Annotated in this window: 48 protein-coding genes, 1 tRNA gene and 1 riboswitch (1 of these 50 running past the window's edge); of the genes, 24 read left to right on the forward strand and 25 right to left on the reverse strand. The window is 62.4% G+C overall.

All coding sequences use genetic code 11. The annotated features are described in order from the left end of the window. The first annotated feature begins 120 nt into the window (after positions 1-120). Positions 121-2715: a methyl-accepting chemotaxis protein gene (locus tag ACKLNI_RS13800; RefSeq protein ID WP_413719657.1), complete on the forward strand. Its 2595-nt coding sequence runs from the start codon at positions 121-123 to the stop codon at positions 2713-2715. A 123-nt stretch (positions 2716-2838) separates the two neighbouring features. On the opposite strand, the gene ACKLNI_RS13805 is transcribed toward ACKLNI_RS13800, so the two are convergent. After that, positions 2839-3150 (reverse strand): hypothetical protein, encoded by a 312-nt coding sequence (locus ACKLNI_RS13805; protein WP_413719658.1) that lies wholly within the window; start codon positions 3148-3150, stop codon positions 2839-2841. Beyond that, positions 3147-4292 carry an aromatic ring-hydroxylating oxygenase subunit alpha gene (locus tag ACKLNI_RS13810; RefSeq protein ID WP_413719659.1) on the reverse strand — a complete coding sequence of 382 codons (1146 nt, stop codon included), beginning with the start codon at positions 4290-4292 and terminating at the stop codon, positions 3147-3149. Before ACKLNI_RS13810 ends, ACKLNI_RS13805 begins: the two co-directional genes overlap by 4 nt. A gap of 335 nt (positions 4293-4627) precedes the next feature. Between ACKLNI_RS13810 and ACKLNI_RS13815 the strand changes: the two genes are divergently transcribed. The 3 genes from ACKLNI_RS13815 to ACKLNI_RS13825 all read left to right on the forward strand — a co-directional run bounded on the left by ACKLNI_RS13815 (position 4628) and on the right by ACKLNI_RS13825 (position 7301). Then, on the forward strand, positions 4628-5785 hold the full coding sequence (locus ACKLNI_RS13815; protein ID WP_413719660.1) for an LLM class flavin-dependent oxidoreductase: 1158 nt from the start codon (positions 4628-4630) through the stop codon (positions 5783-5785). Beyond that, positions 5785-6675 carry an aldo/keto reductase gene (locus ACKLNI_RS13820; protein WP_413719713.1) on the forward strand — a complete coding sequence of 297 codons (891 nt, stop codon included), beginning with the start codon at positions 5785-5787 and terminating at the stop codon, positions 6673-6675. The genes ACKLNI_RS13815 and ACKLNI_RS13820 overlap by 1 nt, the downstream gene beginning before the upstream one ends. Positions 6676-6803: 128 nt before the next feature. Further along, entirely contained in the window at positions 6804-7301 is a 498-nt protein-coding gene (locus ACKLNI_RS13825) for a flavin reductase family protein (protein WP_413719661.1), read from the forward strand. A 191-nt stretch (positions 7302-7492) separates the two neighbouring features. Here the strand turns inward: ACKLNI_RS13825 and dnaE are convergent, their stop codons facing one another. After that, positions 7493-11008: a DNA polymerase III subunit alpha gene (gene dnaE, locus ACKLNI_RS13830; RefSeq protein ID WP_413719662.1), complete on the reverse strand. Its 3516-nt coding sequence runs from the start codon at positions 11006-11008 to the stop codon at positions 7493-7495. 112 nt (positions 11009-11120) lie between these two features. On the opposite strand from dnaE, the gene ACKLNI_RS13835 reads away from it, so the two are divergent. From ACKLNI_RS13835 to selD, 5 genes are all read left to right on the forward strand, one after another. After that, a complete protein-coding gene (locus tag ACKLNI_RS13835) occupies positions 11121-12056 on the forward strand; it encodes a glycoside hydrolase family 5 protein (RefSeq protein ID WP_413719663.1) in 936 nt (311 codons plus the stop codon). A gap of 331 nt (positions 12057-12387) precedes the next feature. Further along, entirely contained in the window at positions 12388-13068 is a 681-nt protein-coding gene (locus ACKLNI_RS13840; protein ID WP_413719664.1) for an ABC transporter ATP-binding protein, read from the forward strand. After that, positions 13065-15464, forward strand: coding sequence for an ABC transporter permease (locus tag ACKLNI_RS13845; protein ID WP_413719665.1), 2400 nt, complete (start codon positions 13065-13067; stop codon positions 15462-15464). Before ACKLNI_RS13840 ends, ACKLNI_RS13845 begins: the two co-directional genes overlap by 4 nt. 1 nt (position 15465) lies before the next feature. Next, positions 15466-16017, forward strand: a complete 552-nt coding sequence (locus ACKLNI_RS13850) for a pyridoxamine 5'-phosphate oxidase family protein (RefSeq protein WP_413719666.1) — start codon at positions 15466-15468, stop codon at positions 16015-16017. A 40-nt stretch (positions 16018-16057) separates the two neighbouring features. Then, the gene (selD, locus tag ACKLNI_RS13855; RefSeq protein ID WP_413719667.1) at positions 16058-18217 is read left to right on the forward strand and encodes a selenide, water dikinase SelD; all 2160 of its coding nucleotides are present in this window, start codon (positions 16058-16060) and stop codon (positions 18215-18217) included. On the opposite strand, the gene mnmH is transcribed toward selD, so the two are convergent. Further along, complete coding sequence (mnmH, locus tag ACKLNI_RS13860) at positions 18204-19253, reverse strand: tRNA 2-selenouridine(34) synthase MnmH (RefSeq protein ID WP_413719668.1); 1050 nt, start codon at positions 19251-19253, stop codon at positions 18204-18206. The two genes, selD and mnmH, sit on opposite strands and share 14 nt — an antisense overlap. A 111-nt stretch (positions 19254-19364) precedes the next feature. On the opposite strand from mnmH, the gene ACKLNI_RS13865 reads away from it, so the two are divergent. Beyond that, positions 19365-20111, forward strand: a complete 747-nt coding sequence (locus ACKLNI_RS13865; protein WP_413719669.1) for an esterase/lipase family protein — start codon at positions 19365-19367, stop codon at positions 20109-20111. Positions 20112-20132: 21 nt separating this feature from the next. After that, complete coding sequence (locus tag ACKLNI_RS13870) at positions 20133-20387, forward strand: hypothetical protein (protein WP_413719670.1); 255 nt, start codon at positions 20133-20135, stop codon at positions 20385-20387. Here ACKLNI_RS13870 and ACKLNI_RS13875 read toward each other — a convergent pair. Together ACKLNI_RS13875 and ACKLNI_RS13880 are read right to left on the reverse strand one after the other, a co-directional pair. Continuing rightward, positions 20384-21595 (reverse strand): acetyl-CoA C-acyltransferase, encoded by a 1212-nt coding sequence (locus ACKLNI_RS13875; RefSeq protein ID WP_413719671.1) that lies wholly within the window; start codon positions 21593-21595, stop codon positions 20384-20386. The genes ACKLNI_RS13870 and ACKLNI_RS13875 overlap by 4 nt on opposite strands. Positions 21596-21687: 92 nt before the next feature. Beyond that, positions 21688-21774 (reverse strand) — tRNA-Leu (locus ACKLNI_RS13880). A 210-nt stretch (positions 21775-21984) separates the two neighbouring features. On the opposite strand from ACKLNI_RS13880, the gene lipB reads away from it, so the two are divergent. After that, a complete protein-coding gene (gene lipB, locus ACKLNI_RS13885) occupies positions 21985-22656 on the forward strand; it encodes a lipoyl(octanoyl) transferase LipB (protein ID WP_413719672.1) in 672 nt (223 codons plus the stop codon). On the opposite strand, the gene ACKLNI_RS13890 is transcribed toward lipB, so the two are convergent. Further along, positions 22647-23519, reverse strand: a complete 873-nt coding sequence (locus tag ACKLNI_RS13890; RefSeq protein ID WP_413719673.1) for a phytanoyl-CoA dioxygenase family protein — start codon at positions 23517-23519, stop codon at positions 22647-22649. The genes lipB and ACKLNI_RS13890 overlap by 10 nt on opposite strands. A gap of 236 nt (positions 23520-23755) precedes the next feature. Between ACKLNI_RS13890 and ctaD the strand changes: the two genes are divergently transcribed. The 3 genes from ctaD to ACKLNI_RS13905 all read left to right on the forward strand — a co-directional run bounded on the left by ctaD (position 23756) and on the right by ACKLNI_RS13905 (position 26436). Next, positions 23756-25432, forward strand: a complete 1677-nt coding sequence (gene ctaD / locus ACKLNI_RS13895; RefSeq protein WP_413719674.1) for a cytochrome c oxidase subunit I — start codon at positions 23756-23758, stop codon at positions 25430-25432. A gap of 149 nt (positions 25433-25581) precedes the next feature. Then, the gene (locus tag ACKLNI_RS13900; RefSeq protein ID WP_413719675.1) at positions 25582-25956 is read left to right on the forward strand and encodes a hypothetical protein; all 375 of its coding nucleotides are present in this window, start codon (positions 25582-25584) and stop codon (positions 25954-25956) included. A 3-nt stretch (positions 25957-25959) separates the two neighbouring features. Further along, a complete protein-coding gene (locus ACKLNI_RS13905) occupies positions 25960-26436 on the forward strand; it encodes a DUF2244 domain-containing protein (RefSeq protein WP_413719676.1) in 477 nt (158 codons plus the stop codon). 85 nt (positions 26437-26521) lie between these two features. Here the strand turns inward: ACKLNI_RS13905 and ACKLNI_RS13910 are convergent, their stop codons facing one another. Then, complete coding sequence (locus ACKLNI_RS13910; protein WP_413719677.1) at positions 26522-26989, reverse strand: GatB/YqeY domain-containing protein; 468 nt, start codon at positions 26987-26989, stop codon at positions 26522-26524. 176 nt (positions 26990-27165) lie between these two features. On the opposite strand from ACKLNI_RS13910, the gene carA reads away from it, so the two are divergent. From carA to ACKLNI_RS13925, 3 genes are all read left to right on the forward strand, one after another. Then, positions 27166-28320, forward strand: coding sequence for a glutamine-hydrolyzing carbamoyl-phosphate synthase small subunit (carA, locus tag ACKLNI_RS13915; protein ID WP_413719678.1), 1155 nt, complete (start codon positions 27166-27168; stop codon positions 28318-28320). A gap of 124 nt (positions 28321-28444) precedes the next feature. After that, entirely contained in the window at positions 28445-29782 is a 1338-nt protein-coding gene (locus ACKLNI_RS13920) for an acyltransferase family protein (protein ID WP_413719679.1), read from the forward strand. Positions 29783-29941: 159 nt separating this feature from the next. Further along, the gene (locus tag ACKLNI_RS13925) at positions 29942-31630 is read left to right on the forward strand and encodes a glycosyltransferase (protein WP_413719680.1); all 1689 of its coding nucleotides are present in this window, start codon (positions 29942-29944) and stop codon (positions 31628-31630) included. Here ACKLNI_RS13925 and ACKLNI_RS13930 read toward each other — a convergent pair. Further along, positions 31578-32246 (reverse strand): GntR family transcriptional regulator, encoded by a 669-nt coding sequence (locus tag ACKLNI_RS13930; RefSeq protein WP_413719681.1) that lies wholly within the window; start codon positions 32244-32246, stop codon positions 31578-31580. The two genes, ACKLNI_RS13925 and ACKLNI_RS13930, sit on opposite strands and share 53 nt — an antisense overlap. A gap of 95 nt (positions 32247-32341) precedes the next feature. On the opposite strand from ACKLNI_RS13930, the gene ACKLNI_RS13935 reads away from it, so the two are divergent. Next, a complete protein-coding gene (locus ACKLNI_RS13935) occupies positions 32342-32986 on the forward strand; it encodes a pyrimidine 5'-nucleotidase (protein WP_413719682.1) in 645 nt (214 codons plus the stop codon). Between the two features lie 42 nt (positions 32987-33028). Further along, on the forward strand, positions 33029-34222 hold the full coding sequence (locus ACKLNI_RS13940; RefSeq protein ID WP_413719683.1) for an FAD-dependent monooxygenase: 1194 nt from the start codon (positions 33029-33031) through the stop codon (positions 34220-34222). Between the two features lie 7 nt (positions 34223-34229). Here the strand turns inward: ACKLNI_RS13940 and ACKLNI_RS13945 are convergent, their stop codons facing one another. Both ACKLNI_RS13945 and ACKLNI_RS13950 read right to left on the reverse strand, forming a co-directional pair. After that, positions 34230-35360, reverse strand: a complete 1131-nt coding sequence (locus ACKLNI_RS13945) for an aminotransferase class V-fold PLP-dependent enzyme (protein ID WP_413719684.1) — start codon at positions 35358-35360, stop codon at positions 34230-34232. Between the two features lie 67 nt (positions 35361-35427). Beyond that, complete coding sequence (locus tag ACKLNI_RS13950) at positions 35428-36210, reverse strand: GGDEF domain-containing protein (protein WP_413719685.1); 783 nt, start codon at positions 36208-36210, stop codon at positions 35428-35430. A gap of 167 nt (positions 36211-36377) precedes the next feature. Between ACKLNI_RS13950 and ilvC the strand changes: the two genes are divergently transcribed. Further along, on the forward strand, positions 36378-37400 hold the full coding sequence (gene ilvC, locus ACKLNI_RS13955) for a ketol-acid reductoisomerase (RefSeq protein WP_413719686.1): 1023 nt from the start codon (positions 36378-36380) through the stop codon (positions 37398-37400). Positions 37401-37513: 113 nt separating this feature from the next. Here the strand turns inward: ilvC and glmM are convergent, their stop codons facing one another. The 6 genes from glmM to ACKLNI_RS13985 form a co-directional block, all read right to left on the reverse strand. Beyond that, entirely contained in the window at positions 37514-38854 is a 1341-nt protein-coding gene (gene glmM / locus ACKLNI_RS13960; protein WP_413719687.1) for a phosphoglucosamine mutase, read from the reverse strand. Positions 38855-38963: 109 nt separating this feature from the next. Continuing rightward, positions 38964-39644 carry a cell wall hydrolase gene (locus ACKLNI_RS13965; protein WP_413719688.1) on the reverse strand — a complete coding sequence of 227 codons (681 nt, stop codon included), beginning with the start codon at positions 39642-39644 and terminating at the stop codon, positions 38964-38966. A 183-nt stretch (positions 39645-39827) separates the two neighbouring features. After that, complete coding sequence (locus ACKLNI_RS13970) at positions 39828-42389, reverse strand: putative PEP-binding protein (RefSeq protein WP_413719689.1); 2562 nt, start codon at positions 42387-42389, stop codon at positions 39828-39830. Positions 42390-42745: 356 nt separating this feature from the next. Beyond that, positions 42746-44977, reverse strand: coding sequence for a glycine--tRNA ligase subunit beta (gene glyS, locus ACKLNI_RS13975; RefSeq protein ID WP_413719690.1), 2232 nt, complete (start codon positions 44975-44977; stop codon positions 42746-42748). 45 nt (positions 44978-45022) lie between these two features. Next, positions 45023-45553 carry a DUF6446 family protein gene (locus tag ACKLNI_RS13980; RefSeq protein WP_413719691.1) on the reverse strand — a complete coding sequence of 177 codons (531 nt, stop codon included), beginning with the start codon at positions 45551-45553 and terminating at the stop codon, positions 45023-45025. Continuing rightward, positions 45550-46476: a glycine--tRNA ligase subunit alpha gene (locus ACKLNI_RS13985; RefSeq protein ID WP_413719692.1), complete on the reverse strand. Its 927-nt coding sequence runs from the start codon at positions 46474-46476 to the stop codon at positions 45550-45552. Before ACKLNI_RS13985 ends, ACKLNI_RS13980 begins: the two co-directional genes overlap by 4 nt. Before the next feature lie 153 nt (positions 46477-46629). Here ACKLNI_RS13985 and ACKLNI_RS13990 point away from each other — a divergent pair, with 153 nt between their 5' ends. Continuing rightward, on the forward strand, positions 46630-48324 hold the full coding sequence (locus ACKLNI_RS13990) for a serine protease (RefSeq protein ID WP_413719693.1): 1695 nt from the start codon (positions 46630-46632) through the stop codon (positions 48322-48324). Between the two features lie 10 nt (positions 48325-48334). Here ACKLNI_RS13990 and ACKLNI_RS13995 read toward each other — a convergent pair whose 3' ends face one another. The 6 genes from ACKLNI_RS13995 to ACKLNI_RS14020 form a co-directional block, all read right to left on the reverse strand. After that, complete coding sequence (locus ACKLNI_RS13995) at positions 48335-49903, reverse strand: thiamine pyrophosphate-binding protein (protein WP_413719694.1); 1569 nt, start codon at positions 49901-49903, stop codon at positions 48335-48337. A 1-nt stretch (position 49904) separates the two neighbouring features. Next, on the reverse strand, positions 49905-51353 hold the full coding sequence (locus ACKLNI_RS14000; RefSeq protein ID WP_413719695.1) for a TrkH family potassium uptake protein: 1449 nt from the start codon (positions 51351-51353) through the stop codon (positions 49905-49907). Between the two features lie 33 nt (positions 51354-51386). Continuing rightward, positions 51387-51923, reverse strand: coding sequence for a DUF6151 family protein (locus ACKLNI_RS14005; protein ID WP_413719696.1), 537 nt, complete (start codon positions 51921-51923; stop codon positions 51387-51389). A 59-nt stretch (positions 51924-51982) separates the two neighbouring features. Beyond that, the gene (gene folE2 / locus ACKLNI_RS14010) at positions 51983-53083 is read right to left on the reverse strand and encodes a GTP cyclohydrolase FolE2 (RefSeq protein WP_413719697.1); all 1101 of its coding nucleotides are present in this window, start codon (positions 53081-53083) and stop codon (positions 51983-51985) included. 99 nt (positions 53084-53182) lie between these two features. Continuing rightward, a complete protein-coding gene (locus ACKLNI_RS14015; protein ID WP_413719698.1) occupies positions 53183-53926 on the reverse strand; it encodes a glutamine amidotransferase in 744 nt (247 codons plus the stop codon). A 51-nt stretch (positions 53927-53977) separates the two neighbouring features. After that, positions 53978-54883, reverse strand: a complete 906-nt coding sequence (locus ACKLNI_RS14020; RefSeq protein WP_413719699.1) for a LysR family transcriptional regulator — start codon at positions 54881-54883, stop codon at positions 53978-53980. Positions 54884-54986: 103 nt separating this feature from the next. Here ACKLNI_RS14020 and ACKLNI_RS14025 point away from each other — a divergent pair, with 103 nt between their 5' ends. Next, positions 54987-55214, forward strand: a complete 228-nt coding sequence (locus tag ACKLNI_RS14025) for a hypothetical protein (protein ID WP_413719700.1) — start codon at positions 54987-54989, stop codon at positions 55212-55214. 2 nt (positions 55215-55216) lie between these two features. On the opposite strand, the gene ACKLNI_RS14030 is transcribed toward ACKLNI_RS14025, so the two are convergent. Both ACKLNI_RS14030 and metZ read right to left on the reverse strand, forming a co-directional pair. Then, a complete protein-coding gene (locus ACKLNI_RS14030; protein WP_413719701.1) occupies positions 55217-55756 on the reverse strand; it encodes a GNAT family N-acetyltransferase in 540 nt (179 codons plus the stop codon). Continuing rightward, the gene (metZ, locus tag ACKLNI_RS14035; protein WP_413719702.1) at positions 55753-56934 is read right to left on the reverse strand and encodes an O-succinylhomoserine sulfhydrylase; all 1182 of its coding nucleotides are present in this window, start codon (positions 56932-56934) and stop codon (positions 55753-55755) included. Before metZ ends, ACKLNI_RS14030 begins: the two co-directional genes overlap by 4 nt. Positions 56935-56988: 54 nt before the next feature. Beyond that, positions 56989-57067, reverse strand: a riboswitch (SAM riboswitch). A gap of 68 nt (positions 57068-57135) precedes the next feature. Between metZ and ACKLNI_RS14040 the strand changes: the two genes are divergently transcribed. Then, positions 57136-57671: the 5' portion of an alpha/beta hydrolase family protein gene (locus ACKLNI_RS14040; RefSeq protein ID WP_413719703.1), read on the forward strand. Its footprint extends 511 nt past the window's final position; only the first 536 of its 1047 coding nucleotides appear in the window; it begins with the start codon at positions 57136-57138; the stop codon falls past the right edge of the window.

Raw genomic sequence — 57671 nt, forward strand, 5'->3', positions numbered from 1 at the left:
GACAAAGAACTCCCCGAATCTCAACCATCCAGCCCGCCCTGCGCCAACCGACGCGATGGCCACAGCCGTCGAAGCGGGCTTCCCGATGCACCTCCACCCAACAGGACGATGAAAATGGCCATGAATAAGAATAAAGTCTCAATCCCGCTCTTTGCCCGGGTCATTCTGATCATGGCCGTCATGATGGCGGCGCTGATCGCTCTGGTTACCATGTCCGCCGATCGAAACAGTCGCGACATCGCCGAAGACGGCGTACGCATTCTTGCGTCCGAGGTCACGGAACTGGCCGCGGGAAGCCTCTCGGATGCGGTTGGCTCGGCCAAACTCGATACGATTGAGGCCGCGCTGCGGAAACTGTCGGACCTGAACCGCGAAGATCTTCTGACTGTCGCGGTCTTTGACGGCAACGGTAACGTTCTCGGCGCGACCAACCACGCCGGTGCGGCCGAACTTGAACGTGTAACCCGTCAGGCCATGACGGCCCGGCAGACCGGCGAAGCCGGACAATCCGAGGACGGGTTCCTCCTCGCCTACCCGGTCACCTTTGGCGACACCGGTCAGGTTGTCGGCATCCTGGCTGCATTGTGGAGCCCCCGTCACCATATGGACACGCTGATCCAGCAGCGCAAAACGCAGGTCTTATATTCGTCCGTTCTTCTGGCCGCAGCGCTGCTTGCAACCGCAGCCTTTCTTCAAATCGCCTTTCGCAAACCACTTTCCAGGATCGTGGGCAGTATCGAGGCTATGGCTGGCGGCGACATTCGGTCAGAGGTGCCAATGACCGGCCATGCAAGCGAGGTTGGCACAGCGGCGCGCGCTGTCGATACGCTGCGGGCACAGTTGGTCAAGAATGAAGAACTAAGGCTCGAAGCGGAACTGCTCGGAGGCGGGTTCATGGCCTCCTCGGCTGCAATGGTTATGGCGGACGGTGACCTGAACATCACGCACTACAACCCGGCGTTCTCGCAATTGGCCGCCGCGCATCGCGAAAATATCCGCGCCCGCCTACCCAACTTCGACCCCGACAACCTGCTCGGAACCAGCGCGGACGTATTCCATGCCAACCCGGAAGCCACGCGCAAGCGGCTCTCATCCGTCTCCTACCCTCACGAAGCGGACCTTCAGATGGGCGATGCAGTCCTGTCATTGACGATCAACGCGCTCTATGACGAAAAGAAAACCGTCACAGGATACGTCGTCGAGTGGCAGGATACGACAGAACGACGCAAGACCTCGGCGATCCTGCATTCCCTGGAATCTGCCCAGCTAAGGGGTGACTTCGGTAAGGACGGCCTGCTCGCCGATATGAACACAGCCTTCGCGGAAGCTTTCGAATTGAAGCCCGATATGATTGGTCGCCTCCGAATTCAGGACTTCATCCGGCATGAGAACGGAGATCCGCTTGGCAACCGCCTCAAGGACGCACAGGCAATCGTCGGGCGCTTCAAAGCAACCACTGGGGGCACGACCCGTCTGCTGGACGGGTTCCTTTCGCCCACGACAAGCGCCACAAATCAGGTCAACGGTCACGTTTTCATGGGGCGCGACATAACGGAGGCCGAAGCCCAACTCGAAGCGGCGGCCGCGGCCAACACCCGCATGGCGGCGCAGCAACGTGAAGTCGTCGATGCTTTGCGCAAAGCCCTGCAGCGCCTGTCCGATGGCGATCTCTCCACGCGCATCGAGATGCATTTCGCCGGGGAATACGAAGTATTGCGGAACGATTTCAACACGGCGGTCGAATCGCTTGACAGCGCTGTACTGAAGATCGTCGAAAGCGCCGCCACGATCCTCGGCGAGGCCGGAAACATCTCGGGCGCGGCAGACGATCTGTCGAAGCGCACGGAACAGCAGGCCGCCACGTTGGAAGAGACCGCAGCCGCGATCTCGGAACTGACCGCCTCGGTCGCCTCGGCCGCTGAGGGTGCAAAACAAGCGAATGACGTCGTCACCAGCGCCCGCGAGAACGCCGCGGCCTCGGGCGCCGTTGTCCAGAAGGCAGTCGAGGCGATGGGAAAGATCGAGAATTCCTCGGAACAGATCTCGCGTATAATCGGCGTTATCGACGACATCGCCTTCCAGACCAACCTTCTTGCGCTGAATGCCGGTGTCGAAGCCGCCCGCGCGGGCGATGCCGGACGCGGCTTCGCCGTCGTCGCCTCCGAGGTGCGCGGACTGGCTCAGCGCTCGTCCGATGCGGCGCGCGAGATCACCAACCTGATCTCGACCTCCGGCGAACATGTCAAACAGGGCGTGTCGCTCGTCGGCCGCGCCGGTGAAGCGCTCAACGAAATCGTCACCTCAGTCGGTGGCATCGCCGAGCATGTGTCGGCCATCGCGATCTCGGCCAGAGAGCAGTCAACCGGGCTCGACGAAATCAATGTCGCCATGAATCGCCTGGATCAGGTCACCCAGAAAAACGTCGCGATGTTCGAAGAGACGACCGCCGCCTCGCACACAATGACGACTGAGGCCAACAACCTTGTCGAAACCACCGACAGGTTCCGGATCAGCCGAAGCTCCACAGTTCAGGGACCTGCGCGGAAGGTAACTTTGGCGGAAACCAAGGCAGTCACCAACGCACACACGACTTCGCGCACCGCCACTCCACCTGCCAACCACGCACCGCGTTCAACGCCGGCCAAGCCGCCACAAACCACGGGAAATCTCGCGATAGCCAGCGTTCCAGACAACGACGACTGGGAGGAATTCTGACAGAGGCGGCGGCAGGCAAGCCACCGGGCCGCCTGCCGTCCTGCGGCACCCTTCTGCGATCCCGTGTTGATCCATGTTCCCTGCAAGCCCGCGCGGGACCCGCTGACAGGCAAGCATCTGTCATCAGACGCACCTCCCCCAAAGGCGGAGCCTGTCGCACAAGTCATCCGCCACTGGGTCTCCCGCTTCCAACGCGTAAACCCAGGCATGGGTCAGAAAAAATGCAGCCCGCTCCCGATCGCCGTCGCCTTCCGCCATGCGCGACGCCTCGTCGTAAAGGCGCGACAACCGGGCCGCCCCGCCCTCCTCGTGCGCCGAAAGAAGACGTCTTTCCAGAGTGGCGCTATCGGCCTTGACCGATCCGCCACTGTCTCCGGGTGCATCCGGAATATCGGGATCCGCAGACGCCATCACGACCCGGGACGATCCCGTCACTCTGCCGCCGCAGGCGCCGCCTGCATGCGGCTTGCCACCCATTGATGGAACAGAAGCGTCGGGCCGTCCATCGCCGGAGAGAATCTGCCACCATCGAAACCTGGCGCGCCTCGCGCCGCCTGCATACCTTCGACCACGGCGATATCCTCGACAAAGACCAGCTTCCACTGGTCGGAATTCTTTTGCCGAAGCTGAGCGGATGTGTCCGGCGACGCATAATAGATGTGGATATGCTCCAGCGTGACCCGCGGCCCCCTGGGCTCCAACAGGATGACAAAGACATGATCGCGCTGGACGCCCAGCATCACGTTGGGCGTAACCGTAAGGTATTCGCCTGCCGTGTCCCATTTCTTGGAGAGCCCAGGGAAATCCGGAAAGACCGCACCGTCCTCGCCGCGGATCTGCCGGTAAACCTTGGTGCCCTGTCCGCCGAACTTGCCCGGCGACTCGATATGGTAATGGTCCTCCAGCCGCGAATAGCTGTTGAGCCCCGGGTGCACCCAGGGCAGGTGATAGCTCTCGCAATAGTTCTCGACGGCCAGTTTCCAGTTCGTTCGACACTCCAGCTGAAAGGTGCTGTCCACGCCACCGTGATAGATCGGAACGTCGAACTCAGCCCAACGTTCGATCAGTTCAGCATGCAATTCGGCGAACTCCGGCGCGTCGCCGGAAAGATTCACGAATACGACATCCATCCAGACATGGGACCGCACCTCGATGAGCCCCAGTTCCTCCTGCTTGATCCCGGGATGCGTGTTCTGCCCCGGGCCGCCCACATGCGGCGTCGCCACCAGCCGGCCTTCATGGCTGTAGCACCAGGAATGATAGGGACAGCGGATCGCGCCCTCGATCCGTCTTGGCTCCGTTACCAGGATCATACCCCTGTGCCGGCAAACGTTCTGGAAGACGCGTATAGCGCCATCCCGCCCGCGCATGACAAAAAGCGGAACGCCAAGATAGTCCAGCGGCCGCGCATCCCCGGGCTGGGGAATCTCAGAGGCCACGCACACCCCGGCCCAGGTCGAAAACCACAACGGCCCGCGCTCTGCATCATAGACCTCGTCAGAGGTGTAGTGCGCGTTCGGCAAACCTCGCGCCTGTTCGATGGGCTGCAGGACACCCGAAAGATCGGTCGAAGCCATGGACGCATCTCCTTTGGAAGCGTACCCAGTTTCGGAGCCAGCGGCCCCGGTCATCGCGCCTCTTCGCGACATGGCATCGCCCGAGAGCGTCACCCGGGAACGGCCACCACGAGCCTGCACCTGCTGCGAACGTGCTCGCATCCCGGGTGCAGGGAACCGCGCCAGCCCTGCAACGCCACGAAACGACACCGCGGAGGTTCCTCACCGCGCTTTGGCCAAGTTTCAGGAAGCGGCAGTAACGACCCCTGGTTTCGCATTCAAAGATTGATACAATATTGATGCACGGCCAATCGGGTGCTACTAGGCCGCGATCGCTCCACCCATGAGGCCATGCCATGTCAGTCGTTCCCGTCACCTCCGCCGACCTCGACGCCGCCGAGGTCAGCTGGTTTTCCGCGCTCTGTTCGGACGACTACGAATTCCTCGGCGTGCCCAACGGCGCGCTTCGCTCCAGCTTCGAACACTGCCGCGACATCCTGCTCGAGGCCGAGGCGCAGGGCTTCCGCAACATTCTCTGCCCCTCCTCCTACCAGGTGGGCCAGGACACGCTTTCTTTCGTGGCGGGCATGGCGCCGCTCACGTCGAAGATCAACATGCTCGCGGCCGTGCGCTGCGGCGAGATGCAGCCGATCATGCTGGCCCGCACCATCGCCACGCTCGACCACATGCTCAAGGGCCGGCTGACGGTGAACATCATCTCGTCGGATTTCCCCGGTGAAAGGGCCGACAGCGCCTTCCGCTACAAGCGGTCGCGCGAGGTGGTGGAGATCCTGAAACAGGCCTGGACGCAGGACAAGATCACCTACCACGGCGAGGTCTACAACTTCGACGGCCTCACCACCGACCCGGCCCGGCCATACCAGCAGAACGGCGGACCGCTGCTCTACTTCGGCGGCTACTCGCCGGACGCCCTCGATCTCTGCGGACAGCATTGCGACGTCTACCTGATGTGGCCGGAACCCAAGGATCAGATCGCCGAGCGGATGAAGGCCGCGAATGCCGCCGCCGAAGGCTACGGGCGGACCCTCGACTATGGGCTGCGCGTCCACATGATCGTCCGCGACACCGAGGCCGAGGCGCGCGAGTACGCCGAGCATCTCGTCTCCAGGCTCGACGACGAATACGGCAAGCTCATCCGTGACCGCGCGCACGATTCCATCTCGATGGGCGTCGCCCACCAGGCCCGTGCCCGCGAACTGGCCGATCAGTTCGGCTATGTGGAACGGCATCTCTGGACCGGTGTCGGACGCGCACGCTCCGGATGCGGCGCCGCGCTCGTCGGCTCTGCCGACCAGGTCCTCTCCGAAATCGAAGCCTATAGGAAAATGGGTATCCGGGCCTTCATCTTCTCCGGCTACCCGCATATCGAAGAGTGCAAGGCCTTCGGAGAAAAAGTCCTTCCCCAGTTGAAAACCTGCTCGCTGCCCCATGTATACGGGCGCGTGCCCGATCAGACACCGGCGACGCCGCTAGGAATTGGAGAACGTAAATGATGGAACGTATCAGCCTTCCGGGCGGCATCGAATTCAGCCGGATCGTCTACGGCATGTGGCGCGTGGGCGATGATGACGACACCTCGCCCGCCCATATCCGCGCCAAGATCGAGGCCTGCCTCGAACAGGGCATCACCACCATCGATCAGGCGGACATCTATGGCGGCTACACGGCCGAGGCGCTGCTCGGCGCCTGCCTGAAAGAGAGCCCCGGTCTGCGCGACAGGATCGAGATCGTCACGAAATGCGATATCGTGGCCCCGGTCGGCCGCTACGCCGATGCGCGGGTCAAGCATTACGACACCTCCGCCGCCCACATCTCCAGATCCATAGATACCTCGCTGTCCGAACTCGGCACCGACCGGATCGACCTCCTTCTGATTCACCGTCCCGATCCCCTGATGGACCACCTGGAAACCGGCAGCGCACTGGACGACGCGGTCAAATCCGGCAAGGTGCGCGCTGTCGGCGTCTCGAATTTCCGCCCCTGGGACTGGTCCCTCCTTCAGTCGGGGATGGAAACGCCCCTGTCCACCAACCAGATTGAATTATCTCTCTCGGCGCATGACGCCTTCGTGAATGGCGACATCGCCCATCTCCAGCAGCATGCGATCCGGCCCATGGCCTGGTCTCCGCTCGGCGGCGGGGCACTGATGGGCGGCGACGGCGAACTGCGCCAGGCCCTGTCGAAAGTCGCCATGCAGAACGACACCGACGAGGCCGCCGTCGCCATCGCCTGGCTCCTCGCCCATCCCTCGGGCATCCTGCCCGTGATGGGGACAAACCGGATCGACCGGATCCGCGCATTCAGCGATGCGCTGAATGTGAACATGGACCGCCAGACCTGGTTCGAACTCTACACCGCCGCGCTCGGACGCGAGGTTGCCTGACATGCTTTCTTCCTGGTGCAAATACGGGGGGGTGTGGGGCAGAGCCCCACATCGCACGCAGTGCCAGGAGACATGCGCCGCAGGCGCCCATCCGGGCCCCCGTGAATACGAAGACTGACGGAGACCGCATGGCGACCAGCTTCACACCCGGCCCCGACACCGTCCGCGCCTTCCGCGACGCGCTTGGACGGTTCGCCACCGGCGTCACGGTCGTGACCTGCCAGTCCGATCTCGGTCCTCTCGGGATAACCGCCAACAGTTTCGCGTCGCTCTCTCTCGACCCGCCGCTGGTGCTGTGGTCCCCGGCCCGTGCGTCGCGCCGGTTCGAGGCCTTCGCCAACGCGGATCACTACGCCATCCACATCCTCTCCGACGCCCAGCAGGATCTCTGCCGGCGCTTCGCCACCCAGGGCCACGACTTCGGAGGTCTGGCCTGGACGGCGAACGACGATGGCGTCCCTCTCTTCGAAGGCTGCCTTGCGCGCTTCGAATGCACCCGCCATGCCATATACGAAGGCGGCGATCACGCCATCATTGTCGGCCATGTCACCTCCGCGGCCACCAATGACGGCCAGCCGTTGCTCTTCGCAGGTGGCCGCTACGGCGGTTTCGAAGACCGGGCCTGAGCCTTAACCACAAGTCAATCTTGGTTTACACAACCACATGATCATGTGCGTCACGCTGGGACGGGCATACAGGTGCCATACGTGTTGCCGACGCTTCGCCGACGCTGTGCCGACGCGGACAGTTCATTGAGATAAAGGCGAATTTCGCTTTTGGTCGTTCATGCAACGGCCGCCGCGGGTAAGCTCACCGCTCAGGCATCCTCGACCATCACGACACCGGGAAGCGACTTCAGAGCGCCCTTGATCTGAGGGCTGACTGGCCAGCCGTCACCGATGTAGACGGGCACATCCTGAACCGCCTCGGGCAAGGGCACGGACAAGGCCGTCAAAATGATCGGCCCCCGCGTCTTGACCGAGCCATCCTCCCGGAATCGTTCAAGAACCGACTGGATCACCCCCACGGCCGACAAATCGTCGATCATCACATTCAGCCCGGATGCAGCGGCGTCCGCTACGATGCCGTCGATCGGCGCGACCGACCGCGCAACCGGATCGAACTGCCCTTCATTGAACCGCGCTTCCAGCGTCATCACGACCTGCGTGGTCTTCTCGAACACCTTTCGGACGGTCTCGAAATCGTCCGGGAAAAGAGCCATCCCGCTCACCTGCCCCGACGGGTCCGAGATGTTCATCCGGAAGAACCGCGTCCCCCGCCCCGACTTCCGCTCCTGCAGGGCCGAGACGATCACGCCGACACGCGCGATCGCGGCGCCCTCGGCCTCGGCCTTCGCCTGCAATTCCGCGAGCGTCATCAGCCCCTTACGCTTCAAAGCGGTCGCGTAGTCATCCAGCGGATGTCCCGACAGGTAGAACCCGATCGCCGTCTGTTCCTCGGCCAGACGCTCATTCGGCAGCCAGTCATCGACAGGCGACAATCGCGGCTCCGGCAGGTCATCCCCGGCATCGCCGAACAGCGAAACCTGGTCCGAAGCCCGCTGCTCGTGGATCGCCGCGGAATAAGCCGTGAGCGCGTCGAGCGAACGGAAAATCCGGTGCCGGTTCGGGTCCAGCTGATCAAACGCCCCCGCCCGTGCCAGCATCTCCAGCGGACGCTTTCCGATCCGCTTGAGATCCACCCGCCGCGCAAGATCGAAAACCGTCGCAAAGGGCTTTTGGCCACGTCCCTCCACGATCAGCCGCATCGCTTCGACACCGACGTTCTTCAATGCGCCCAGAGCATAGACCAGCTTGCCGTCCCAGACAGAGAATGTGGCCGCCGACCGGTTTACGCAGGGCGGCACGATTTCCAGGTCAAGCCCGCGACGCACCTCCTCGGCATAAACGCTAAGTTTATCAGTGAGATGCAGATCACAGTTCATCACGCCAGCCATGAACTCGACCGGGTGGTTCGCCTTCAGCCAAGCGGTCTGGTAGCTGACCACCGCATAGGCCGCAGCGTGCGACTTGTTGAACCCGTAGTTGGCGAACTTGTCCAAGAGGTTCCAGACTTCCAGGGCCTTCTTGTCATCGACACCATGCTCTTTCGCGCCCGCAATGAACTTCGGCCGCTCGGCATCCATCGCCTCCTGGATCTTCTTGCCCATGGCGCGCCGCAAAAGATCCGCCCCCCCCAGCGAATACCCCGCCATCTCCTGGGCGATCTGCATCACCTGCTCCTGGTAGACGATGATGCCCTGAGTCTCGTCCAGGATATGGTCGATGCTGGGGTGCAACCGCTCGCGCTCGGCCCGCCCGTTCTTCACGTCGCAATATTGCGGGATGTTCTCCATCGGGCCCGGGCGATACAGCGCCACCAGCGCCACGATATCCTCGATGCAGGTGGGCTTCATGCGCCGGAGCGCATCCATCATCCCCGAGCTTTCAACCTGGAACACGGCGACGGTGCGCGCCCTTGCGTAAAGGTCATAAGTCCTTGCATCGTCCAGAGGAATCAGCCCGATATCGTTCTCCGTTCCCGGTTCCGGCTCGTAAAGCTCCGTCCCGTCGGCGGCCACATGCAGGTCCCGTCCCGAGCCACGGATCTGCTCTATCGCGTTCTGAATCACGGTCAGAGTCTTCAGGCCAAGGAAGTCGAACTTCACCAGCCCTGCCTGCTCGACCCACTTCATGTTGAACTGCGTCGCCGGCATCTCCGAGCGCGGATCACGATAGAGCGGTACCAATTCGTCCAGCGGACGATCCCCGATCACCACGCCGGCAGCGTGGGTCGAGGCATTCCGCAACAAGCCCTCGACCTGCTGGCCATAGGTCAGAAGCCGCTCCACCACTTCCTCGGCCTTGGCCTCCTCGCGCAGACGCGGTTCCTCTGCCAACGCCTTCTCGATCGAAACCGGTTTGACTCCCTCGACCGGGATCAGCTTGGACAGGCGGTCGACCTGCCCGTACGGCATCTGCAACACCCGGCCGATGTCACGCACGGCCGCCTTCGACAGGAGAGCGCCGAAGGTGATGATCTGCCCAACCCTGTCTTTTCCATATTTTTCCTGCACATAGCGGATCACCTCTTCCCGTCGATCCATGCAGAAGTCGATATCGAAGTCCGGCATGCTCACCCGCTCGGGGTTCAGGAACCGCTCGAACAGCAAGCTATAGCGCAAGGGATCGAGGTCCGTGATCGTCAGCGCATAGGCAACGAGCGATCCTGCGCCCGATCCACGCCCCGGCCCTACAGGAATATCATGATCCTTGGCCCACTTGATGAAATCGGCCACGATCAGGAAATAGCCCGGAAACCCCATCCCCTCGATGATCCCGAGCTCGAATTCCAGCCTCTCGTCGTACTCCTCGCGTGTCGCGGCAGGTTCGATGACCGCCAGACGGGCTTCCAAACCTTCCTTGGCCTGCCGGCGCAGTTCCTCCACCTCATCGTCCGCAAAACGCGGCAGGATCGGATCGTGCCGCTCGGCGGCAAAGGCGCATCGCTTCGCGATCTCTACCGTGTTCTCCAGTGCTTCGGGAAGATCGGCGAAGAGCGCCGTCATCTCTTGCGGCGTCTTGAAGTAGTGCTGTTGCGTCAGCCGCCGCCGATCCGCCTGCTGATCGACATAGGCGCCTTCCGCGATACAGATCAGAGCGTCATGCGCCTCGTACATCTTGGCGTCAGGGAAGTAGACATCGTTCGTGGCCACGAGCGGCAGGTTCATCGCATAGGCAATCTCGATCGATGGACGCTCGGTCAGCCGTTCCGCTTCCGGCAATTGCCCGGTCTCGGTCGGATGACGCTGCAACTCTACGTAAAGCCGGTCACCGAAAATGCCCGCCAACCGGGTCAGCAAGGCCTGTGCCTTTGCGCGCCCGCCCTGCCGGAGCAACCGTCCAACCGGCCCGTCCGGACCGCCGCTCAGACAAATCAGGCCCTCGGCGAACTCGGAAAGTTCCTCAAGGGTCACATGCGGCCAGTCCGCCTCGCGCAAGTAGAGGCACGAGTTCAGCTTCATCAGGCATTCATAGCCACGACGGTTCTGAGCAAGCAGCACGACCGGCGCCGGACGCACGAGCTTCTCTCCCGGCGCGGGCGTCTCATAGGCGACGTCGACCTGGCACCCGACGATGGGCTGCACGCCTGCCGACAGAGCTGAAACGGAAAACTCCAGCGCGCAGAACATGTTGTTCGAATCGGTCACCGCTACGGCAGGCATGCCCGCCTTTTCGCAAAGTCCGGGCAGCTTCTTCAGCCGTACGGCACCCTCCAACAGCGAATATTCCGTGTGGAGTCGAAGATGAATGAATCGGGGAACACTGCTCATCCTTACACACTATGTTGCGTCATCCCGAGTCGGAAGCGCAAATCACAGGCGGATGTCCGCGCGTGTCGACTATCTTTCTTCCCATTGCCCGGGCCAGTGCCATTATGCCAAAATGCGCGCTCTGATCCTCATACTGCTGCTTGCCGCCACCCCTCTTCATGCCTTCCCGGTCAAGCGCTGCATCAACCTCGGCAACGCGCTTGAGGCGCCGCGCGAGGGAGACTGGGGCTATACCATCGAACGACAGCACCTGTCCGCCATCGCTGAAGCGGGCTTCGACACCATCCGGCTGCCTGTCCGCTTTTCTGCCCACCGAAACACACGGATCGACCCGGCCTTTCTTGCCCGTGTCGACGAGGTGATCGGCTGGGCGCGCGAAGAAGAGCTGCGCATTATCCTGGACCTGCATCATTTCGAGGAACTGATGAAGGCTCCGGACACCAATGCCGACGCCTTCCTGGACATCTGGCAAGAGTTGTCTGAACATTATCGGGATGCGCCCCCGGACCTGATATTCGAGTTGCTGAACGAACCCTCCGGCGAACTCAGCACCGCACGCGCGATCGGTTTGTACGCTCGCGCCATGCCGCTCATCCGGAACCACAACCCCGACCGCTGGGTTCTCATCGGCGGAGGCAACTGGTCGGATGTGAAGGAACTCTCCCTTTTACCGGCGTACGACGCCCACACGGTGCACACTTTCCATTTCTACAAACCCTGGGACTTCACGCACCAGATGGCCGACTGGATTGAAGACCCGCCACCGCCACGCGGCTGGGGAACCGATCAGGACCGCCGGGAAACCCGCCGCCATCTGCAGCAAGGACTGAATCACAAGGCCGCGCCGGTCTTTCTGGGCGAGTTCGGCGTGTATGACGCCGCACCATCCGCGGATGCGGTCGAGTGGCTCGCATTCGTGCGCAGGATGGCCGAGATGGAGAGCATCGGCTGGTGTGCGTGGTCTTTCAGCTCCACCTTCCGCACCTACGAGACAAAGGAAGGTCGCTGGAACACGGATCGACTGGATGCCTTGATTCCAGAGGAATGACACCGAACCGGCGCAGATTTGGAAACGAAGCACCTCAGGCAACGCAAGCGGCACAAATTGCATATGAAATCATCGATCATCGGTTGGATCTGGTCCGCTCCCAACCGAATGGGCCATCGAAGAAGCCGCGCTGCGCCGGGCGCCATGCACGGGAGGAGGAACCGGCCGCAAATACCGAGTCCGAACCGACCCCACTGACCAGGAGGAACTTACCCGTATGGTCGCATTCCTCGAATGCCTGGGGGGCGAAACCGTGCTGGATCGGCCACTCGGGCGGCCCTCTGCTGTGCCATCCGGTCCCACGTCCGACTAAAGCCCTGTTCTTCCCGCCATGGCGCGTTACCTTCGCGCCATGCTTCTCGAAGTCCAGAACCTCACCAAACGCTTTCCCGGCTCCGATGGCCCGATCACGGTTCTCGACGGCATATCGTTTTCCCTCGCCGCCGGCGAAACCCTTGCTCTGACCGGCGAGAGCGGTTCGGGGAAATCGACGCTACTGCATATCATCGGCGGCCTTGAACCGGCCGACGAGGGCACGGTAAATCTGGACGGCAGGGAAATCACCGGGCTGGACGACACCGGTCGCGCCGCACTTCGACGCAGCGATATCGGAATCGTTTTCCAGCAGTTCAACCTGATTCCATCGCTCACAGTCGGTCAGAACGTAACCTTCCAGGCCAGGCTCGCGGGGCGCGAGGACGAGACCCGGACACGGGACCTGATCAGGACACTTGGTCTCGAGCCTCAAGTGCACAAGTACCCGGAAGAACTCTCTGGCGGCCAACAGCAACGCGTCGCCATCGCGCGCGCCATACTTCCGGCGCCCAGGCTGGTCCTTGCCGACGAACCGACAGGAAATCTTGACGAAGCGACGGCTGAAACGGTGTTCCAGACCCTCCTTGATCTGGTCGGAAGTAGTGGCGCGGGCTTGCTGCTGGTCACGCACTCGGAACGGCTGGCAGCCCGCACCGACCGCCGGCTTCACCTCAGCCACGGGCGCATCCAGACGTGACACGCACTGTCCTATCCGCCCTTCTGTCGCACTGGCGGCGCCAGCCGTTTCAGCTTCTGACGCTGATACTCGGGTTGTCTCTGGCCACCGCTCTCTGGTCTGGCGTGCAGGCGATCAACGCAGAAGCGCGGAAAAGCTACAGCGAGGCAGCAGACGTGCTTGGCGGCGGCGGCCTGTCCGAGATCCTCTCCGAAACCGGCAGCATTCCGGTCAGCACCTACGCCACCATCCGCCGCGCCGGATGGCGCGTTGCACCGGTGATAGACGGTTGGATACCGGCCGAAGGAGGTCGTGTAAGGGTGCTGGGTTTTGACCCGCTCTCGATGCCGTCCGACAGCGGAACGAGCGCAGCTATCCAAGGCGTTGGTATATCGTCTTTTTTTGGCACCCCCGGAAGCATCCTCGCGGCGCCGGCGACCGCTGACCGGCTTGAACGCGCCGTGGAGAACCCCGTAGTCCCTTCCGAAGCCGTGGCGCCCGGCATGGCGCTGATGGACATCTCCACCGCAGCCCGGCTTCTGGGGCGTGAAGGCTTCGACCGCTTGCTGGTCGCAAAGGATCAGTCTCCCTTTCGCACGCCCCTCGAAGAACTCTTTCCCAATCTGCGGATCGAGCCCGCAGCGACCGCCGAAGACCTCGGCCGTCTGACCGACAGTTTCCACCTGAACCTGACCGCCTTCGGCCTCCTGTCCTTCGCGGTCGGGCTTTTCATCGTGAATGGCGCGGTCGGACTGGCCTTCGAACAGCGCAGGCCAGTGTTCCGTACGCTTCGCGCGCTTGGCGTCCCTTCGCGAACTCTGGTCCTTTTGCTGGTGGTCGAACTCTTGATCTTCGCCCTGATAGCCGGTGCCATCGGCATACTGCTTGGCTACGTCCTCGCCGCACTTCTTCTGCCGGGCGTCGCAGCGACCCTGCGGGGCATCTACGGCGCCACTGTCGAAGGAACACTGACGCTCTCGCCACTGTGGTGGCTCTCCGGTCTCGCGATCGCTGTGCTTGGAACGGCGGCGGCATCAGCAACAGGACTGGCGCGCGTGGCGCGCATGACCCCGCTGGCGCCCGCTCGCCCCCGCGCCTGGGCGATGGCGACCGGACGCGCAATGAAGCAACAACTTGCACTGGCTGCGTTTTGCCTGGCCGGTGCACTCTCGGCGATGACATTCGGAAGCGGGCTCACGGCGGGCTTCGCACTTCTGGGCGGGCTTCTCCTCGCCGCCGCACTGGCCCTGCCCTCCGTCCTCGCCGCACTTCTCGCTGCCGTGGCCCGAACAGCCAAAGGCCCATTGCAGACATGGTTCTGGGCCGACACCCGGCAACAGTTGCCCGGGCTCTCTCTTGCGCTGATGGCGCTTCTTTTGGCTCTTGCCGCCAATATCGGCGTCGGAACGATGGTCGAAAGCTTCCGCAAGACATTCACCGGCTGGCTGGACCAGCGACTGGTCAGCGATCTCTACGTCACGCTTGAAGATGAAACGCGGGGAGACGAACTCCTGTCCTTTCTGGATAGCCGGGCACAGGGCGTGTTGCCGATCTGGCATATCGACGGCGAGGTGCTGGGCGGACCGGTCGAAATCTACGGGGTGGTGAACCACCCGATCTACATCGAGAACTGGCCGCTTCTGGACGCCGCCCCGGACGCATGGAACGCAATCCATGCGGGACAGGGCGCGCTGGTGAACGAACAGCTGGCCCGCCGCCACGACCTTGCTCCCGGCGACCCTCTGATCCTGCCCCAAGGGCTCACCACGACCATCGCCGGAGTGTACAGCGACTACGGCAACCCGATCGGCCAGGTCGTGATCGCGCTGCCATTGCTCACAACAACATATTCAGAGATCGACCGCAGCGATTTCGGTATCCTGACCGGAGGGGGCACCGACGACTTGCGCGCGGAACTCGTCTCGGATTTCGGACTGCCCGAAGAAAACATGATCGACCAGTCCGCGCTCAAGGCCTTTTCGCTCTCGATCTTCGAGCGCACTTTCGCTGTGACAGGCGTTCTCAACGTCCTGACGCTTGGCGTCGCGGGACTGGCGATCCTGACCAGCCTTCTCACACTGGCATCGATGCGCCTGCCGCAACTGGCCCCGGTCTGGGCGCTGGGAATAACGCGCGCGCAACTTGGCCGAATCGAGCTGATCCGCGCCCTGATCCTGGCAATGCTGACATTTCTCCTTGCGATCCCTGTTGGCCTGGGGCTGGCCTGGGTGCTTCTGGCTGTGATCAACCTCGAAGCCTTCGGCTGGCGGCTGCCGATGTTCCTCTTTCCCGGCGATTGGCTCCGCCTCGGTGTCCTGTCCCTTGCGGCAGCCGGTCTGGCGAGTCTCTGGCCCGCGTGGAAGCTTGCCCGCCGCCCTCCGGCCGATCTCATCCGGGTCTTCGCACAGGAGCGTTGATATGACCGAAAATTTCCGCGATCTCACCGGCATCATGGACGCGCTCTGGCGGCGACTGGAAGAGGGTGCGCATGTCGCCGACTCTCCGGCCCGCAACCTGTCGCTGGCGACATCCGGCCCGGACGGGGCCGCTGTCCGCCTTGTCGTCCTGCGCGGCGCGGATCGTGCAACAGCGTCACTGACCTTCTACACCCATGCCCATTCCGGCAAGATCGCCCATCTCGAGCACACGCCCAAGGCCCAGCTTCTCCTTTGGGACCCGGCCTCGAATTTCCAGGCCCGGCTCTCGGCACATATCACGATGACGCCCGGCACAAAGCAGATCTGGGAGACCCTGACCCGGGGCGCGCGGCTCAACTATGCCACGGATCCTTTGCCCGGAACGTTGATGCGCGACCCTGCCGCGCATGCGCCAACCCCCGATCCGGGTTTGCTGACGGTTCTGACGGCACGAATCGAGACCATCGATCTTCTCCATCTCGGGGCTCTGCCCCATGCACGGGCGCTCTTTTCACGCGAAGATGAATTTCGAGGGCAATGGATCGCCCCCTGACCCTCTCGCCAAAGCACTCGGCAAAGGCTAGGGATCACACATGATGTCCCTGCCCCTTCCTTTCGCAAAGGATGTCGTCCTCGTCGGCGGCGGCCATGCGCACGCGTTGCTCTTGCGGCGGTGGGGAATGAAGCCGGTTCCCGGCGCACGGCTGACGCTGATCAACCCGGCCCCGTCCGCGCCCTACACCGGCATGCTGCCGGGCTTCGTGGCGGGTCACTACACGCGCGATGCCCTGGAAATCGACCTCGTCAAGCTGGCGCGTTTCGCGGATGCCCGGGTGATCTTTGGTTGGGTCGAAGCTCTCGACCCCGAGGCACGGACGCTGAAGGTCGAGGGCCGACCCGAAATCCGCTTCGATCTTGCATCAATAGACATCGGCATCACTTCCGACATGCCCGAAATCCCGGGATTCACGGCATTCGCTGTCGCAGCCAAGCCGCTTGGACCGTTCGCGGCCCGCTGGCGCAACTTTCTGGCAGGCGATGGCGGAGACGTTGTCGTGATCGGAGGCGGCGTGGCCGGCGTGGAACTTGCGCTGACAATGGACCATGCGCTTGCCGGGCGCGGCAAGGTCAGCGTCATCGAAGCCGGCACGGCGCTTCAGGGTCTGGGAGACGGCACCCGGCACAAACTCATCGACAGGATGGCCGCCGCCGGAATCACCCTGCTGGAAGGCGAGCGCGTGGCCGAGGTGACGGCTGGCGAGATACTGCTAGAAAGCGGCGAAAAGATCGCCGCTAAGCTGACGGTCGGCGCGGCGGGTGCCCGCCCATTCCCATGGCTGGCATCGACCGGCCTCGCCCTGACCGACGGTTTCATCACGGTCGACGACACGCTCCGTTCGACATCGCATTCGCATATCTACGCCAGCGGCGACTGCGCTCACCTTGGCAAGACGCCACGCCCCAAGGCAGGCGTTTTCGCGGTCCGCGCCGCCCCTGTCCTCACTCATAATCTCCAGGCCGACCTGACAGGCGGCATGCGCAAGGCCTTCCGGCCTCAGAAACACTATTTGAAGCTCATTTCGCTGGGGCCAGAGGAAGCTCTGGCCGACAAATGGGGACGATCTCTCGGCGGCGCCTGGGCGTGGCGTTGGAAAGACCGAATAGACCGCGCCTTCATGGAGAAACTCGCCAGCCTGCCCCCGATGGATCGTCCGCAGCTGCCACGAAATGCGGCAAAGGGCGTGTTCGAGGCGCTCGGCCCGAAACCGCTATGCGGGGGCTGCGGTGCCAAGGTCGGCTCCGGCACGCTCGACCGCGTGCTGGACAGGCTTCCCGCCCATCAGCGGGACGACGTGACCGCAGCTCCCGGCGACGATGCGGCAATCCTTAAGGTCGGAAATGCCAGCCAGGTGATTTCGACCGACCACCTGCGCGCGTTCTGGAGCGATCCGTGGCTGATGGCCCGGATCACCGCGGTTCACGCGCTCAACGACATTCTCGCCATGGGCGCCACGCCCCAGGCGGCTTTGGCGCAGATCACGCTGCCGCCCATGGCTGCGGCGATGCAGGAAAGCTGGCTGACCGAAATACTCGACGGCGCCACTGGCATCTTCGCGGCAGAAAACGTGGCGCTGGCAGGCGGCCATACCTCGATCGGATCGGAATTGACCCTCGGCTTCACCGTGACCGGACTTGCCGCGGAAGCCCCGCTGTCGCTCGACGCAGCAAAGGCGGGCGACGCGCTGATCCTGACGGCCCCAATAGGGTCAGGCACCATCCTTGCTGCCGAAATGGAAGGCAAAGCCCGCGGGGACGATGTGGCAAGGGCGCTGGCGCATCTCTCTGCACCCCGAGGTGCCATTGCCCGTGCCCTAGCCCCTCATGCCCGCGCCATGACCGACGTCACTGGCTTCGGCCTGGCCGGTCACCTCGCACGAATCGCCAGGGCCTCTGATCTTTCTGCCGAGCTTGTCCTGGCAAATATCCCTATCCTTGAGGGTGCCGAAGAGCTTGCCGCAATGGGCGTTCGCTCCTCTATATGGCCGGAAAACCGCGCAGCCGTCGAAGCGACGCTCCCGGACACGCCTCTGACCACGCTTCTCTTCGACCCTCAAACGGCCGGCGGATTCCTCGCAGCCGTGGCACCTGAGAAGGCGGAAAAAGCGGTGTCCGATTGTCAGGCGGCAGGGGCGGATGCCCATGTCATCGGCCACCTGATCCCAAAGGGAGCTGTCACCCTCAGGATCCGTTGAGCTGACCGGCGATGTCACGCGCCAGCCGAAGTACGTCATCAGGCTCAAGACTTCCGGTTTCGAAGGTGGTGATCCCCGAACCGCCGATCCGTTCGCGAACCTTGCGATAGCGCGGATCATAGTGCTCGCGTATCAACTCTTCGGCCAGCTCCCGGTGATGACCCGCGGCACCAAGCGCCTTCCACGCCTCGACCTGTTCGCAGCCCTGAAGCTTCACCAGCCGATCCAGCCTCGCCCACAATGCCTCCTTGTCCGTCACGAGATCGGAATAAGCCTTCGTCAGGTACTCGGCCCGCGCCTCGACTGGCGCCGAGATCTCGATCCGCTCCGCCACTTTCATCGCTGCGAAAAGACGCGGTGGCAGGTTCAGGCGCCCGACGCGGCTGGATTCGGCCTCGACCACCACAGGTCGTTGGGGATCAAGCGCGTCGATCTCGGCGGCCAAGGCGCTCTCGAACGCCTTCTGGCTCGGCTGCGCGCCCCGCCCGCCCAATGCCGAGCCCCGATGATTGGCCAGCCCTTCAAGATCGAGGGTCTGGACACCCTCGTCGCGCAGGGCCTTCAGAACATCCGTCTTCGCTGTTCCCGTGTTGCCGTCCAGAAGCACGACCCGCGACGGTACCGGAGTGTCATAAAGACGCCGCACAACCAACCGGCGGTAGGTCTGGTATCCACCCTCCAGCACCTCGACCCGCCACCCGATCTGCGCAAGGATCGTCGCGAACGAACCCGAGCGCTGCCCACCTCTCCAGCAATAGACGAGTGGCCGCCAGCCTCCGTCTTTCCCGGCCAAGGGGCCTTCGATATGGGCAGCGGCATTCCGCGCCACCAGGGCACCACCGATCTTGCGCGCGAGGAACGGGCTTTCTTGAACATAGATCGTCCCCACGCGCGCACGCTCCTCGTCGGACAACACCGGCAAGCTGATCGCGCCGGGCACCCTGTCCTCCGCGTACTCGGAGGGGGCGCGAACGTCGATCACGCTGTCGAATCCGGCGCCAGCCAGATCGGAGAGGCGGTTCATGCGAAATACCATGGCGCCTCTTAATCCTTAGGCACGACAGAGGAAAGAGACCGCTGCGACGCCGCGTCATCGGCATGAGCGCTTGATTTTGAAAGCCATACTTCTCAGGTGTAAGCTATGGGTATGGTGTCACCAGGCTCCGCGATGAAATTCTGGATCGCTCTTGCTTCCTTCATGTCCGCGACATCGGCGGCGTCGGCGGATTGCGTAGTATTGCTTCATGGTCTGGCCCGCGGCCCGGCCTCCATGGCCATCATGGCAAACCGGCTTGAAGCCGCCCGTTTCAAGACCGTGAACCACGGCTACCCCTCCCGCAAACAACCGTTCGACGTCCTCGTCCACGAGGCGCTCGATGGCCCCGTCAAGGAATGCGCCGGCGAGCGGACCCATTTCGTCGGCCATTCGCTGGGCGGCATCCTGATCCGCGCCTGGCTGCAAGACAACCGGCCCGAGATCATGGGTCGCGTGGTGATGATCGGACCACCGAACAGCGGCTCGGAACTTGTCGATGTCCTGGGTGAACTGGACGCCTTCGAATGGATCAACGGCCCCGTCGGACACGTTCTCGGCACGGACCCGGACAGTGTGCCGAACCAACTTGGCTTGCCCGCCGTCGAAATCGGAGTGATCGCCGGCGACCAATCCCTGAACCCGGTCTACTCCTACCTGATCGAGGGTCCCGACGACGGCAAGGTCTCGGTCGAATCGACCCGCCTTCCCGGCATGTCCGATCACATCGTCCTGCCTGTGACGCATACCTTTATGATGAACGACCCGATCGTTATCCGCGAAACCATCCTGTTTCTGCGAAACGGCAAGTTCGACCCCGATGTCAGTTATGTGGATCTGCTGAGCGAGTTGCTCCGATAGCACGGCTGTGGACAAAACGGCGTGTCGCGCCTAGACCTGCCGATCATGGCAAACCGCAAGAACAGCCTTTTCGAAGTCCGCCATCCGATCTTCAGACCGTTGTGGCGCAGGGTGGTCGTTACAGCCTTCTGCATTGGCTGGGCGTTGTTCGAGCTTTCGAACGGTGCAATGATCTGGGCCGCAATCTTCGGAGCCTGCGGCGTCCACCTGTTCCTGCAGTTCTTCGTCAAGTTCGACCCGGCCGACTACGAGCCTGAGGACAAGAACCCTTCCTAGACGGCTTCAACAGCGATGGCTGTCGCCTCGCCACCGCCGATGCAGATCGAGGCCACGCCGCGCTTCGCATTCCGCGCTTTCATCGCGCCCAGCAGCGTCACGATGATTCTTGCCCCCGAGGCGCCGATCGGATGCCCGAGCGCCACCGCGCCGCCGTGGACGTTCAGTTTCTCATGCGGAATACCGACCTCTCGCATAGACGCCATGGCGACGACAGCGAAGGCTTCGTTGATCTCGAACAGATCAATATCATCCACGTTCCACCCGGTCTTGGCGAACAGCCGCTCCTTAGCGAAGATCGGTGCGGTGGTGAACCAGCCCGGCTCGCCGGCATAGGCAGCATGCCCCACGATCCGGACCAGCGGCGTCAGCCCCAGCCGCGCCGCCTCGGCGCCACTTGCCAACACGAGCGCCGCTGCGCCGTCATTGATCGACGACGACGAAGCCGCCGTTATCGTCCCGTCTTTCTTGAATGCGGGTCTCAGGCCCGGAATACGGTCGGGATCTATCCGTTGCGGTCCCTCGTCGGCATCGACCGTCATCTCGCCCTTGCGCGTCTTCACCGTGACCGGCGCGATTTCCCATCCGAAAGCGCCGCTGTCGGCCGCTGCCTTGGCCCGTCGCACGCTCTCGACGGCATAGGCGTCCTGTTCATCACGAGTGAACTGGTAACGCTCTGCGCAATCCTCCCCAAAAGTGCCCATCGACCGACGTGTGCCGTCAGAGGCGATGTCATAGGCATCTTCAAGACCGTCGAGCATCATGTGATCCAGTATTCGCCCATGCCCGATCCGCGCCCCGGCGCGCCCCTCAGGCAAAAGATAAGGCGCATTCGTCATGCTCTCCATGCCGCCCGCGATGACACTGGTAACCGACCCGGCGCGGATCGCCTCGTATCCCTGGATCACCGCCTTCATGCCGGACCCGCACACCTTGGACACCGTGGTGCAGGGTACCGAAACCGGCACACCCGCTCCCAGAGCCGCCTGCCGCGCGGGCGCCTGGCCCAGACCCGCAGGCAGCACGTTCCCCATCAGAACCTCGCCCGCGTTCTCCGGAGCCAACCCGGCATCGGCCAGTGCCGCTGATATGGCGCGCGCGCCCAACTCGGTCGCGCTGATGCCAGAAAATGCACCCTGGAACGCGCCCAATGGGGTCCGCGCCGCGCCGCAGATAAAGATGTCATTGCTGCCTGTATCCAACGCCATATCAGTCTCCAGCCTACGAAACGCCCGGTCGTGCCGACACGCACGGATCATCCGCCAGACGGCAGGGAAGAGCAATGATCTGGATGAAGAAATGGTGCGGTCGAGAAGACTCGAACTTCCACGGGAGTTACCCCACAGCGACCTCAACGCTGCGCGTCTACCAATTCCGCCACGACCGCACTGTCAGGCTTGGTGCGGGCGTACATAGCTTCACGCACAGACGATGTGAAGAGGCTTTTTGGGGAAATCGCGCCAAAGACAGGAGAGGGACTCGACGGGCATTGCGGCGGCCTTGGTTTCCATGGCAATTCCCTCAGGGTATACGGTTCCGAAATCGTCCGGAAATGGACCCAAGCTCCGCGCCTTAAGATACCTTTTTTGGATATCCAATGATCGACTGGATCATATCCCCCGGCCTGACCGACTACGAGCACGCTCTGCGCGAAATGGAGACACGTGCCACGGCGATCCGCGAGGGCACGGCTTCCGAGGCGATCTGGCTGGTCGAGCATCCGCCGCTCTACACCGCCGGCACTTCAGCCAAGCCCGCCGATCTGACCGATCCGAACCGCTTTCCGGTCTATACCGCGAAGCGCGGCGGGCAATACACCTATCACGGCCCCGGGCAACGCGTGGCCTATGTGATGCTCGATGTCGCTAAACGCGGCCATGACGTGCGCCGTTTCGTCCACGACCTCGAACGCTGGATCATCGCGGCGCTGGCCGAATTCAACGTGCACGGCGAAATCCGCGATGGCCGGGTCGGCGTCTGGGTCCCCCGCCCCGAGAAACCGCCGTTGCCGGATGGAAGCCAGCGAGAGGACAAGATCGCCGCATTGGGGATTCGCCTTCGGAAATGGGTCTCGTTTCATGGCCTGTCGATCAATGTCGAACCCGACCTCAGCCATTTCGACGGAATCGTCCCCTGCGGCATCCGCAATTACGGCGTGACGTCGCTGGTCGACCTGGGGCTGCCGGTCACGATGGCAGACGTCGACGTGGCGCTCAAGAAAACCTTCGCCGACATCTTCCCGACGCCCGGTGGCACGGATCAGCCGTAAACGGAAGAACTCCCCTTCGCGTCCCGCATCAGGATCTTCGTCTGCTCGGCGCGGATTTCGTCATAGATCGCAAGGCTTTCGACCGAAAAGTTCGATTCGGGCGCGGGCAAGTGCTCGAAGTTCCGGAACCTGTCCTCGCCCCGCGCCGCCATTACGAAATCGCGCATCCCTGTTTCCTGCTTCATATCAGGCCGGATATAGCGAACGACCACCCCGATCCGCCTGTCATCCGAGACGTTCGGGCCCGAGCCATGGATCGTCAGCCCATGATGCAGGCTGAACTCGCCCGGTTGCAGAACGATCGGCACCCGGTCCTCCGGCGCGACATCGACCTTCACCTCCTGCCCCCGGGACAAGAGGTTATTCGCATCGAACGTGTCCTCGTGCGGCAGGATCGGGTTCTTGTGGCTACCTTTCACAAAGTCCATGCAGCCGGACTCGGGCGACGCCGGCGACAACGCCAGCCACGCCGTCACCATGCCGTCGATGGCGCCAAGCCCCCAATAGGTCAGGTCCTGGTGCATCGTCACGATCTGCTTGGTACGCGCTTCCTTTATGAACAGCTCCGCCGCATAGATCAGAATGTCCGGGCCCAGAATGCCCTCTACGGCATCAAGAATGGCCGGCGTTCTCGACAGCCTCGCCACCATGGGAATCACCACATGCGCGTTGACGCGTTTGTACGTGTTCAGCGGGAGCGGCAATCCGTTGTCCAGCCACTCACGCTCCAACGCTTCGAGTTCCATGCGCGCCGCGCGGGCCTCTTTCTCCGAAAGCCCGCTCAACGGGAAAAGATATCCGTCTTTCCAGTAGGATTCGACCGCCTCCCGGTCCAGTCCCCTATGCTGCGTTGCCGTTTCCATGACTGGCCTCCTCCCCGATCGTATCATCTTCAGGCACTCACGCCGGGTCTGTCCAGCGCCCAGGCGACGCGTCTTCCTCTCATTCGCGACACTTTGCACCACTCACCTGAGACAATTTTACCCGCCTCAGCGTCACCTCCCCCATTGCCCCCTCCGCTTCGCATCCGTAAAAGCGAATACGAAGCGGAGGGATGACTCCGTCAAGAAACGTTTCGGGAGCTTCAGGAGGCACCTACATGGCCGACGCCGCCGCCCACGGGCACGACGGACACGACGAACGCGGGTTCTTCACCCGCTGGTTCATGTCCACGAACCATAAAGACATCGGTATTCTCTATCTTTTCACCTCCGGGATCGTCGGCTTCATTGCCGTAGCGTTCACCGTTTACATGCGGATGGAACTGAAAGACCCCGGCGTACAATTCATGTGCTCGGAAGGTGCGCGCCTCCTCTCGGCCGCAACGGTCGAGACTTGCACGCCCAACGGGCATATCTGGAACGTGGTCGTCACTGCCCACGGCATCCTGATGATGTTCTTCGTGGTGATCCCGGCTCTGTTCGGCGGTTTCGGCAACTATTTCATGCCGTTGCACATCGGCGCGCCCGACATGGCGTTCCCGCGGATGAACAACCTGTCCTACTGGCTCTACGTTGCGGGTTCCTCGCTGGCAATCGCAAGCGTGGTCTCGCCCGGCGGTAACGGTCAACTCGGCTCGGGCGTGGGCTGGGTGCTCTATCCGCCGCTGTCGACTTCCGAGGCCGGATGGTCCATGGACCTCGCCATTTTCGCGGTGCACCTCTCGGGTGCCTCTTCGATCCTCGGCGCCATCAACATGATCACGACTTTCCTGAACATGCGCGCGCCGGGCATGACGCTGTTCAAAGTGCCGCTTTTCGCCTGGTCGATCTTCGTGACGGCTTGGCTGATCCTTCTCTCCCTGCCTGTCCTGGCAGGAGCGATCACCATGCTGCTGACCGATCGTAACTTCGGGACGACGTTCTTCGATCCGGCCGGAGGCGGCGATCCGGTGCTGTATCAGCATATTCTCTGGTTCTTCGGGCACCCGGAAGTCTACATCATCATCCTGCCCGCCTTCGGCATCATCAGCCACGTCATCGCGACCTTTGCCCGCAAACCGGTCTTCGGCTACCTGCCGATGGTCTGGGCGCTGATCGCCATCGGCGCACTCGGCTTCGTCGTCTGGGCGCACCACATGTACACGGTCGGCATGTCGCTGACCCAGCAGACCTACTTCATGCTGGCGACGATGGTCATCGCGGTGCCGACGGGCGTGAAGATCTTCTCGTGGATCGCCACGATGTGGGGCGGCTCGATCGAGTTCAAGACGCCGATGCTCTGGGCATTCGGCTTCCTGTTCCTCTTCACAGTCGGCGGCGTCACGGGCATCGTTCTGTCCCAGGCCGGCGTCGACCGGGCCTATCACGATACCTACTACGTGGTTGCACACTTCCACTACGTGATGTCGCTGGGCGCCGTGTTCGGCATCTTCGCCGGCATGTACTACTGGCTCGGCAAGATGTCCGGCCGCCAGTATCCGGAATGGGCCGGCAAGCTGCACTTCTGGGCGATGTTCATCGGTTCGAACATCACCTTCTTCCCGCAGCACTTCCTGGGTCGCCAGGGCATGCCGCGCCGCTACATCGACTACCCGGAGGCCTTCGCCTACTGGAACGAGGTCTCGTCCTGGGGTGCGTTTCTGGCCTTCGCGTCCTTCGTGTGGTTCATCGGCGTGGTCTTCTACACGATCACCAAAGGCAAGCGGATCGAAGAGAAGAACTACTGGAACGAGCACGCGGACACGCTGGAGTGGACACTGCCGACCCCGCCGCCGGAGCACACCTTCGAAACGCTCCCCAAGCGAGAAGACTGGGACAAGTCCCCGGCGCACTGATCGCCATGACATGAATACGGAAAAGGGCCTCGCTTGCGGGGCCCTTTTTCTTTCTCCGTAGCTCAGGATTTCAAGGGCGGATGGCCTGAACGGGGCAGGTCTGCAAGGCGGCACTTTCCGAACCTTGCCCGCTGACCTAGGTTCAGCCCATGTCCAGCGTTCCAGCCTTCCATGACACGTACTATGTCGTCGCGCATTTTCACTACATCCTGAGTCTCGCCGTCATCTCAGTTGCGGTGATGGCGTTCGCGGCGGCTGTGCGACGCTGGTCTGACAGCCGGCTGGCACAGCGTCTCAGGCTGCTGGCGACTGCCAGCTGGGGCCTTGGCTTAAGCCTGTCGGTGATGATGATTCTGTTTTGGCAATTCGTCAGCGTTCAGACCCTGATACAAAGCCCCCATTTGCTTCATCTGGTGAATGACGCTTCAAGTGTCGCAGGGTTCTTCTTGGTGCTGGCGCTCGCGTTCTGTGGCGCTATGATCTTCGTCGCACTGTGGCATCGAACCTTCAAACCAAAACGCTGACCCATGCCCTACCGCTGGACCGACGACACGCACGAAAAGACGCTCACACTCTGGCCGCATCAGTCCCTGACCCCTCGCGGGTTCACATGGTTCATTGGCGCGACGTCATTCATGCTGACACTGCCACTGCTCGCGGTACTGGGCTCGCCGGTAGCGTGGGTGCTGATGGTGTTCTTTCTCGGGGCCATCGCCGCCGTCTGGCGTGCGATCATGGCCAACCGCGCTGACAGGTCGCTTCACGAGGAACTCACCCTGTCCACCGAACGCGTTCACCTTCAGCACGTCCCCAGCCGAGGACCGGTGCTGCAGTGGGAGGCCAATCCGCACTGGGTCAGCGTCAACATGCGCAATGATGGCCCGGTAGAGAATTACCTCACTCTTCGTGGCGGGGGCCGCGAAGTGGAACTTGGCAGTTTCCTCACACCCGAAGAACGTGAAGGCCTCTACAGGGAACTGAACGGATTTCTGCGTCCGATCTGAGCATCACCCAGAAAACCGGCAAACTGCCATACGATGTGCCGACGTTTTTCCGACACTTCGCAGACCAAGTACGTCCCGGAAAATCTTATCCCAGACGTGCCTTCACAGCAGGGCCGACCGCGCCGAAATCCATCTGTCCGGTATACTTCGCCTTGAGCGCACCCATTACCTTGCCCATGTCGCGGATCGAGCTTGCACCCGTTTCGGAAATGGCGGCATCGATGGCTGCAGAGGTCTCCACCTCGTCAAGCTGCCGCGGCAGAAACTCTTCTATGACGGTGATTTCGGCCAATTCCTTCTCGGCCAACTCAAGGCGGCCACCTTCTTCGTAGGCCTGCGCCGAGTCCTGGCGTTGCTTGACCATCTTGCCGAGAATCTGCAAGATTTCGCCGTCGCCAACACCCGCGTCCGCAACGTCACCACCTTCGGACCGCTTCGCGATGTCCCGGTCCTTGATCGCGGCATTGATCAGCCTGAGGGTGGACAACCTGTCGGCGTCCTTGTCCTTCATCGCGGCCTTCAAAGCCTCGGCAATCCTGCCTCGTAAGTCCATCTCGTCTATCCCACTACCGAGAGTCCGGACCTTACTCGTTCCATCCGAAAGCCGCAACAGGTCATAAATTACTTAAGTCATTGATTTAAATAAATAAGCGATTTCTGCACACCTCTTGACCGCACCCGGCCAAGCGCGTAAACCGCTGATCGTTTACGCATCCGGAGGACCCGCACATGACGGACACGCAGCCGAAACCGACCGCATGTCTGGCCTTGGCGGATGGAACCCTGTTCCTTGGCAAGGGCTTCGGAGCGACGGGTCAGAAAGTGGCCGAGCTTTGCTTCAATACGGCCATGACCGGATACCAGGAGATCATGACCGACCCCTCCTACGCGGGCCAAGTGGTGACGTTCACGTTCCCGCATATTGGAAATGTCGGCGTGAACCCCGAGGATGACGAAACGTCTGACCCGGTTGCCGAGGGCCTTGTGGTGAAATGGGATCCAACAGAGCCGTCGAACTGGCGCTCGACGGGGGAACTGGGAGACTGGCTGGCGCGGACCGGGCGCATTGGCATCGGCGGTATTGACACCCGTCGCCTGACCCGCGCGATCCGGCAGCAGGGCGCACCGCATGTGGCTCTGGCCCATGATCCCGAAGGCAATTTCGACATCGAGGCTCTGATCTCTGCCGCCCGCAGTTTTCCCGGCCTCGTTGGTCTCGACCTGGCCAAGGATGTCACCTGCTCACAAAGCTACCGCTGGGATGAAATGAGGTGGGCCTGGCCCGAGGGATATTCCCGCCAGACTGCGCCAAAATTCAAGGTCGTGGCCATAGATTATGGAGCAAAGCGTAACATTCTTCGCTGCCTCGCCTCGGCTGGCTGCGATGTGACAGTCCTGCCTGCGACGGCGACGACAGAAGACGTTCTGGCCCAGAACCCCGACGGTGTATTCCTGTCGAACGGTCCTGGCGACCCGGCAGCCACGGGCGAATATGCGGTCCCCATGATCCAGGGAGTGTTGGAGAAGTCCGACCTTCCCGTGTTCGGGATTTGCCTCGGGCACCAGATGTTGGCGCTGGCGTTGGGTGCGAAAACGGTCAAGATGAACCACGGTCATCATGGCGCGAACCATCCTGTGAAGGATCTCGAGACCGGCAAGGTGGAAATCACTTCTATGAACCACGGCTTCACCGTCGACTCTCAAACCCTGCCCGATGGCGTGAAGGAAACACATGTTTCCCTTTTCGACGGATCGAACTGCGGAATCCGCATGGCAGACCGTCCGGTTTTCTCGGTCCAGTATCACCCCGAGGCCAGCCCCGGACCGATGGACAGCTACTACTTGTTCGAGCGATTTGCCGACGCGATGGCCGCAAGAGTCTGATTAGGAAACAATTCGACCAATAGGGTCACATTGTTGCCAATAACTGTTGGAACAGTGGAAGAATCTACTTGCATTAAATTTTGAACGATGTTCATTTTGAACATCGTTCAAGACGGAGAGCCTCATGGTCGATGGCACTGCATCGGAAATGCCCAAAGGAATCTTGGCACGCGCCCGATGGGCTGCGGTGAACACGCCCGAAAAACGCAACCGCGCCGTCGATCTCTACCGTGCCGTAGCGATCTGTTTCGTGGTCCTTGGTCATTGGCTGCTGGTCGCACCCGTCATCCGCAACGGCGACCTTGAACTCTCGATACTTCTGGCCGAACAACCGTGGACGCAATTTGCGACCTGGCTCTTTCAGGTCATGCCCGTCTTCTTCTTCGTCGGAGGCTATTCCAACGCCCTATCATGGGCCTCGGCACAGAAAGACTCCGAAAAGCGCCGTACATGGGCCGCTACTCGCCTTACCCGACTGTTGAAGCCCACAGTTCCACTCGTGCTGCTCTGGGCGGTCGCGGCTTTCATCGCGGGGCGGATGGGCGTCTCACGCGAACTGATCGACGCTGCCAGCCAGGCAGCGCTGGTCCCGATCTGGTTCCTTGCCGTCTACATCATGATCACCGTTTGCGTGCCAGTATCGGCGTGGGTCTGGCAGCGCCTCGGACTTCTGTCCGTCGCCCTGCTGGCCCTCGGTGCGATTGCCGTCGACGCGATCGGCCTCGGCCTCGATCAGGGCTGGCTGCGCTGGTCGAATTATGGGTTCGTTTGGCTGGCCGTTCACCAATTGGGTTATTGGTGGAAGGAAACCGGAGGCTCGAAGGGCCTTGCGGTCGCTTTCATCGCGCTTGGAATCGCCTGGCTCTACTTGCTGATCGGCCCGTTTGGATATCCCGTGTCCATGGTCTCTGTCCCCGGCGAAGAGGTGTCAAACACCCGCCCGCCAACCACGGCCATGCTGGCTGTCGGGTCGATACAGATCGGTCTTGTACTGCTACTTGAGGGCCCCATAAATCGTTGGCTCCACCGTCCGGCACCTTGGTCGCTTGTGATCCTGCTGAACCAGATGATCATGTCTGTCTACCTCTGGCACATCACCGCGGTGATCGCGCTGATAGGCATTGCCATGACGCTGGGTGGCGTTGGCCTCTCACTTGAACCCGGAACCGGGATATGGTGGCTACAACGCCTTCCCTGGCTGTTCGGTCTTGTTGTCCTGATGATCCCGTTCCTTGCCATTTTCATGCGCTTCGAAAATGCCTCCCGCACCGCAGGTTCGGCTCTGCCCGGACAGGCCCAGGCCGTGTTCGGAGCAATCCTGACCTGCGCCGGACTCGTGATGATCGCGCTCAATGGAATTGGAGCGGATGGCCCAGTCGGCGTGAACCTAATCGCCCTCCTGCTGGCGCTATTTGGTGTCGGGCTGGCGACGATCGGTCGCGCGCCGAAAACCACCGTTTGAACAGCCGCATTTAAGGCACCTTTAACCGCGTTCCGCCAAGGAGTAGGCATCAAGTCCCTGTCCACGGTGTCCGGATTGCATGCGAACTCTTCTAAACCTTCGACCTTAGTGCTCTCACCCCGAAACAGGGTTGCGCCCTCCCAAACCAGTTCCCCGGGCATGGGAAATGTCGATCTGACACGACACAAGCCGGACGCCCGCGCACTGGACCGCCTCGGAATCGAGGCGTCGTTAAGGCTCGGTGTCCTTCCATTGCGATCCGCCGGCGCAATTACCCCGGTTGCCGTCGAACGCAGGGCAGACTTCGACGCGGCGCTTCCAGCGCTCGAGCAAGCCCTCGGCTCGGTGGTTTGCTGCCGCGCCAATCGCAATGAAATCGAGCGTCAGATTGCGGAAATGCGCGCACCAACCCTCGCTGCGCGAGCGGCACTTCGGACGCAAGCCAACGAAAGTTGTCGGGCGTGGTCCGGATCAAAGCTTGCCGCTTTTGCGGTCTTCCTCGGTCTGCTTCTGGCCCTATGGGGTGTTGCATCACCAAGCACTCTCATGATCTTCCTGACAATCTGGGCAACACTGACTCTGATGTCTGTCACGACTCTCCGAGCGGCATCAGCACTTGTCGAGATGAAACACGCACGACGCCTTTCCCAGACATGGCGAAGTCAGAGATGCATAAGAAACCCCGGAGAGCCACAGCCCATAATCTCGCTTCTCGTACCTCTCTACGACGAACAAGACATTGCCGGTCGGCTTGTGTCGCGCCTGCAAAAATTGGAATACGACCGAAACAGGCTTGAAGTGCTGCTGGTACTGGAAGCGGATGACAAGCGCACACGCTTGGCGCTGGAAAAGGCGCATCTACCTGGCTGGATGCGTGTTATCCACGTTCCCTCGGGCATCATTCGGACCAAACCCCGCGCCATGAACTTTGCGCTGGATTTCTGCCGAGGCGATATTGTCGGCATCTACGACGCTGAGGATGCTCCCGCACCCGACCAACTTCTCAAGGTCGCCGACGCCTTCCGCACCTCTGGCCCGCAGACGGCATGCGTACAAGGCGTTCTGGATTTCTACAATGCACGCCAGACGTGGCTGACGCGCTGCTTCACCATCGACTACGCTACCTGGTTTCGACTTGTCTTGCCTGGGATGGTGCGCCTTGGCTTCGCTATTCCGCTGGGCGGCACAACGGTGTTCTTCAGGCGTAGTGTTCTGGAACAGATCGGGCGATGGGACGCCCACAACGTGACAGAAGATGCCGATCTTGGTATCCGCCTGGCGCGCCGGGGTTATCGCGTCGCCTTCATCTCCTCGGTCACTGAAGAGGAAGCCACTGCGTTCGTACCCACTTGGATCAGGCAGCGCTCGCGCTGGATCAAGGGCTATGCGGTGACATGGGCGGTACACATGCGCGACCCGCTCAGACTTCTCGGAGAACTTGGCGCCCTACGTTTTCTTGGGCTGCAGATCCTGTTGTTTGGCACACTGAGCCAGTTCATTCTGGCCCCTTTCCTCTGGTCCTTCTGGCTGGTGCTGTTCGGTCTTCCGCATCCAGTCTCATCCGTTCTGCCCTGGGAAGCCGTCATCGGACTTGGCGTGATCTTCCTTCTGTCGGAAATCACGACCCTTGCCATCGCGGCACTTTCCGTCGCGACACCGCGTCACCGATGGCTGATAAAATGGGTCCCGCTCATGCATCTGTACTTTCCTTTGGCCGCGATCGCGTCATGGAAAGGTTATGCGGAACTGATTTGGAAACCGTTCTTCTGGGACAAGACAGCCCACGGACGGGCACCTACTCCGCGACCGGAGGATCACGACGCGCCGCCTCCTCGGCATCCTGCCTGAGACGGGCCTCGAAGGCGCGGCTGATGTGGGCTCGCAAAGCGGCAGAGGCCGCTTCGCCGTCGCCGCGCGCAATCGCGTCGACAATCTCGGCATGCTCGGCCAGCGCAACCTCGCTACGGCCCTTGGCCGCAAGAGAGGTCGTGGCCATCAGGGCCATCGATCGATAAACGAGGTCCAGCTGCTGAACCAGGTAGCGGTTGTGGGAAGCGAGGTGCACCTGCCGGTGGAACCGCCGGTTGGTGCGCGCAAGCGCAGCCGGATCTCCGACGCGCGCCCTGTCTTCTTCCACCATTTCCTTCAGAAACCGAACCTCTTCTTCGGTCGCATGTCGCGCGGCCAGCTTGGCCGCCAGCCCTTCGAGTTCGGACCGCACCATGTAGAGTTCCGCCATCTGGTTATGATCCAGCGAGGCAACGATCAGCGATCGTCCATCCCTTGCCAGAAGAGATTGCGTCTCCAGCCGTTGCAGAGCCTCGCGGATCGGCGTGCGGCTGACGCCAAAGCGCTCCGCCAGTTCACTTTCGACAAGGCGGTCCCCGGGACGGTAGGTCCCGATATCAATCGCGCGCAGAATAAGCTGATAGGCGTCCTTCTGCTCGGGTTTCGTGTCTGGCATGGGCCGGCCTCCTTCGTAGAGGCCAGACTATGGCGCTGCGGCGGTCCAGATCAAGCACGATGGACGCCGCCCCGTGTCCGCGCTAGATCATTGCCATGCCAAAGGATGCATTTTCTCACGTGACAACTTGGGTCTTCGACCTGGACAACACCCTTTACCCGCCACATGCGCGGCTTTTCGACCAGATCGAGGTCCGGATGACCGATTGGGTGATGCGCGCACTGAGTGTCGACCGGGAACGGGCAAATCAGGTGCGCAAGGACTATTGGGCCCGCTATGGGACGACGCTTGCCGGTTTGATGCGGGAACACAATGTCGACCCTGCCCCATATCTGACGGATGTGCATGATATTTCGCTCGACCATCTCGAACACGACCCGCAACTCACGCATGCCATCTCCGCACTTCCCGGACGGCGCATCGTCTACACGAACGGTTCGGCTCCTTATGCTGAGCGTGTCATCGCGGCGCGCGGTTTGTCCGGTCTTTTCGATGCCGTATACGGGGTGGAGCATGCCGGATTCATGCCAAAGCCAGAGCGCGCTGCATTCGATGCCATCATCGCGATTGATGGTTTCGCTCCCGACCGCGCGGCCATGTTCGAAGACGATCCGAGAAACCTTGCGGAACCCCACGCCATGGGTATGCGCACCGTACACGTCGCTCCCGAACCCGAGCCAAGTGATCATATTCACCATCATACTGACGATCTGGGCGGTTTTCTGGCGCAGTTGGTCTGAGCAGCCTTCCCCTGCCCCTCGCCCCGCCCTAACTTCCCACTCATGAGCGCGAACACGGATATCTTCATCTCGGGCGGAGGCATCGCCGGACTGACCGCTGCGCTGGCCATGTCTCGACTTGGCTTGTCGGTTACGATCGCCGATCCGACACCTCCCCCGGCTGGCGCCGAGGCCGACGGCTCCGATCTAAGGTCAACCGCCTTTCTTCAGCCCGCTCTACAGTTATTCCAGGAATTCGGCATCTGGGATGCGCTTGCGCGCTATGCAACGCCGTTGGAAACCCTCGCGGTCATAGACTGTACCGGTGACCCTCCGCACCCAAAGACAGAACGGGCATTCAAGTCGTCCGACCTCGGCGAAGCGGCCTTCGGATGGAACCTGCCAAACTGGCTGACACGAAAGTTTCTGACCGAAGCCGTGGCGGATGCACCAGGCGCGGACTTGCGCCTAGGAACCGGATTTCGCTCAATCCTGACGAGGGAACGCGAAGCGATCGTCACGCTCGATGACGGGACAAAAGTGAGAGCCAGACTGGCAATCGGGGCCGACGGCCGGGACTCACCCCTGCGCGAGGCGGTCGGGATTCCGACCGAGACGACGCGCTACGGCCAGAAGGCCCTTGCCTTCACGGTGAAACACGACGTTCCTCATGGGAACGTCTCTACCGAACTCTACCTGTCGGGCGGCGCATTCACACTGGTTCCCTTGCCGGATCACAACGGACGACCGGCCTCGGCAGTGGTCTGGATGAACGACGGCCCCGAGGCAGCCCGGCTGATGGCGCTGGACGATCAGGCCTTTTCAGAAGCTGCGACTATGCGGTCATGCGCAGTTCTGGGCCAACTGACCCTCGCATCTCCCCGTCGAGCCTGGCCGGTGGTGACCAGGCGGGCCACGAAACTGGTTGCCGAACGTACCGCGCTCGTCGCCGAGGCGGCCCATGTCCTTCCCCCGATCGGGGCACAAGGGCTAAACACCTCGTTGCACGATGTCCGCGCGCTGATCGAACTCGCCAAGGAAATGCCCGACGACATCGGACAACGCGCCTGGCTTGATCGCTACGCGAAGTCACGCGAGCGCGACATTCACACCCGCGCTCGGGTAATCGATCTTTACAACCGGGTTTGCCGGTCCGACGCGCCGCCGGTACAGGCCCTGCGCTCGCTCGGCCTGACGCTCGTTCACGACGTAGCGCCTCTGCGCAAAGGCGTCATGCGCGCCGGACTGGGAAGCTGACGCTCGCTCAGCCGACGATACGATCCAGTGCAGCCTCGAAACGCGCAACGCTGGCATCCACATCCATCAGCTTGTCTATTCCGAACAGGCCGACCCTGAAGCTCTTGTAGTCGGCCCCCTCGCCAACCTGCAACGGGACACCCGCTGCGATCTGCAGCCCTTCCTTGGCAAAGGCTCGACCGCTCTGGATTTCAGGGTTGTCGGTGTAACAGACCACGACACCTGGAGCCGCAAACCCGTCTGCGGCAACAGAGCGGAAGCCTTTCGAGGCAAGGTGAGCGCGGACACGATCGCCCTGTTCCCATTGCGCGGATTTGAGACGCTCGAACCCGTAGGACTTGCATTCAAGCATGGTATCCCGAAACGCCCGCAGCGCATCCGTCGGCATTGTGGCGTGATAGGCATGACCACCTGCTTCATAAGCCTCCATGATCGATAGCCATTTCCCCAGATCCATCGCGAAGCTGGACGATTGTCTGGATTTCACCACGCCCACCGCTCGTTCCGAGAGCATGACCATCCCGGCCGAGGGAGAGGCGGACCAGCCCTTTTGCGGCGCAGAGATCAACACATCGACCCCAAGCGCCTTCATATCAACCCAGATACAACCCGAAGCAATGCAGTCGAGAACGAACAGGCCGCCAGCCGCATGAACGGCCTCTGCAACGCGCGCAATGTAGTCGTCTGGCAGAACCATACCGGCGGAGGTCTCGACGTGAGGTGCGAAAACCGCGCTGGGTTTCTTCTCCGCGATCTGCGCAATCACCTCTTCGATCGGCGCGGGTTGAAACGGTGCCTTTGCTTCGTTTCCTGTCCGGCGGGCCATCATCACATGCTCTTCCGCAGGCAGCTTTCCTGCATCGAAGATCTGGCTCCAGCGGTACGAGAACCAGCCATTCCGGATCACCATCACCGTCTCGTCCTCTGCCAACTGGCGGGCGACGGCCTCCATGGCATAAGTGCCGCCACCTGGGATCAGAGCAACAGAGTCCGCGTGATAGACATCTTTCAGCATGGAAGAGATGTCGCGCATCACACCCTGGAATACCCCGCTCATGTGATTGAGCGAACGGTCGGTAAAGACGACCGAGAATTCCAGCAATCCCTCCGGGTCGATATCCTGTCTAAGCGCAGCCATTTCCTTCTCCGTTTTGTCTTCGGATGACGTTTCGTTTCGCGACGATGAAAGCACAGTTTAAAGCAGATCAGAACCGGCTTGTTCTTCGCATCGAACGTACGCTTTCTTCGGGATCAATGGACGCGAAATCCTCCTCGGTCACAACCCTGTTGCGGCCGCTTGATTTGGCCAGAAGAAGCGCCTTGTCGGCGCGTGCGATCAGACCATCGATCTTTTCGCCAATTTCTCCGCTGGCAAGACCAATGCTGATAGTCAAGGGTATCCGTCGGTTCTCAATGGGTACGTCGAGCGCTCCAACCGCCAACCGAAGGCGTTCTGCACAACGTTTGGCTGTTTTCAAGGATGTCACTGGCAGGCAAACAATGAACTCCTCCCCGCCGTAGCGCGCCAAAATATCCCCTGTCCGGCACACTGACTGCAGTCTTTTGGCCGTCTGGGCCAGAACTTCATCGCCAAACTGATGTCCATAGGTGTCGTTGATCGACTTGAAGCGGTCGACGTCTATCATCAGGACACTGCTTCTGGAAATGTCGACGGCACACGCATCCATGAAAAACCGGGCCCGGGTATGGACGCCGGTCAGACTATCCGTCTCGGTCATCTGGCGCAGTTCATGCTGATGGTTCTGGCCAAGCATGATCTGCCAGCATCCAAAATATCCAAGGCCTCCCCCGAGAATGGCTGCAATGGAGATTGCGTGGTGCAGAATCGGCTCATACAGCATCTGCGACACAAACAGGCGATAGTAACCGACCGTCCCGATCACTGCTGCATCCGTAATAATCAGGGTCCAGACCAGAACATCGATCTGGCTGCGCATTCTGATCTTGAGATCCAGGCGATCGTTCATTCCGGTTCCTTTGGCCGATGACTTAGGCAAAAGACTCTAAAGCGCGGTTAATCGACCCTTGGATGACAGAACTGCGATTGCGGCAGTTCTGCGTTGCCTGCTTGCATCCGCGGCAGGTTTCGCTAGAAGCGCTTGGAATTTCGAAATTCGGGACGAGAGGGAGCTCCATGCGCGTTTACTACGATCGCGACTGCGACATCAATCTGATCAAAGACAAGAAGGTCGCCATTCTTGGTTATGGCAGCCAGGGCCACGCACATGCGCTGAACCTGCGCGACAGTGGGGCAAAGAACCTTGTGGTGGCCCTGCGCGAGGGCTCGCCCTCGGCCAAGAAAGCCGAAGGCGAAGGCCTTCAAGTGATGGGCATCGCCGAAGCGGCAGCATGGTGCGACCTGATGATGTTCACCATGCCGGACGAACTTCAGGCAGATACCTACAGGAAATACGTCCATGACAACCTGAAAGAAGGCGCCGCTATCGCTTTCGCTCACGGACTGAACGTTCACTTCGGCCTGATCGAGCCGAAAGCGGGCGTCGACGTCATCATGATGGCGCCCAAGGGCCCCGGGCACACTGTGCGCGGCGAGTACGTGAAAGGCGGCGGCGTGCCCTGCCTGGTCGCGGTTCACAACGACTCTTCCGGCAAGGCGCTGGAAATCGGCCTCTCCTATTGCTCCGCCATCGGCGGCGGCCGCTCGGGCATCATCGAGACCAACTTCAAGGAAGAATGCGAAACCGACCTCTTCGGCGAACAGGCCGTGCTCTGCGGCGGTCTTGTCGAACTCATCCGCATGGGCTTTGAGACGCTGGTCGAGGCCGGTTACGCCCCCGAGATGGCCTATTTCGAGTGCCTCCACGAAGTGAAGCTGATCGTGGACCTGATCTACGAAGGCGGCATCGCGAACATGAACTACTCGATCTCGAACACCGCCGAATACGGCGAATACGTCAGCGGACCGCGGATCCTGCCGTACGACGAGACCAAGAAGCGCATGAAAGACGTCCTTTCGGATATCCAGTCCGGCGCCTTCGTCCGCGACTTCATGACCGAGAACGCGGTCGGCCAGCCGTTCTTCAAATCGACGCGCCGCAATAACGACGCTCACCAGATCGAAGAAGTCGGCGAGAAGCTGCGCGGCATGATGCCGTGGATCTCGAAGGGTAAAATGGTGGACAAGGCGAAGAACTAACGCCTTGGCCTCCTAGACAATGAAAAGCCGGGCGATTGCCCGGCTTTTTCGTTTGTCGCTGAGTGTTTTTCCCCCCGTACTTCCCGCTGTGTTCCCACGCCGGGCGTACGTCCTCAGGCAGTCTCCACGGCCCGGACCACGTCATCGACCACGGCCACCAGCAGATTGTCGTCTTCGCATTCTGCCATGACGCGGATCAGCGGCTCTGTCCCAGACTTCCGGATCAGCAATCTTCCCTTGCCGTTCAGCCGCACTTCGGCATCGCGTATGACGTTTTGAACCGAGACCGCGTCCAGAGGTGCCGTTGCCGGATCGAAGCGGACGTTCTTCAAGAGCTGCGGAACCGGAGCGAAGACTTGGCGCAATTCGCTGGCGGGACGGCCCGTGCGCTTCATCTCGGCCAGAAACTGAAGTCCAGCCAGCAGGCCATCGCCGGTGGTGGCATAGTCTGTCATCACGATATGGCCGGACTGCTCTCCCCCCAGATTGAAACCACCCGCGCGCATCTCTTCCACGACATAACGGTCCCCGACAGCAGTCCGTTTGAGGGAAATGCCTTTCCGTTCAAGGTAACGTTCAAGCCCGAGGTTCGACATCACCGTAGCGACTAGCGTATTTCCGGCCAGTCGGCCTTCCTCCGCCCAACGCGCCGCGAAAAGCCCCATGATCTGATCGCCATCGGCCACGACGCCGTTTTCATCGAGGATCATGATCCGGTCCGCATCGCCATCAAGGCATATACCCACGTCGGCCCCGTGACTTACGACAGTCTCGGCCGCCAATCGCGTATCGGTCGAGCCGCAGCCCTTGTTGATATTCGTCCCATTCGGCGCCACGCCCAGCGGAATCACTTCGGCCCCAAGCTCCCAAAGCACCTGCGGCGCCGCGCGATACGCTGCGCCATTTGCGCAGTCCACGACGACCTTCAGCCCGTCTAATGTCAGATCTGACGGAAAGGTGGATTTCACCCGTTCGACATAGCGGAACAAACCATCGTCGATCCTCTTGGCGCGGCCGATATTCTCGGCCTCCGAGAGCATGATGTCGCCTTCAAGGATCGCCTCGATGCCCGCTTCCGCTTCATCGGAAAGCTTAAAACCGTCGGGGCCAAAAAACTTGATTCCATTGTCTTGGTGCGGGTTATGGCTGGCCGATATCATCACTCCGACATCGGCGCGCATTGACTTCACAAGAAGCCCGACGGCAGGCGTGGGCACCGGCCCGAGAAGAAGAACGTTCATGCCGGTCGAGGTGAAACCTGCAGTCAGCGCATTCTCGAACATGTACCCGGAAAGCCTTGTATCCTTTCCTATGACAACGCGATGCGCCGGCGAGCCATCGCGCCGAAAATACCGCCCTGCAGCAGCTCCCAGCCGCAACACTGTCTCGGCAGTCATTGGGTGCGTGTTCGCACGCCCCCTCACGCCGTCTGTACCGAAAAGATTCCGTTTCATTGGCCTGCTCGTTCTTGTTCTCTTTGAAACTTATCACGTCAGGGAAAAGCAATCATCAATAATGAAAAAAGGCGGCCTCTGGGCCGCCGTTTCTTGCCTGTCGTCCGCCTCAGCGTTTCGCGACGCGGTCTGGTTGCCGATAGAAGTGATGAAACCCGATCGTCGTCGTTCGCGGGAACACACGCGACCAACGCGGCTTGACCGACTTGGTGTGATAGTGCGTCGCTCCGCCCGTAAGAACGCGAGGAGCACCGTCGAGCATCATGCGGGCGACCTTGCCCACGAGATCACGCGCCGGTCGTTCGTTCATCACTTCAGGGCGGCCATCACAGGTATAGGAGAACTGGCAGCGGTACCGCTCTCCGGTTCCCTGATTGACTACGCCGCAAACCGACGACGGGTAACGCGGGTCATCGACCCGGTTCAGTATGACCTCGGCGACACCGAAGATGCCCTTCAAGGTCTCACCGCGGGCCTCGAAGTAAAGTGCCTCTGTCAGACAGGTCCATTCTTTGCCACCGTCCGCCTTTGGCAGCGATGCGAGGCGGTCGCGCGAATAGATGCCATCGGCGCCTTTGCCACCGGCCTTTGGTGCCTCGATCAATCTCGAGAGGCTTTTTCCGCGAACCGATGTCAGGGTCCGGCTTTCTGCGCCAACCAGCGCGGACAGACGCTCGTCCAGAGCGACGGTCGGGTTGTTCGAAGAGCTCAGCGTCACTTCCGCGGCAGCCGGCCACGCGACAGTCATGGCCGCGATGACGCCCAAGCCCCATAAAACGGGTCTGATCATGTTGCCCCCTCCAGGTAGAAGGTACACAAGGTAGAGGCCCGTTTCGGCCCCAATCACTAGATAACGGAGGTTGGACTACCCAAGGTTCGCCGGAAGGTCCACCCGTCGGGGGGTGACAAAGTGTTCACAGGTGTGGGCAAGTTCGGCGAGATCTCGCCTATATGTTGTGCATTTTGACGACGGTCAGCGAATTTCCGTCCCTTTTGATGCCGGATTCCGCAAGGCCAGGTGCGCCGCAGCGAGTCGCGCGGCTGGTACGCGGAACGGCGAACAACTGACATAATTGAAGCCTGCCTCCCTGCAGAAGGCAATCGAGTCGGGATCGCCACCGTGTTCACCGCATATGGAAAGCACAAGATCGGGCGACGAGGCACGTCCGCGCTCGGCACCAAGCCGGAGCAATTCTCCGACACCTTCAATGTCGAGACGGTGAAACGGGTCTTCCGGATAGACACCCTGCTGCACATAGGCGCCCATGAAACGGCCAGCGTCGTCACGGGACAAGCCATATGTCATCTGGGTCAGGTCGTTCGTACCGAAGGACAGGAAAGAACAGTACTGGGCAATATCATACGCACGAAGCGCAGCGCGCGGCGTTTCGACCATTACACCGAGCTTGTACTCGAAACTCTTTCCGGTTTCACCCTTCACATGCGCGGCCACACCTTCGATCCGCATGCGCACAAGCTCAACCTCGCGCTTGGCAGAAACCAGCGGGATCATGATCTCGGGAACCGTGGAATACCCAGCCTCCTTGGACGCGATCGTCGCAAGGAATATGGCGCGTGCCTGCGCTTCATAGATTTCCGGTAACGTCACTCCCAGCCGGACACCGCGCATGCCCAACATCGGATTAAACTCCGAAAGAGCTTCGACCCTCCGCGTGACCTTCGACACCGACAACCCCATTGAATCGGCGATCTCTCGAAGGCCTTCCCTGGTTGAAGGAAGGAACTCGTGCAAAGGAGGATCGAACAATCTGATACAGACCGGCAACCCGGACATGATACGGAAAAGTTCTTTGAAGTCAGCCACCTGCATGGGGATGAGTCGCTCAAGAGCTGCAGCGCGCCCCTCTGGAGTCTCTGCGAAAATCATCTCCCGCATGACGCTCATGCGGTCTTCTTCGAAGAACATGTGCTCGGTGCGGCAAAGGCCGATGCCCTCGGCCTCGAAGTTGCGGGCGACCTGCGCTTCTGCGGGAGTGTCGGCATTCGCCCTGACCCCGATATCGCGCACATCGTCGGCCCAATGCAGGAGAGTCCGGAACGCATCATCGAGCGCGGGCTCCAGCAGAGGAACGGCACCTGCAAGAAGAACGCCGTCCGTTCCATCGATCGTGACCGTATCACCCTCCGACAAGACCCGGCCATCTGGAAGCGCCAAAGTTCTGTTCTTACGGTTGAGACCAATGTCCGAGGCCCCCACCACGCCGGGTAGACCCAGACCGCGCGCGATCACCGCGGCATGGCTGGTCATCCCGCCGCGCTCGGTCAGCACGCCCATGGCGGCGTGCATGCCCCGGATGTCTTCCGGCGAGGTTTCCCGGCGGACCAGGATGCAGGACTCGCCCCGTGCCGCACTGGCCTGGGCCGCCTCGGACGTGAACACGAGCCTTCCGGTGGCCGCTCCGGGACTTGCGGCAACGCCGCGCGCCAGCACATCACGATCCGCGTCCGGGTCGACCTGGTAGTGGAGCAGCTCCGCAAGACCACCTGGTTGAATGCGAAGCACAGCCTCCTCCCGGGAGATCACCCCGTCTTCGGCAAGAGAGACGGCGATGCGGACGGCCGCCCGCGAGTTCCGCTGTACACGAACCGCATCGAGAATGCTGAGGTTGCCGCCATCGAGCGTGAACTCGATCTGCATCTCCTCGCGCAAGCGGTTTCGGCAAATTGAACCAAATTCCACAAGCTTATCAAAAGCTTCCGGGCAAAGCTCCTCAAGGGAAACCCCCCGCTTGTCCCGGGTCAGATAGACAGCACCCTCGGCACCCAGCGCCTCGCGGCCCTGACTTTGGCTGAGATACCGTCCTTTTATCTGGGGCTGGCCGGTCTCGGAGGAGACGAACTGGATCACGCCGGAACCCGATTCAGGCGGGCCGAGGCCGGGTGCCATCGCCTGCACCACAAGGCCGAGGCCGGCGTCGGCGGGGGCGCCGCGGGCTTGGCGGAGGAGGCGGGCCGAGGTGCCTTCCCACATGCGCGCCATCGACTTGAGAACACCGCCCAGTTGCCGGACCGGATCCTGCGGGAACGGTTCATCCGTTTCTTCTTCGTAAATGTCGAGCATGCGCGACAGCATGTCCGAGGACGCGCCGGAAATACTGTCGAACACGTCGGGGTCCAGATGCGCGACCTGCGCCGAGTATGTGTGGATGAACCGGGCGTATAGCTCGTCAGCGGCCTCGTGGCCCAGAAGGTTCGCGAACTCTGCGTGACGGGCGTCGTTCATGCCGATATTCAGGATCGCGCCCGGTCCGCCCCAGTCGGGGTCCTCGGAGGACGGACGAACCGAGACCAGGGGCGCGGGCCCGAAATGCTTCAGAATCAATGCGGTATCCACGACCCCGCCGCCGGCCAGACGGCGCACGGTGGCAAAGGGCAAAGCGACAGTCTGGGGCACGGGCAGGTTCAGGCGCACCAGGCGCTGAAGGCATTTCGCACGGCCGCCATGGGTCGTTACGGCCAAGGGAGCCGTCTCGTCGATAACGACGAAATCTTCGAGATCTATGTGTTTCTGCACCGCGGCGATTCCTTTGAGCGCAGTGTATGCGTTAACATTGGCCAATCAAGGATTGTAAATCTTTTCTGACAACTTGCGTGGCAGAGCGGAAACGCCGGAGGGTTAACGCCGCATTGCAGCAGGGCGCGGCGCAACGGGCCGTGCCTGCGGCCCGACGCCGGACTCTGCCTTAGGAACAAGGGGAAATGCGCGAAACCCCCTGTCGGCAAAGCGTCGGCAAAACGTATGGCAAGCGTATGGCACCTGTCGGACAGGACGACCTGGTTAACTGGGCGTGCGGCGATGCATGCGGCGAGACACCGCAATCGAATGAGGGTCGTCACGGAAGATATTGAAAAGGCGGGGTGAACCCCGCCCTACGCTTCAACCTTGGTCAGATCGGCAACCGCAAGACAGGCGGCGCTGATGCGGTGGAGGAGGTTCAGCCGGTTCCGCCGGACGATCTGGTTCTCGGAATTGACCTGCACCGTCTCGAAGAATGAGTCGATGGGCGCGCGCAGACCGGCCATCGCCGACATGGCGGCGGCGAAGTCTTCCGCCTCTATCGCCGGCGCGATTCTTGCCTCGGCGGCGTCGAGCGCCTTGAACAGCGCCGTTTCCTCGCCCGTCTCGGCCAGTTTCGGATCGGGACCGAAGGAATATTCGACGCCGTCCTTCTCCTCGGCCTGTTTCAGGATGTTATGCGCCCGCTTGAAGCCTTGCAGCAGGTTGGTGCCGTCATCGGTGTCGAGGAAGCCCTGCAACGCCTCGGCCCGCTTGACCAGCAGCGTCAGGTCGTCGGCATTGGGCATGGCGAGGCAGGCGTCGATCACGTCGTGACGAATGCCCCGGTCGCGGAGGTAGACCTTGAGGCGGTCGTGGAGGAAGGCGAGGAGGTCAATGGACTTGTTCAATGAGTCTTTCGATGCACTCTCTCGGATCTTTTCAAGATTGTCGTCTGACTGTTTGTCGAAAAACAAATTGGCATGTTCCTTGAGCGCGTCTGTAACGTTAGACAGTTCAAGAGCGCGTTTCGCTATGCCTTGCCGCAATCCAATCTCCAGACCATGAGCATAGAAGATGCGTGCTGCAACTTTTTGAAACAGTATTTCAAAAAGCTGCCATCGAACCCCATTCTCCAACACCAACCGGATCACCCCAAGCGCCGCGCGCCGGAGCGCAAACGGGTCCTTCGACCCCGTCGGCTTCTCGTCGATGGCCCAGAACCCCGTCAGCGTGTCGATCTTGTCGGCCAGCGCCACGGCAACCGAGACAGGATGCGTCGGCACGTCGTCGTTCGGGCCAAGGGGCGAATAATGATCCCGGCAGGCCTCGGGCACGCCATCGTCATGGCCCGCCGCCTGGGCATAGTAGCGGCCCATGATCCCCTGCAATTCGGGGAATTCGTAGACCATTTCCGAGGCAAGGTCGGCCTTGGCGATCCGCGCGGCCTCTTCGGCCAGATCGGGCTTGGCCCCCACCACCGGCGCAATCTCCCGCGCCAAAGCCGCGATGCGTTCGATGCGTTTGGCCTGCGACCCCAGCTTGTTGTGGAAGGTCACATCGCGCAAAGGCTCGGCCATGCCAGTCATGCCCACGGCCTTGATCGTTCGCAGGTCGTTTTCCCAGAAGAACTTGGCATCCGACAGCCGCGCAAAGAGCACCTTCTGATTGCCAGCCAGGATCGTCGCGCCGTGATCCGCGGTTTCGCGGTTCGCTACCGTGATGAAATGGGTGATCCGGCCCGATTTGTCCTTCACCGAGAAGAACTTCTGATGTTCCTTCATCGAGGTTTGCAGCACCTCGGGCGGCAGGGCGCGGAACTCTTCCGCGATCTCGCCCATCAGCACCACGGGCCATTCCACAAGACCGGCAACCTCGGCCAGAAGCCCTTTGTCTTCAACGACTTCCAGTCCCTGCGCAAAGGCTGCCTGGGTCGCGTCGTGCCAGATATGCTCGGCCCGCTCGGCAGGGTCGAGGATGACATGGGCGCGTTTCAGCTTCGCGGCGTAATCCTCGAACGAGGTGACGGCAAAGCGCCCTGCCCCCATGAACCGGTGGCCCTCGGTGGTGTCGCCCGCGACGATCCCGTCGACGGTCAGCGGCACGGTCGAGACCTCGCCGTTCTCGGTCAGGATGGCGATGATCGAATGGAGCGGGCGCACCCAGCGCAGGTTGCCCGCGCCCCAGCGCATCGACTTGGGCCACGGGAAATTGCGGATCGCGTTGTCCAGAACCTCGGCCACGATATCGGCGGCGTCGCGTCCCGGCTTCTCGATGACGGCGAACCAGACCTGACCTTTCTTGTCGTCCCGCGCCTCGAGCTGGTCCTTCGTGAGACCGGTGGAGCGGAGAAAGCCCTGAAGCGCCTGTTCGGGGGCATCGGTGCGGGGGCCCTTGCGTTCCTCGCGGACGGGTTTCGAGCCCTTGGGCAGCCCCTCGATGGCCAGCGTCAGGCGGCGCGGCGTGGCGAAAGCCTGTGCCGCGGCATAGGTCAGACCGGCTTCGACCAGCCCGTCGGTGACAAGGCGTTTCAGGTCGTCGGACGCCTTCGCCTGCATGCGGGCGGGAATTTCCTCGGAGAAGAGCTCGATCAGGAGATCAGCCATGGTGCGGTCCTGCAATGTCTGGGGCGAGGGAGTTCTGTGCGCGGGTCATTCGCTGCGCTCCGGCGGCGGCGGGCAGCCCGGCGGCGGCGGGTTGCCGTCGAACACTTCCTCGCCGCAGATGTTCATCTGGTGCCAGGCATAGCCGCGCCCGTCGGGGAAGATCGCGACAACCCGGTCGAAGCCGTACTCGACATTGGAGATGCCGAGGAAGGCGAAGGCCTGTCCGTCTTCCAGCGCCGACCCGATGGCCTGTGCGTCGAAGCAGTCGAACCAGCCCGGCGCGACATTCGGGATCGGATCGTCGTAGACGACATAGGTTTCGGTCAGCATCGCTTCGGACATGGGCGTCTCGAAGCAGGCGCGGTAGCGCAAAGGCGAGGAATCCGAGTCGATGGCCTTGAAGTTTTCGAACAAGATCGGCTCCGGCTGGCCGGCTGCGACGCTTGTCAGTTGCACATCTTCAACCCCGCGGGGGGTGACCTCCTGGTAGAAGCCGTAGACCTGAAGATAGTACATCAGGAAACCCGACAGTATGGCGGAGACGACGATCACGGCGGCGAGAATCTTTCCGGTCATGCCGCCGCCCCGGCCGCGTCCGTGGTTACGAAGGCGTCGGCGCAGGCCTTGGCCAGCGCGCGGACCCGGCCGATGTAGGCCTGCCGTTCGGTGACGCTGATCACGCCGCGGGCGTCAAGCAGGTTGAAGAGATGGCTGGCCTTGATGCACTGGTCGTAGGCGGGATGGGCCATGACGATGCGGCGGCCCGTCTTGGGGTCGGTCTCCTCAGCCGCGAGGATGCGCTGGCACTCGGCCTCGGCGTCCTCGAAATGCTTCAAGAGCATCTCGGTATCGGCCGTGTCGAAGTTCCAGCGGGAGTATTCCTGTTCGGTCTGGCGGAAGACGTCGCCATAGGTCAGCGGGATCGGGGCGGCGGGATCGTTGAAGGGCATGTCCATGACGTGATCGACGCCGAGGACATACATCGCCAGCCGTTCGAGCCCGTAGGTCAGCTCACCCGAGACCGGTTTGCAGTCATGTCCGCCGACCTGCTGGAAATAGGTGAACTGCGAGACCTCCATGCCGTCGCACCAGACTTCCCAGCCCAGGCCCCAGGCACCGAGCGTCGGGCTTTCCCAGTCGTCCTCGACGAAGCGGATATCGTGGAGGGCCATGTCGATGCCGATCGCTTCGAGTGAACCGAGATAGAGCGCCTGAAGATCGGGAGGCGAGGGTTTGATGATGACCTGGTATTGGTAGTAGTGCTGAAGCCGGTTCGGGTTTTCGCCGTAGCGCCCGTCGGTCGGCCGGCGGGACGGCTGGACATAGGCCGCCGCCCAGGACTTGCCGCCCAGTGCGCGCAGCGTGGTCGCCGGGTGGAAGGTGCCGGCACCGACCTCCATGTCATAGGGCTGCAGGACCGCGCAGCCTTTTGAGGCCCAGTAAGTCTGGAGGCGCAGGATGATCTCCTGAAACGATGTGGGGCGCTCGAGGGCTGCCATTGTCCGCTCCGCTGGCTCGAATTTCGCGTTCTCAATAGGCAACAGGCCTGAGAGGGTCAATGAGACGCCCCTTGAAACCGCGTGCATGTGACACAGGCTTTGGTAGAACCATCCGAAACTCGCCTTGGGGGCGATCATTTGAGCGGGACGAATATGAAAAGACTGTTTCAAGTTGCGGCTGTTCTTGCCACGGCACTCTGGAGCCAGATGGCCCTGGCGCAGACCTGGGTTCAGATCGAGGCAAGGCCCGACCGGTCGCTGGGACTGGAACGCGCCGCCGATTATGCCGCACGGCTGCCGGACGTGAACGGGTTCCGGCTGGCCTCGGGCTGGTTCGCCATCGCGCTTGGCCCCTATTCCGAAGCCGAGGCGCTGTCGGCGCTGGGACAATTGCGGGCAACAGGAGCCATTCCGTCGGACAGCTTCATATCGGACGGCGGCAATTTCATCGAACGCTTCTTCGGGTCCGAAAACGCGCCGGTCGCCACCGCGCAACCCGCCCAGCCCTTGCCGCCGCTGGAACCCGGCGAGGAAACACAGGCAGAGGCGCTGGCAGGCGAACGCAGCCTGACCCGCGGCGACCGCGAACTGATCCAGATCGCGCTTCGGTGGGAAGGTTTCTACAATTCGATCATCGACGCCGACTTCGGCCCCGGCACAAGGCGCGCCATGGCCAGCTGGCAGGAAGCCAACCGCTATGAACCCACGGGCGTCATGACGACGCGCCAGCGCCGGGATCTGGTTCAGGCCTATAGCCAGGCGCTGAGCTCTCTGAACATGCAACCGATCAGCGACGTCGAAGCCGGCATCGACATCACGCTTCCCGCCGGTCTGGTCAGGTTCGATCGGTACGAGGCGCCCTTTGCGCATTACGAACCCGCAACCGACGACGGCGTCCGCGTTGTGCTGATCAGCCAGGAAGGCGACCGCAACACCATGGCGGCGCTCTATGACATCATGCAGACCCTGCAGGTGGTGCCGGTGAACGGCGAACGCCGGCTGGGGAACGAGGAATTCACCCTGACCGGCAGGGACAGCCGGATCATCTCGCACACCTTCGTGCGCTCGGTCCGGAACACGGTTAAGGGCTTTACCCTTGTCTGGCCGGCCTCTGACGAAAAGCGGTTCCGGCTGGCGTTGTCGGAAATGCAGGCCAGCTTCCGTCCGACCGACGGCTTTCTGCCCGACACCATCGGCGCAGGCGCGCCCCAGAACATCGACCTGTTGTCGGGCCTTGAAATCCGGCGCCCGGACCGGGCCGGATCCGGCTTTTTCATCGATGCGAACGGCGCTGTGCTGACCAGCGCGGCGACTGTAGACCAGTGCGCCCGGATCATGCTGAACGACGAGACCGAGGCGGATATCGCCGCGCAGGACAGTGCGCTTGGCCTGGCCCTGCTGCGCCCCCGCACGGCGCTGGCTCCGATATCGGTGGCGCGGCTTTCCGGCCTCGAGCCCCGCATCCAGTCGGATGTCGCCGTGGCCGGGTTCCCCTTCGGCGGTGTCCTTTCCGCGCCGACGCTGACCTTCGGCACGCTGGCCGACGTCAAGGGGCTGGACGGCGATGCGCGCGTTCAGCGCCTGGAGATCGAAAGCGGCGACGGCGATGCCGGCGGCCCGGTCTTCGACGGCTCGGGCGCGGTGATGGGGATGCTGCTGGCCCTTGATGAGGGTACGCGCCAGCTTCCCGGGACCGTCGCCTTCGCGGCGGATGCGCCGGTGCTGGCGGAGTTCCTGTCGGCCAACGGCATCCGCGCGGCAGTGTCAGACACGGGCGCGCCGATGGCCCCCGAGGACCTGACGCTGCTGGCTGCCGACCTGACGGTGCTGGTGACCTGCTGGAACTGAGCCCGGCCCCCTACGCCCCCAGCGCAGGGGTCGCCCGGATGAGGGTCGGGCGTCCGGCGGTGAACGCGGAATTGAGGATCGCGGTCAGGTCGCCAAGGCTGGCCGGCTCGGCATAGCCGCAGCCATAGGCCGCCGCGAGATGGCGCCACTCGGGGTTCTTAAGCGTGACCGCGACGGGAGAGATCTGCGCCGAGATCATGTTGTCGCGGATTTCGCCCAGCGCATTGTTGTCCCAGAGGAGGATCGGCAGCGAGAGGCCGAGTTCGGCGGCGGTGCCCAGTTCCTGGATCGTATACTGGAAGCCATAGTCACCCGCGATGGCCATGACCGGGCCATCATGGCCCAGCGCGCCGCCGATCGCGGCGGGCAGCGCATAGCCCAGCGTGCCGAAGCCCGTCGGGTGGTGCCAGAGACCCGGTTTGGGCATGTCCCAGACCTCTTTCGCGGCATATGCGAACTGGGTCATGTCGGAGAAGATCATCGTGTTTTCGGGCAGCGCGGCGGAGAGCGCGTCGCAGACGGGCACGATGCCGGGACGCTCGGCGTCGATCTCGGCTTTCCACCTCGCGCGGGTCGCGGCGATTTCGGCCGGGGTCCAGTCGGTTTCAAGCGGCTCTTCGACGCTGCGGGAGAGGTCGTCGAAGACGCCGAACGCATCGCCATAGATCGGATACTGGCCGGGACGTGCCAGGACTTCGGCGTCGATATCGACGCGGAAGAGCCGCGTGTCCGTGCCGAGGCTTTCGCGCCAGAGATCGCCCTGCGCGAGTTCGGAGCCGAAGACGAAGATCGCATCGGCGCGGCTCAGGGCTTCAGCGCTGGAGGGGCGCGCGAGGTATGAACCGAAGTGGAGCGGCGCGCCGGGCGGCACCACGCCTCGCCCAGCGTAGGTCGTCATGCTGGCGGCGTTCCAGCGCTCCAGCACCGGGCCGGCAAAGCCGATCCAGCGCGCGCCGCCGCCGAAGAGGAAAAGCGGCCGCCGGGCCTGCCGAAGCGCCTGGGCCAGCGCCGAGATGTGGCCGTCCCATGTCTCGCCGATCTGGCCCTCCGCCATGCCCCCCGCCGGAAAGGCCGGCGCTTCGCCACCCAGAACCGCGATGGGAACATGAAGGCTTTTGGGCCTTGGCCGCACGGCGAGGAATTCGGCGAAGGCCCGGTCGAGCAACTGGTAGGCCGCCTCGGGAGTCCGCGCCGTTTCGGACCAGTCTGCGACGGTGCGCCCTGCTCCCTCCTGGTCCCGCATCTGGTGCAACGGCCCGCGCCGCGCGGCCGTCTCGTCCAGCACGGTCGAGATCACCAGCATCGGCACGCTGTCGGAATAGGCCTGCCCCATGGGGGTCAGGATGTTGGTCAGCCCCGGGCCGGAAATCACGAAACAGACGCCGGGCTTTCCTGTGGCCCGTGCATAGCCGTCGGCCATGAAGCCCGCGCCCTGTTCATGGCGCGTCAGCACATGGCGGATGCCGGCCTGTTCGACGCCGCGGTAGATCTCGATGTTGTGGACGCCCGGGATGCCAAAGACGGTGTCCACCTCCCGGTCCTGCAGCATGAATGCCAGTTCCACTCCCAACGGTCGCATCTCAGGTCCTCCAGAAGCGCGAGGTGAACAGGACGAAAACCACCATCAGTTCCAGGCGCCCGACCAACATGCCGACGATCAGGATCCACTTGGCGGGGTCGTTCAGCGTGGAGAAGTTGCCGGCCGGCCCGATGATTTCGCCCAGCCCCGGACCCACGTTCGCGATCGCCGTCGCCGCGCCCGAGACGGCCGTGACGAAATCGAGCCCCGTCGCCGAGAGCAGCACCGCGAGAATGCCGAGCGAGACGATGAACATGGTCAGGAAGGCCGTCACCGAAGAGATCACGTCCTCGGTCAGGGTGCGGCCTTCGTATTTCGGCTGGAAGACGCCGTGCGGGCTGTGGATGCGCCGGATCTGGTTGGCGATGGCGATGACGACGATCTGGTAGCGGAAGATCTTGACCGAACAGCAGGTCGAGCCAGCGCACCCGCCGATCAGGCCGATGAAGAAGAACAGCGCCACCGGGAAGGCGCCCCACAGCTGGTAGTCCACGCTGGCATAGCCGGTGCCCGTGATGATCGAGGTCACGTTGAAGGTCGCCTCGCGCAGCGCGTGAAAGAAGTTGTCGTCATTCACGATCAGCCGGAACAGCGCCACGGTCACGATCAGCACGACTGTGACGACCAGGAAGACCCGGACCTGGCTGTCGCGCCAGAGCGGCTGGGCGGATCCGGCCAGCAACTGGACGTAACGGACGAATGGAAGGCTGGCCAGAACCATGAACACGGACGCCACGTATTCCGGCGCGCCCTGATACTCGCCAAACGACGCATCATGGGTGGAAAAACCGCCTGTCGAGATCGTCGTCAGCGCATGGTTCACCGCGTTGAAGAAGGTGAAGCCCGCGGCCAGATAGGTCAGGACACAGACGACCGTCAGGCCCAGATAGACGATCGAGATCCGCGAAGCGATCTCGGCGGCGCGCGGCAGCACCTTGCCGGCCGTATCGAAGGCCTCGGAGCGGAAGATCTGCATGCCGCCGACGCGGAGTTCCGGCAGGAAGGCCATGGCCACGACGATGATCCCGATGCCGCCGAACCATTGCAGCATGGAGCGCCAGAGCAGCAGGCCCGCGGGTAAGTCGTCGAGCCCAACGAACACCGTCGACCCTGTTGTGGTCAGGCCCGACATCGCCTCGAAATAGGCGTCCGTGATGCTGGCGTCGGTCGCGCCCTCGACGAAAGGGATCGCCCCGAAGACCGGCAGCACCGCCCAGACCCCCGAGGCCATCAGGAAGACCTGCTGGATCTTCAGTTTGCCGGTCACCGCATTGGCGCAGGCCAGCGAGATCAGGCCGCCGATCATCGTCGTGAGGATCGCGGACTCAAGGAATGCGCCCGCATGGCCGTTGCCGACCGAGAAATCGACCAGCATCGGCACCAGCATCGTGACGCCCAGCGCCGCGATCAGCAGACCGATAACATATCCGACTGGGCGCAGATCAATCATGGGACGGAGCCTTGGCCGGGCGAGGCCCGCAAGTCAATCGGCAACCGGGCCGCCGGGCGCGACCGGCTTGCCGTCCGATCCGAAGAACGGATTGCGCTTCGATCCGCCTGCAAGTTTCGATTTCAGGGCGCGAAACCCGAAATTGGCATAGAGCTTCAGCGCTCCTCCGCCATCATCCGGCACCCGGCCCGTGGCGGCCTCGCGGAAGACACGCACCTTGACCGGTCCAAGGGCCGACGGATCGGCGAAACGGTGGCTTTGCAGTGTCACGAACGGGATCGCAGGCGTCTCCAGCGTGCTGGCGACCGGCGTGTTGCAGCAGGTCGTGAACCAGCGAACGGGGCCTTTTGACGAAAGCCTGAGCCACGAGAGGTTCTCCGCGCCGCGGAGGAACCGCATTCTCTCCGGGGCGACCTGGAACAGATCGCTGCCGCCGGCCTCATCCAGTGCGCCCTCGGCACCCGTGCGGCTGGCAAAGTTCCGGCAGGAGTTGCAATAGCACACAGCCCTGAGCCCGCCGGTGGTATCAACTTCCGCCGCGAAGGCGCCGCACCGGCATGTCCATTCCATCAAAGCACCTCCTTGTCGACCGGCGGCAGGTTATCCTTCCGCCGGGCAACACGAAAGGCTCAACCGACGTGGAACAGGGTCGAGAAGAGTTTGGGATCGAGCGACGTCGCCTCGAACGTCGCACCCTCGGTCAGCACCGACACCGCGTCATGGCTGTGCAGGCTTTCCTGGTGCGACGCGACCACGCGGAAATCGCCCACGCGCTGGTCGCCCTGAAGCGCCTCGGCGAAGAGACGCGCCGCATCCTCGACGAAGATCGGGTTGGCGGCGTTCAGTTCGGCGAAGGCCTGTTCATCCTCGCGCTTGACCATGACCTGCGTCTCGGTCGGCACGGCGGCGCGGCAGAGGGCGACTGCGTCCTCGAACCAGAGGGTCGGTGCGTTCGGGTCCACAACCATCGACAAACGCGCGACAGAGCGCTGGGAATGGGGCGTCGCCAGCTGGCCGCGCTCGCGCCGGGCATGCTCGGACAGTTCCAGCGAGCACGGGCAGGTCGAGGAATAGACGTAGTCGAGGTGCAGGATGCCCGTGCGCACGCCGTTCTGCTCCACCAGTTCCAGCGCGATGTCGTAATACTGCCAGCCAGACAGGCCCGAGCGCAGGCTCGACACCTTCATCGGGAACGAGAACCGCATCTGGATGCGGGCGTCGAAACTTTCGAGATCGCTCTTGTAGTCGTCGAGCGCGGCTTCGATCACCTCGAACGAGAACGTGCTTTCAGCATGGGCATAGAAAGAGCGCATGATCCGGCTCATGTTGATGCCCTTCTTGTCCGCCTCGAGGCTGACGGTGCCGGTGACGGAGGTGTCCAGCAGGCGTTCGCCCCCGTCCTTCATGCGGAAACGCACCGGCAGTCGGAAGTTCGAGATACCCACATGCTGGATCGCGCGGCGCGCGCCCTTGATCAGGGATTCCGGGCCGTTCTGCAGATCCGGCAGCGTGTCCTTGTAGGCGGAATCCACCGTGAAGCCCGCGGGATAGGCGCGCGACAGCGCCGGATAGCCCATGCCTTGCCCCGGCAACAGCTGGCGCAGCGCGGGATCGAGCGTTTCGATCTCGGCCGCATCGGCCTGCTTCACCCAGCCACGCAGCAGATCGAGCATCTTCGCAGCGTCGTCGCGGGTTACGTCTAGAAGGAAATCAGGGCTGTGAATGTTCATGTCATCTCTCTTGCGTCGCTGTAATCCGTCAAAGAAAGGACCGCTCACCGCAGTTCCGACGGGTTTTGCTAATTCATACGCAAGAGCGGCTCTGCCGGATCATCCGTAACGAAGAATGAAACGCTTCAGAATTTCCGGTGGGACAGTGACTTCAGCCGATTGGCACACCTCTGTAAGCCTTTCGGCCTGGGCCGGGTCGAAATAGCCGCGATGCTTGTAGATCTCGATGCGCTCGGCAAAGACATCGCCGTCGGCTTCGGGGTGAAACTGGGTGGCATAGACGTTCCGGCCTGTACGGATCATCTGGAAAGGGCAAGGCTCGGAGACCATAAGGTGCACCGCGCCCGGCGGCAGTTCCTGGACCGCCTCCTTGTGGCCGACGAGCGTGTTGAACCTCTCGGGCAATCCCGCCAATAGCGGGTCGTCGCGGCCCTCGGGCGTCACCTGGCAGGACACGGGGCCGACCGGCTCGCCGTAACGCGCCTTCGAGACCTCGCCGCCCAGGTGATGGGCGAGAATGCCGATGCCGTAGCAGCAGCCGAGAAACGGCATGTCGCGGGCCGTGATCTGGGGCATCAGCCGCAGGATTTCGGCCTCGGCACGCGCTTCGACCGGGTCCTTGGTTGCCGGGTCGTCGCTGACGCAACCCGGACCGCCGCCGACGATGACGCCGGCATAATCGTCGAGCGACAGATCGGCGGGCAATGGTTGAGCGTCGAGGCGGATGCGATGCGCGCGGGCCTCGTCGAGACCGCCCTTTTCGAGGAACGCGCGGAACTCGCTGTCAGAGGCTTCATCCTCGGGGCGTAGTTGAAGGATCAGGAAGGGCTTTTCGGACGACATGCCAGTCTTGTGCACCCTGCTCCCGCCTCTGGCAAGGGCGGGCGTGCCGGCTCAGGCGCCGGGCCGATAGGACAGCGGCGCGCAGATCGCGATCAGCCAATCCAGGAATTGCTGCGTGTTTTCACGGAGCGGGCCTTTTCGGGTGATCACCGAGTAGACACCCCACATGTCCAGCGGACAGTCCACCAGAACGAGCGAGCCATCGGCGAGATATTTGCGCACAACGATCTCGGACGACAGGCTGAGCCCGTACCCCATGAGGGCCGCCTCAATTTCCAGCCTGACATTTCCGGGGTCCACGATGCTGACCTGGTCCGGATCGCAGCCTGCGCGGCGCACGGCCTCGTCGAAGACCGACTGCACCATGCTGCGATCGCGAAGCCATGGAAAAGTGGTGGCATCGACGCGCCCATCTCCGACAAGCGACGGAGCGGCGCAGAGGATCAGGGGCGTGTGAATCAGCGGCACGGCGTTGAGGTTTCCCCAGGTCTCGCCCTTGAGATTGCCCCTGACGACAAGATCGAAGGCATCTAGGTCGATCGGTGCCCTGTTGCCCTCGGGAGAGAACGCGATCTCGACCCCGGGGTGCTTCTCCCAGAAGTCGCGCAAGCGCGGCAGGATCACCGCATCCACGAAGAAGTCAGTGGTCGAGACTCGCAGACCTCTCGCCGCTTCGCGGTTTCGCAGGTCATTCACCCCGGCGGCCATCAGCGCGAACGCCTCGCGCAGAGGCGCGGCCAGATGCCGCCCGGCCTCGGTCAGGACCAGCCCCCGCCCCTCGCGCCGTACCAGCGCCGCGCCCATCTCGTCTTCCAGCTTGCGGACCTGCTGGGCGATGGCGGCGGGCGTGACGTTGAGCGCGCGCGCCGCCGCCGAATACCCTTCGAGCCGCGCTGTCGCCTCGAAGGCGCGAAGCGTCGAGAGCGGCGGAAGCTGGCGCCAGTCGGGATCCGTCATTTGATAGCCTGACTTAAAGGTATGGAATTATTTCTGACTCAGAGAAATCCAAAAAACAAGCTATGAAATAAGGGAACAGACCGAATTGTTCCGGAGAGAAGCCATGATGATACTACAAGATGAAATGCTGCGCGCGACACGCAGGTTCGAGGCATCTGGCCGCACTGTCTTGCCGGAGCTTGGCCGCGAAATTGAGCATGCGGCGCGGCGCGACGAGGCCGGAGACATGTCCACGGAGACCGGCCAGCGCATCGCCACGACTGCTCCGGCGACACTGCGACAGCCCTTCGCCCTTCTGAGGCTCTGGTTCGTCAGAGGCGTCCCGACCTGATCTCAGGCGAAAGCCGCCACGCGTTCCAGCGGCTTTTCCATCACCGCGTTCGACAGGAGAACGCCCAGCCGTTCGACCTTCTGGCGTCTGACCAGACGCCAGCCGTGACGGGCGAAGAACGGCTCGGCCAGAAGGCTGGCCTCGGTTTCCAGACGGGTCAGCCCCCGCGCCCGCGCTCGGCCCTCCAGAACGGCATAGAGCACCTCGGAGATCCCCTTGCCCATGACCTCGGGCAGAACGAACGCCAGATCCAGGTACGCGCGGGTCATATCCAGCGACATGAACCCCACCGGCCCGTCCGGCAGTTCGGCCACGACGGTGTCCGCCTCGGCCAGCCGCAGTTCCCAGGACCTAGTGTCAGGCACATGCGGCGACCAGGCGGCGCATTCCACGGGCGTATAGCGGGCGGCGGCGCCCTCATGCACGGAACGGTGGAAGATACCGGCCAGCGCCGGCGCATCCCCGTCGGAAAAAGAGCGCACGAGGAGGCCGGGAAAACTCCCAGTGGAGTTTTCAAGTTTTGTCCGGACGACCTTGGTCATGCCTGTTCGAGCGCCTGCATGAGGTCGGCGATCAGATCCTCGGCGTCCTCGATCCCGACCGACAGCCGCACCAGACCCGGCGTGATACCCAGCGCCGCGCGCTGGTCGTCGGTCAGACGCTGGTGCGTCGTGGTGGTCGGATGCGTGATGATCGACTTGGCGTCGCCGAGGTTGTTCGAGATCACCACGATCCGGAGCGCGTTCAGGAACCTGAACGCCGCGTCCTGCCCGCCCTGCACCTCGAATGCCACGACGGTGCCGCCTTTTTCAAGCTGGCGCATCGCAAGCGCGTGTTGCGGGTGGCTGGCAAGGCCGGGATAGAGAACGCGGCCCAGTTTCGGATGGCCCTCAAGCGCACCGGCGATCGCAAGCGCACCGGCAGCCTGCGCGCGGACGCGGAGGTCGAGCGTTTCCAGCCCCTTGAGCATCAGCCATGCGGTGAAGGGCGACATCGCGCCGCCCGTGTGCTTGAGATAGGGCTCCAGCGTCTTGCGGATGTACTCGCGCGTCCCAAGGACCACGCCGCCCAGAGCACGGCCCTGCCCGTCGATATGCTTGGTCGCGGAATAGACGACGACATCGGCGCCAAGCTCGAGCGCACGGCTGAACACGGGGGTGGAGAAGACGTTGTCGACGACGACCTTCGCGCCCACGCCATGCGCGATTTCGGCGACGGCGGGCAGGTCGATGACCTCGAGCGTGGGGTTCGACATGGATTCGAGGAATACCGCCTTGGTGCCGGGGCGTACGGCAGCGCGCCACTGGTCCAGATCGGTGCCGTCGACGAAGGTGACCTCGACCCCGTAGCGGGTCAGCACTTCCTCGAGGATGTAGAGACAGGACCCGAACAGCGCGCGCGCCGAGACCACGTGATCGCCCGCCCTCAGCATGGAGGTCAGAGCCGCGTTGACGGCGGCCATGCCGCTGGCCGTGGCGAAGGCGTCTTCCGCGCCCTCGAGCGCGGCGATGCGTTCCTCGAACATGCGCACGGTCGGGTTGCCGTAGCGGGCATAGATGAACTCGTCGTCGCCCGCCTTCTCGAAGCGCTGCGCGGCCTGTTCGGCGCTGTCATAGACGAAGCCCTGAGTCAGGAAGATCGCTTCGGACACCTCGCCGTACTGGCTGCGGCGGATGCCTTCATGCACGAGTTTCGTGCGGGTTTTCCAATCCTTGGACATGGGGACGCCTCCTTTCCAAAAACAAAGCCCCCACCGCGATGAGCGCCGGGGGCGATGGAGTCGTCCCAGACCTCTTTAGCGGAGTTTTTAACGTGGCCCGCAATCCGGTGAACAAATCGCCACGATGCCTGCGTGCTAGCCCCGAAAGCTCAGCCGGTCAAGCCTCTTGGAAAGCAGATGTGCGCCGGATACGAACGCGGCATGAAATGGATTTTTCGAATTTTCGCCGGATTGGCCCTTATCGTCGGCCTCGTCGTGATCGCGGGCGTGACGCTTGACACCAGGGTCCGCCCGGCACCCGAAACCGCGCCGGGTTATCGCCTGACCAGCACGCCCGCCCCGCACAGAGATCGGGACATCCCGGTCCACGTCTGGTACCCCGCCGAGCCCGATGCGGAGCCCCCCGTTCTTCTGGGGCAGAATGCCCTCTTTTATGGTCACTACGTCCATATCGACGCGCCGGCCGCCACGGGTCCGTTTCCCGTTGTGGTCCTGTCGCACGGATCGGGCGGCAACGCGCCTCAGATGGGGTGGCTGATCCGCGAAATGGTCGCATCGGGCATGATCGTCGTCGCCACGAACCATCCCGGCACCACGTCACGCGACAGCGATCCGTTCCAGACGATCCGCATTTGGGAAAGACCTGCCGACCTGACGGCGCTGCTGGACTGGACGCTCGGCTCGGACCTGCCTGCGGAGTCGAACCGAGTGGGCGTTCTCGGCTTCTCCTTGGGCGG

The organism is Silicimonas lutimaris, from assembly GCF_047314965.1.
GTDB lineage: Bacteria > Pseudomonadota > Alphaproteobacteria > Rhodobacterales > Rhodobacteraceae > JAVJUV01.

What these genes read in the sequence shown, in the direction of transcription:
- ACKLNI_RS13800 (WP_413719657.1), top strand. Translation starts at nt 121, where the DNA reads ATGAATAAGAATAAAGTCTCAATCCCGCTCTTTGCCCGGGTCATTCTG.
- ACKLNI_RS13810 (WP_413719659.1), bottom strand. Translation starts at nt 4,292, where the DNA reads ATGGCTTCGACCGATCTTTCGGGTGTCCTGCAGCCCATCGAACAGGCG.
- ACKLNI_RS13815 (WP_413719660.1), top strand. Translation starts at nt 4,628, where the DNA reads ATGTCAGTCGTTCCCGTCACCTCCGCCGACCTCGACGCCGCCGAGGTC.
- ACKLNI_RS13820 (WP_413719713.1), top strand. Translation starts at nt 5,785, where the DNA reads ATGGAACGTATCAGCCTTCCGGGCGGCATCGAATTCAGCCGGATCGTC.
- ACKLNI_RS13825 (WP_413719661.1), top strand. Translation starts at nt 6,804, where the DNA reads ATGGCGACCAGCTTCACACCCGGCCCCGACACCGTCCGCGCCTTCCGC.
- dnaE (WP_413719662.1), bottom strand. Translation starts at nt 11,008, where the DNA reads ATGAGCAGTGTTCCCCGATTCATTCATCTTCGACTCCACACGGAATAT.
- ACKLNI_RS13835 (WP_413719663.1), top strand. Translation starts at nt 11,121, where the DNA reads ATGCGCGCTCTGATCCTCATACTGCTGCTTGCCGCCACCCCTCTTCAT.
- ACKLNI_RS13840 (WP_413719664.1), top strand. Translation starts at nt 12,388, where the DNA reads ATGGCGCGTTACCTTCGCGCCATGCTTCTCGAAGTCCAGAACCTCACC.
- ACKLNI_RS13850 (WP_413719666.1), top strand. Translation starts at nt 15,466, where the DNA reads ATGACCGAAAATTTCCGCGATCTCACCGGCATCATGGACGCGCTCTGG.
- selD (WP_413719667.1), top strand. Translation starts at nt 16,058, where the DNA reads ATGATGTCCCTGCCCCTTCCTTTCGCAAAGGATGTCGTCCTCGTCGGC.
- mnmH (WP_413719668.1), bottom strand. Translation starts at nt 19,253, where the DNA reads ATGGTATTTCGCATGAACCGCCTCTCCGATCTGGCTGGCGCCGGATTC.
- ACKLNI_RS13865 (WP_413719669.1), top strand. Translation starts at nt 19,365, where the DNA reads ATGGTGTCACCAGGCTCCGCGATGAAATTCTGGATCGCTCTTGCTTCC.
- ACKLNI_RS13875 (WP_413719671.1), bottom strand. Translation starts at nt 21,595, where the DNA reads ATGGCGTTGGATACAGGCAGCAATGACATCTTTATCTGCGGCGCGGCG.
- lipB (WP_413719672.1), top strand. Translation starts at nt 21,985, where the DNA reads ATGATCGACTGGATCATATCCCCCGGCCTGACCGACTACGAGCACGCT.
- ACKLNI_RS13890 (WP_413719673.1), bottom strand. Translation starts at nt 23,519, where the DNA reads ATGGAAACGGCAACGCAGCATAGGGGACTGGACCGGGAGGCGGTCGAA.
- ctaD (WP_413719674.1), top strand. Translation starts at nt 23,756, where the DNA reads ATGGCCGACGCCGCCGCCCACGGGCACGACGGACACGACGAACGCGGG.
- ACKLNI_RS13900 (WP_413719675.1), top strand. Translation starts at nt 25,582, where the DNA reads ATGTCCAGCGTTCCAGCCTTCCATGACACGTACTATGTCGTCGCGCAT.
- ACKLNI_RS13905 (WP_413719676.1), top strand. Translation starts at nt 25,960, where the DNA reads ATGCCCTACCGCTGGACCGACGACACGCACGAAAAGACGCTCACACTC.
- ACKLNI_RS13910 (WP_413719677.1), bottom strand. Translation starts at nt 26,989, where the DNA reads ATGGACTTACGAGGCAGGATTGCCGAGGCTTTGAAGGCCGCGATGAAG.
- carA (WP_413719678.1), top strand. Translation starts at nt 27,166, where the DNA reads ATGACGGACACGCAGCCGAAACCGACCGCATGTCTGGCCTTGGCGGAT.
- ACKLNI_RS13920 (WP_413719679.1), top strand. Translation starts at nt 28,445, where the DNA reads ATGGTCGATGGCACTGCATCGGAAATGCCCAAAGGAATCTTGGCACGC.
- ACKLNI_RS13925 (WP_413719680.1), top strand. Translation starts at nt 29,942, where the DNA reads ATGGGAAATGTCGATCTGACACGACACAAGCCGGACGCCCGCGCACTG.
- ACKLNI_RS13930 (WP_413719681.1), bottom strand. Translation starts at nt 32,246, where the DNA reads ATGCCAGACACGAAACCCGAGCAGAAGGACGCCTATCAGCTTATTCTG.
- ACKLNI_RS13935 (WP_413719682.1), top strand. Translation starts at nt 32,342, where the DNA reads ATGCCAAAGGATGCATTTTCTCACGTGACAACTTGGGTCTTCGACCTG.
- ACKLNI_RS13940 (WP_413719683.1), top strand. Translation starts at nt 33,029, where the DNA reads ATGAGCGCGAACACGGATATCTTCATCTCGGGCGGAGGCATCGCCGGA.
- ACKLNI_RS13945 (WP_413719684.1), bottom strand. Translation starts at nt 35,360, where the DNA reads ATGGCTGCGCTTAGACAGGATATCGACCCGGAGGGATTGCTGGAATTC.
- ACKLNI_RS13950 (WP_413719685.1), bottom strand. Translation starts at nt 36,210, where the DNA reads ATGAACGATCGCCTGGATCTCAAGATCAGAATGCGCAGCCAGATCGAT.
- ilvC (WP_413719686.1), top strand. Translation starts at nt 36,378, where the DNA reads ATGCGCGTTTACTACGATCGCGACTGCGACATCAATCTGATCAAAGAC.
- glmM (WP_413719687.1), bottom strand. Translation starts at nt 38,854, where the DNA reads ATGAAACGGAATCTTTTCGGTACAGACGGCGTGAGGGGGCGTGCGAAC.
- ACKLNI_RS13965 (WP_413719688.1), bottom strand. Translation starts at nt 39,644, where the DNA reads ATGATCAGACCCGTTTTATGGGGCTTGGGCGTCATCGCGGCCATGACT.
- glyS (WP_413719690.1), bottom strand. Translation starts at nt 44,977, where the DNA reads ATGGCTGATCTCCTGATCGAGCTCTTCTCCGAGGAAATTCCCGCCCGC.
- ACKLNI_RS13980 (WP_413719691.1), bottom strand. Translation starts at nt 45,553, where the DNA reads ATGACCGGAAAGATTCTCGCCGCCGTGATCGTCGTCTCCGCCATACTG.
- ACKLNI_RS13985 (WP_413719692.1), bottom strand. Translation starts at nt 46,476, where the DNA reads ATGGCAGCCCTCGAGCGCCCCACATCGTTTCAGGAGATCATCCTGCGC.
- ACKLNI_RS13990 (WP_413719693.1), top strand. Translation starts at nt 46,630, where the DNA reads ATGAAAAGACTGTTTCAAGTTGCGGCTGTTCTTGCCACGGCACTCTGG.
- ACKLNI_RS13995 (WP_413719694.1), bottom strand. Translation starts at nt 49,903, where the DNA reads ATGCGACCGTTGGGAGTGGAACTGGCATTCATGCTGCAGGACCGGGAG.
- ACKLNI_RS14000 (WP_413719695.1), bottom strand. Translation starts at nt 51,353, where the DNA reads ATGATTGATCTGCGCCCAGTCGGATATGTTATCGGTCTGCTGATCGCG.
- ACKLNI_RS14005 (WP_413719696.1), bottom strand. Translation starts at nt 51,923, where the DNA reads ATGGAATGGACATGCCGGTGCGGCGCCTTCGCGGCGGAAGTTGATACC.
- folE2 (WP_413719697.1), bottom strand. Translation starts at nt 53,083, where the DNA reads ATGAACATTCACAGCCCTGATTTCCTTCTAGACGTAACCCGCGACGAC.
- ACKLNI_RS14015 (WP_413719698.1), bottom strand. Translation starts at nt 53,926, where the DNA reads ATGTCGTCCGAAAAGCCCTTCCTGATCCTTCAACTACGCCCCGAGGAT.
- ACKLNI_RS14020 (WP_413719699.1), bottom strand. Translation starts at nt 54,883, where the DNA reads ATGACGGATCCCGACTGGCGCCAGCTTCCGCCGCTCTCGACGCTTCGC.
- ACKLNI_RS14025 (WP_413719700.1), top strand. Translation starts at nt 54,987, where the DNA reads ATGATGATACTACAAGATGAAATGCTGCGCGCGACACGCAGGTTCGAG.
- ACKLNI_RS14030 (WP_413719701.1), bottom strand. Translation starts at nt 55,756, where the DNA reads ATGACCAAGGTCGTCCGGACAAAACTTGAAAACTCCACTGGGAGTTTT.
- metZ (WP_413719702.1), bottom strand. Translation starts at nt 56,934, where the DNA reads ATGTCCAAGGATTGGAAAACCCGCACGAAACTCGTGCATGAAGGCATC.